Annotated in this window: 53 protein-coding genes and 2 pseudogenes (1 of these 55 running past the window's edge); 12 read left to right on the top strand and 43 right to left on the bottom strand. The window is 36.8% G+C overall.

The window, feature by feature from the left end; genetic code table 11:
• Positions 1-224: the 5' portion of a hypothetical protein gene (locus C406_RS0101450; protein WP_192812562.1), read on the bottom strand. It extends 58 nt beyond the left edge of the window; 224 of the gene's 282 nt are visible here — the first part of the coding sequence; the start codon lies at positions 222-224; its stop codon lies off the left edge, out of view.
• Positions 225-463: 239 nt separating this feature from the next.
• On the opposite strand from C406_RS0101450, the gene C406_RS0101445 reads away from it, so the two are divergent.
• Positions 464-1,012: an ECF transporter S component gene (locus C406_RS0101445; protein WP_017378806.1), complete on the top strand. Its 549-nt coding sequence runs from the start codon at positions 464-466 to the stop codon at positions 1,010-1,012.
• A 115-nt stretch (positions 1,013-1,127) separates the two neighbouring features.
• Here C406_RS0101445 and C406_RS0101440 read toward each other — a convergent pair whose 3' ends face one another.
• The 8 genes and pseudogenes from C406_RS0101440 to C406_RS19160 all read right to left on the bottom strand — a co-directional run bounded on the left by C406_RS0101440 (position 1,128) and on the right by C406_RS19160 (position 12,626).
• Positions 1,128-2,666 carry a malate:quinone oxidoreductase gene (locus tag C406_RS0101440; RefSeq protein ID WP_017378805.1) on the bottom strand — a complete coding sequence of 513 codons (1,539 nt, stop codon included), beginning with the start codon at positions 2,664-2,666 and terminating at the stop codon, positions 1,128-1,130.
• 563 nt (positions 2,667-3,229) lie between these two features.
• A pseudogene (locus C406_RS19170) lies at positions 3,230-3,725 on the bottom strand (LURP-one-related/scramblase family protein).
• 289 nt (positions 3,726-4,014) lie between these two features.
• The gene (gene katG / locus C406_RS0101430) at positions 4,015-6,246 is read right to left on the bottom strand and encodes a catalase/peroxidase HPI (RefSeq protein ID WP_017378803.1); all 2,232 of its coding nucleotides are present in this window, start codon (positions 6,244-6,246) and stop codon (positions 4,015-4,017) included.
• 817 nt (positions 6,247-7,063) lie between these two features.
• Positions 7,064-8,257: a DUF4317 domain-containing protein gene (locus C406_RS0101425; protein WP_017378802.1), complete on the bottom strand. Its 1,194-nt coding sequence runs from the start codon at positions 8,255-8,257 to the stop codon at positions 7,064-7,066.
• 589 nt (positions 8,258-8,846) lie between these two features.
• Positions 8,847-9,182: a DUF378 domain-containing protein gene (locus C406_RS0101420; RefSeq protein WP_017378801.1), complete on the bottom strand. Its 336-nt coding sequence runs from the start codon at positions 9,180-9,182 to the stop codon at positions 8,847-8,849.
• 335 nt (positions 9,183-9,517) lie between these two features.
• Positions 9,518-10,546, bottom strand: coding sequence for a spore photoproduct lyase (splB, locus tag C406_RS0101410; RefSeq protein ID WP_017378799.1), 1,029 nt, complete (start codon positions 10,544-10,546; stop codon positions 9,518-9,520).
• 932 nt (positions 10,547-11,478) lie between these two features.
• A pseudogene (locus tag C406_RS20025) lies at positions 11,479-11,785 on the bottom strand (23S rRNA (pseudouridine(1915)-N(3))-methyltransferase RlmH); the annotation flags it as partial.
• A gap of 46 nt (positions 11,786-11,831) precedes the next feature.
• Positions 11,832-12,626: a hypothetical protein gene (locus tag C406_RS19160; protein WP_017378795.1), complete on the bottom strand. Its 795-nt coding sequence runs from the start codon at positions 12,624-12,626 to the stop codon at positions 11,832-11,834.
• 165 nt (positions 12,627-12,791) lie between these two features.
• Between C406_RS19160 and C406_RS0101385 the strand changes: the two genes are divergently transcribed.
• A complete protein-coding gene (locus C406_RS0101385) occupies positions 12,792-13,559 on the top strand; it encodes a DUF4230 domain-containing protein (RefSeq protein ID WP_017378794.1) in 768 nt (255 codons plus the stop codon).
• Between the two features lie 178 nt (positions 13,560-13,737).
• On the opposite strand, the gene C406_RS21360 is transcribed toward C406_RS0101385, so the two are convergent.
• The 12 genes from C406_RS21360 to C406_RS0101330 form a co-directional block, all read right to left on the bottom strand.
• A complete protein-coding gene (locus C406_RS21360) occupies positions 13,738-13,899 on the bottom strand; it encodes a WapI family immunity protein (RefSeq protein WP_443146796.1) in 162 nt (53 codons plus the stop codon).
• A gap of 41 nt (positions 13,900-13,940) precedes the next feature.
• The gene (locus C406_RS0101380; RefSeq protein ID WP_017378793.1) at positions 13,941-14,207 is read right to left on the bottom strand and encodes a hypothetical protein; all 267 of its coding nucleotides are present in this window, start codon (positions 14,205-14,207) and stop codon (positions 13,941-13,943) included.
• 73 nt (positions 14,208-14,280) lie between these two features.
• A complete protein-coding gene (locus tag C406_RS0101375; protein WP_017378792.1) occupies positions 14,281-14,673 on the bottom strand; it encodes a hypothetical protein in 393 nt (130 codons plus the stop codon).
• 33 nt (positions 14,674-14,706) lie between these two features.
• Positions 14,707-15,186 (bottom strand): 23S rRNA (pseudouridine(1915)-N(3))-methyltransferase RlmH, encoded by a 480-nt coding sequence (rlmH, locus tag C406_RS0101370; RefSeq protein ID WP_017378791.1) that lies wholly within the window; start codon positions 15,184-15,186, stop codon positions 14,707-14,709.
• Between the two features lie 90 nt (positions 15,187-15,276).
• A complete protein-coding gene (locus C406_RS20020) occupies positions 15,277-15,441 on the bottom strand; it encodes a CxxH/CxxC protein (RefSeq protein ID WP_017378790.1) in 165 nt (54 codons plus the stop codon).
• 198 nt (positions 15,442-15,639) lie between these two features.
• Positions 15,640-16,863, bottom strand: a complete 1,224-nt coding sequence (locus C406_RS0101360; protein ID WP_017378789.1) for a S1C family serine protease — start codon at positions 16,861-16,863, stop codon at positions 15,640-15,642.
• 197 nt (positions 16,864-17,060) lie between these two features.
• A complete protein-coding gene (locus C406_RS0101355; protein ID WP_017378788.1) occupies positions 17,061-17,849 on the bottom strand; it encodes an MBL fold metallo-hydrolase in 789 nt (262 codons plus the stop codon).
• Positions 17,850-17,861: 12 nt separating this feature from the next.
• Positions 17,862-18,683, bottom strand: coding sequence for a two-component system regulatory protein YycI (locus C406_RS0101350; protein ID WP_237740488.1), 822 nt, complete (start codon positions 18,681-18,683; stop codon positions 17,862-17,864).
• A complete protein-coding gene (locus C406_RS0101345) occupies positions 18,661-19,992 on the bottom strand; it encodes a YycH family regulatory protein (RefSeq protein WP_017378786.1) in 1,332 nt (443 codons plus the stop codon). The genes C406_RS0101350 and C406_RS0101345 overlap by 23 nt, the downstream gene beginning before the upstream one ends.
• A complete protein-coding gene (walK, locus tag C406_RS0101340; RefSeq protein WP_017378785.1) occupies positions 19,983-21,806 on the bottom strand; it encodes a cell wall metabolism sensor histidine kinase WalK in 1,824 nt (607 codons plus the stop codon). The genes C406_RS0101345 and walK overlap by 10 nt, the downstream gene beginning before the upstream one ends.
• Positions 21,807-21,811: 5 nt before the next feature.
• Entirely contained in the window at positions 21,812-22,519 is a 708-nt protein-coding gene (gene yycF, locus C406_RS0101335; RefSeq protein ID WP_017378784.1) for a response regulator YycF, read from the bottom strand.
• 211 nt (positions 22,520-22,730) lie between these two features.
• Positions 22,731-24,209 carry a M23 family metallopeptidase gene (locus C406_RS0101330; RefSeq protein ID WP_017378783.1) on the bottom strand — a complete coding sequence of 493 codons (1,479 nt, stop codon included), beginning with the start codon at positions 24,207-24,209 and terminating at the stop codon, positions 22,731-22,733.
• A gap of 450 nt (positions 24,210-24,659) precedes the next feature.
• Between C406_RS0101330 and C406_RS0101325 the strand changes: the two genes are divergently transcribed.
• Positions 24,660-25,472, top strand: coding sequence for a YitT family protein (locus C406_RS0101325; RefSeq protein ID WP_237740489.1), 813 nt, complete (start codon positions 24,660-24,662; stop codon positions 25,470-25,472).
• A 127-nt stretch (positions 25,473-25,599) separates the two neighbouring features.
• Here C406_RS0101325 and C406_RS0101320 read toward each other — a convergent pair whose 3' ends face one another.
• From C406_RS0101320 to rpsF, 8 genes are all read right to left on the bottom strand, one after another.
• On the bottom strand, positions 25,600-26,886 hold the full coding sequence (locus C406_RS0101320) for an adenylosuccinate synthase (RefSeq protein WP_017378781.1): 1,287 nt from the start codon (positions 26,884-26,886) through the stop codon (positions 25,600-25,602).
• A 141-nt stretch (positions 26,887-27,027) separates the two neighbouring features.
• A complete protein-coding gene (gene dnaB / locus C406_RS0101315; protein WP_017378780.1) occupies positions 27,028-28,386 on the bottom strand; it encodes a replicative DNA helicase in 1,359 nt (452 codons plus the stop codon).
• A 12-nt stretch (positions 28,387-28,398) separates the two neighbouring features.
• On the bottom strand, positions 28,399-28,848 hold the full coding sequence (rplI, locus tag C406_RS0101310; protein ID WP_017378779.1) for a 50S ribosomal protein L9: 450 nt from the start codon (positions 28,846-28,848) through the stop codon (positions 28,399-28,401).
• The gene (locus C406_RS0101305; protein WP_017378778.1) at positions 28,845-30,821 is read right to left on the bottom strand and encodes a DHH family phosphoesterase; all 1,977 of its coding nucleotides are present in this window, start codon (positions 30,819-30,821) and stop codon (positions 28,845-28,847) included. Before C406_RS0101305 ends, rplI begins: the two co-directional genes overlap by 4 nt.
• Positions 30,822-30,833: 12 nt before the next feature.
• Entirely contained in the window at positions 30,834-31,775 is a 942-nt protein-coding gene (locus C406_RS0101300) for a YybS family protein (RefSeq protein ID WP_017378777.1), read from the bottom strand.
• A 259-nt stretch (positions 31,776-32,034) separates the two neighbouring features.
• On the bottom strand, positions 32,035-32,271 hold the full coding sequence (rpsR, locus tag C406_RS0101295; protein ID WP_017378776.1) for a 30S ribosomal protein S18: 237 nt from the start codon (positions 32,269-32,271) through the stop codon (positions 32,035-32,037).
• Positions 32,272-32,344: 73 nt separating this feature from the next.
• Positions 32,345-32,857 (bottom strand): single-stranded DNA-binding protein, encoded by a 513-nt coding sequence (gene ssb, locus C406_RS0101290; protein WP_017378775.1) that lies wholly within the window; start codon positions 32,855-32,857, stop codon positions 32,345-32,347.
• Between the two features lie 57 nt (positions 32,858-32,914).
• Positions 32,915-33,205, bottom strand: a complete 291-nt coding sequence (gene rpsF / locus C406_RS0101285; protein WP_017378774.1) for a 30S ribosomal protein S6 — start codon at positions 33,203-33,205, stop codon at positions 32,915-32,917.
• Between the two features lie 171 nt (positions 33,206-33,376).
• Here rpsF and C406_RS0101280 point away from each other — a divergent pair, with 171 nt between their 5' ends.
• Positions 33,377-33,925, top strand: coding sequence for a DUF3267 domain-containing protein (locus C406_RS0101280; RefSeq protein WP_017378773.1), 549 nt, complete (start codon positions 33,377-33,379; stop codon positions 33,923-33,925).
• Positions 33,926-34,108: 183 nt separating this feature from the next.
• Here the strand turns inward: C406_RS0101280 and ychF are convergent, their stop codons facing one another.
• The 3 genes from ychF to C406_RS0101265 all read right to left on the bottom strand — a co-directional run bounded on the left by ychF (position 34,109) and on the right by C406_RS0101265 (position 36,517).
• Positions 34,109-35,209, bottom strand: a complete 1,101-nt coding sequence (ychF, locus tag C406_RS0101275; protein WP_017378772.1) for a redox-regulated ATPase YchF — start codon at positions 35,207-35,209, stop codon at positions 34,109-34,111.
• A 184-nt stretch (positions 35,210-35,393) separates the two neighbouring features.
• Positions 35,394-35,603, bottom strand: a complete 210-nt coding sequence (locus tag C406_RS0101270; RefSeq protein WP_017378771.1) for a DUF951 domain-containing protein — start codon at positions 35,601-35,603, stop codon at positions 35,394-35,396.
• A complete protein-coding gene (locus C406_RS0101265; RefSeq protein WP_017378770.1) occupies positions 35,603-36,517 on the bottom strand; it encodes a mechanosensitive ion channel family protein in 915 nt (304 codons plus the stop codon). Before C406_RS0101265 ends, C406_RS0101270 begins: the two co-directional genes overlap by 1 nt.
• Positions 36,518-36,590: 73 nt before the next feature.
• On the opposite strand from C406_RS0101265, the gene yyaC reads away from it, so the two are divergent.
• A complete protein-coding gene (yyaC, locus tag C406_RS20015) occupies positions 36,591-37,199 on the top strand; it encodes a spore protease YyaC (protein ID WP_081503710.1) in 609 nt (202 codons plus the stop codon).
• Here the strand turns inward: yyaC and C406_RS0101260 are convergent.
• The 11 genes from C406_RS0101260 to rpmH form a co-directional block, all read right to left on the bottom strand.
• A complete protein-coding gene (locus tag C406_RS0101260) occupies positions 37,122-37,853 on the bottom strand; it encodes a DUF554 domain-containing protein (RefSeq protein ID WP_017378769.1) in 732 nt (243 codons plus the stop codon). The genes yyaC and C406_RS0101260 overlap by 78 nt on opposite strands.
• A 71-nt stretch (positions 37,854-37,924) precedes the next feature.
• Positions 37,925-38,764, bottom strand: a complete 840-nt coding sequence (locus C406_RS0101255; protein ID WP_017378768.1) for a ParB/RepB/Spo0J family partition protein — start codon at positions 38,762-38,764, stop codon at positions 37,925-37,927.
• Positions 38,757-39,518: a ParA family protein gene (locus C406_RS0101250; RefSeq protein ID WP_017378767.1), complete on the bottom strand. Its 762-nt coding sequence runs from the start codon at positions 39,516-39,518 to the stop codon at positions 38,757-38,759. Before C406_RS0101250 ends, C406_RS0101255 begins: the two co-directional genes overlap by 8 nt.
• 229 nt (positions 39,519-39,747) lie before the next feature.
• Positions 39,748-40,611 carry a nucleoid occlusion protein gene (gene noc, locus C406_RS0101245; protein ID WP_017378766.1) on the bottom strand — a complete coding sequence of 288 codons (864 nt, stop codon included), beginning with the start codon at positions 40,609-40,611 and terminating at the stop codon, positions 39,748-39,750.
• Positions 40,612-40,704: 93 nt separating this feature from the next.
• Entirely contained in the window at positions 40,705-41,418 is a 714-nt protein-coding gene (gene rsmG / locus C406_RS0101240; protein WP_017378765.1) for a 16S rRNA (guanine(527)-N(7))-methyltransferase RsmG, read from the bottom strand.
• 63 nt (positions 41,419-41,481) lie between these two features.
• Positions 41,482-43,371: a tRNA uridine-5-carboxymethylaminomethyl(34) synthesis enzyme MnmG gene (gene mnmG / locus C406_RS0101235; protein WP_017378764.1), complete on the bottom strand. Its 1,890-nt coding sequence runs from the start codon at positions 43,369-43,371 to the stop codon at positions 41,482-41,484.
• 121 nt (positions 43,372-43,492) lie between these two features.
• Positions 43,493-44,878, bottom strand: coding sequence for a tRNA uridine-5-carboxymethylaminomethyl(34) synthesis GTPase MnmE (gene mnmE / locus C406_RS0101230; protein WP_017378763.1), 1,386 nt, complete (start codon positions 44,876-44,878; stop codon positions 43,493-43,495).
• 168 nt (positions 44,879-45,046) lie between these two features.
• Positions 45,047-45,790, bottom strand: coding sequence for an RNA-binding cell elongation regulator Jag/EloR (gene jag / locus C406_RS0101225; RefSeq protein ID WP_017378762.1), 744 nt, complete (start codon positions 45,788-45,790; stop codon positions 45,047-45,049).
• On the bottom strand, positions 45,787-46,533 hold the full coding sequence (gene yidC, locus C406_RS0101220; RefSeq protein WP_407670299.1) for a membrane protein insertase YidC: 747 nt from the start codon (positions 46,531-46,533) through the stop codon (positions 45,787-45,789). Before yidC ends, jag begins: the two co-directional genes overlap by 4 nt.
• A gap of 93 nt (positions 46,534-46,626) precedes the next feature.
• The gene (rnpA, locus tag C406_RS0101215; protein ID WP_017378760.1) at positions 46,627-46,974 is read right to left on the bottom strand and encodes a ribonuclease P protein component; all 348 of its coding nucleotides are present in this window, start codon (positions 46,972-46,974) and stop codon (positions 46,627-46,629) included.
• Positions 46,975-47,142: 168 nt separating this feature from the next.
• Entirely contained in the window at positions 47,143-47,277 is a 135-nt protein-coding gene (gene rpmH, locus C406_RS0101210; protein ID WP_017378759.1) for a 50S ribosomal protein L34, read from the bottom strand.
• 510 nt (positions 47,278-47,787) lie between these two features.
• On the opposite strand from rpmH, the gene dnaA reads away from it, so the two are divergent.
• From dnaA to gyrA, 7 genes are all read left to right on the top strand, one after another.
• Positions 47,788-49,134, top strand: coding sequence for a chromosomal replication initiator protein DnaA (gene dnaA, locus C406_RS0101205; protein WP_017378758.1), 1,347 nt, complete (start codon positions 47,788-47,790; stop codon positions 49,132-49,134).
• Between the two features lie 167 nt (positions 49,135-49,301).
• Positions 49,302-50,438: a DNA polymerase III subunit beta gene (dnaN, locus tag C406_RS0101200; protein WP_017378757.1), complete on the top strand. Its 1,137-nt coding sequence runs from the start codon at positions 49,302-49,304 to the stop codon at positions 50,436-50,438.
• A gap of 107 nt (positions 50,439-50,545) precedes the next feature.
• Positions 50,546-50,773: a S4 domain-containing protein YaaA gene (gene yaaA / locus C406_RS0101195; RefSeq protein ID WP_017378756.1), complete on the top strand. Its 228-nt coding sequence runs from the start codon at positions 50,546-50,548 to the stop codon at positions 50,771-50,773.
• A 1-nt stretch (position 50,774) separates the two neighbouring features.
• Positions 50,775-51,893 carry a DNA replication/repair protein RecF gene (recF, locus tag C406_RS0101190; RefSeq protein ID WP_017378755.1) on the top strand — a complete coding sequence of 373 codons (1,119 nt, stop codon included), beginning with the start codon at positions 50,775-50,777 and terminating at the stop codon, positions 51,891-51,893.
• An 11-nt stretch (positions 51,894-51,904) separates the two neighbouring features.
• Positions 51,905-52,150: a hypothetical protein gene (locus tag C406_RS0101185; RefSeq protein WP_443146795.1), complete on the top strand. Its 246-nt coding sequence runs from the start codon at positions 51,905-51,907 to the stop codon at positions 52,148-52,150.
• A gap of 36 nt (positions 52,151-52,186) precedes the next feature.
• Complete coding sequence (gene gyrB, locus C406_RS0101180) at positions 52,187-54,109, top strand: DNA topoisomerase (ATP-hydrolyzing) subunit B (protein WP_017378753.1); 1,923 nt, start codon at positions 52,187-52,189, stop codon at positions 54,107-54,109.
• 27 nt (positions 54,110-54,136) lie between these two features.
• The gene (gene gyrA, locus C406_RS0101175; RefSeq protein WP_017378752.1) at positions 54,137-56,686 is read left to right on the top strand and encodes a DNA gyrase subunit A; all 2,550 of its coding nucleotides are present in this window, start codon (positions 54,137-54,139) and stop codon (positions 56,684-56,686) included.
• The last annotated feature ends 985 nt before the right edge of the window (positions 56,687-57,671 follow it).

Here is a 57,671-nt window from a genome sequence, read left to right as displayed (position 1 = left end):
CCGAATATTAATCCAAATGCCAGATTGCTACTAATAATTCCATATAGTAAGCCAATTCCTAAACCTAATGCAGTATAAACCCCCGATATTTCTTTTCTATTTTTTTCAACTATTATGACTCCTTTTTGATTAAATTCAAATACAAACGATATGAACTTTTGTACTGAACTGCTTGCCGAGATCATTGGGCGCAACTCACGCAACAGGCCGATGAGTGAACTCAACAATCGCCAATTTCAACAAATTTCAATTGGGAATTGACCTTACAAGGTAGTGCCTTGTCGCCTTTTTAAGGTTTTAAATTTGACTTCATTCTTAACTGACCCCTAAGAATTATCTAAAATTGATACTTTTAACTAGACCAAGACTTTGCTACTATTAGCAGGAATATAGAACGCTTAAAGAGTTTACAGTAACTTCTGAAGACGCTCAAAAATTGAATAGATAAAGGACGGTACAAGCTATGCAAAAAACTATAACAACCACTTATTCAAACAAACGAACATTCGATTTGATCCTGACCTCAATGGCCATTGCCCTTGTCTTTGTTGCCACGTTGTTATTGAATATTAAATTGCCAATTACGGCGAATGGCGGTTTGGTCCACTTGGGAACAGCAATGCTCTTCATCATCTCCATGTTATTCGGCCCTAAAAAAGGCCTCATCGCCGGAGCTATCGGAATGGGATTATTCGATTTGGTATCTGGCTGGACATTATGGGCTCCGATAACCATATTGGCACGTGGACTTCAAGGATATATCGTAGGAAATATTGCCTGGTCAAACGGCCTCAACGGCGGCAGCAAAACTTTCAATATCATCGCCGCTGTCGTCTCAATTCCCGTTATGCTCGTTGTCTATTACATCGGTGAAGCCATCATCTTTAGTAGCTGGATTATCCCTGCAGCCTCGATTCCGGGCAATATCGTCCAAAACGTGGTCGGACTCCTTGTCGCTATTCCAGCAGTAATTGCGCTGAAAAAAGTTCCATATTTTAAAAAAGGGTTATAAATTTAGATAATATTAGATAATAAAAAGGAGAAAGCTTCAGCAACGAAGCTCTCTCCTTTTTAATTTATTCTAGACGTACTATTGAAATCCCATTGATTAAAAAAGGGTTACTACCTTATTCATTTACCAGTGTTACTTCCTCGTCAGTAGAGGCAGAAGCAGAAATATTCATTTCGTTCAGGCCAAGCACCTTTGCTGTTGAAGTGTGAATTTCTTCAAATAGTTGTGGATTGTCAGCCAGTGAAACTCCGTAAGAAGGAATCATTTCTTTTATCTTCGGTTCCCACTCTTCCTGATGCTGTGGAAAGCATTTTTTGAATATCTCAAGCATGGCGTGAACGGCAGTAGAAGCACCTGGAGAAGCCCCCAGCAAAGCAGCTATCGATCCATCAGCAGCGGTGACAATTTCAGTACCAAATTGAAGCGTCCCTTTACCACCGGCCTCTGTATCTTTGATGACTTGCACACGTTGGCCTGCTACCACTACATCCCAATCCGCGAGTTTAGCGGTTGGAATAAATTCCTGCAATTCTTCAATGCGCTTTTCATTCGATAACAAGACTTGCTGGATCAGGTATTTTGTCAATGGCATCTCTTTTGCTCCTGCAGCCAGCATAGTGAAGACATTATTCGGTTTTACTGAACCGATCAAATCAAGATTGGAGCCTGTTTTTAAGAACTTTGGCGAGAAGCCGGCAAATGGTCCAAACAGCAACGATTTTTTATTACCGATAAATCTTGTATCTAGATGCGGAACCGACATCGGAGGAGCTCCGACCTTAGCTTTGCCGTATACTTTTGCATGATGCTGCTCAACGATTTCCGGATTCTTGCAGACCAGGAACATCCCACTTACCGGGAATCCTCCAATATGTTTTGATTCGGGAATACCGGTTTTTTGTAGCAAAGGCAAACTTCCGCCCCCGCCTCCGATAAAGAGAAATTTTGCAGTATGGTATTCAATTTTATCGTTATCTATATTTTGAACTTTCACTTCCCACAAGCCGTCGCTGGTACGTTTAATATCCTTGACGCTATGCTTGTAGTTGATCTCCACTTTTTTATTCTTTAAGTGGTCAAACATCATTTCCGTTAAAGCGCCGAAATTGACATCCGTTCCAGAGTCAATTTTTGTTGCTGCAATCGGTTCATCAGATGTACGGCCATCCATTATGAGAGGAAACCATTCTTTCAGCTTTTCAGGATCATCGGAATATTCCATTCCTTTAAAAAGAGGATTCATTGACAGCGCTTCAAAGCGTTTTTCCAAAAATCTTACATTGTTTTCGCCCTGTACCATACTCATATGAGGTATTGGCATAATAAAGTCCTGCGGGTTGCTGATTCGCTTATTGTTTACAAGATAAGACCAAAACTGTCTAGAAAGCTGAAACTGTTCATTAATTGCTATCGCTTTGCTGATTTCTACAGATCCGTCAGATCTCTCTGGTGTATAGTTAAGCTCGCACAGCGCAGCATGCCCCGTACCCGCATTATTCCACTCGTTGGAGCTTTCCGCTCCCGCTTTTTCGAGCTTCTCAAACACTTTGATTTCCCATTCCGGTGCCAACTCTTTGAGCATCGCTCCCAAAGTCGCGCTCATGACTCCAGCACCAATTAAGATAACATCTGTTTTTTCATGTCGGTTGCTCATTATAACCTTCCTTATCCCGTATATTTTCAAAAAAAGAGGAAGACGCCCCTGACTAGGTTTCACAAAAAGCCAGGCTCAATCAAGGAACACACCTTTTCTGCCTTATTTATTACCATATCACAATCTATATCTACTTTTAAATTAAATTTCTTCTATCAACTCATAATTATAAACTATTTATAGCCGGTAATAAAGTGGGAAGCTTTACCGCTGATCCTCAGAATTACATAAAAAGAGAGGGTTTAAGTCCTTGTCAGTGCAGCGGTTCACTCTGAAATTAAATTTTATTTATGATACTGTTCACTTCCACACCCATTCTAGCGGGTTTTTCAACTATTACATTTAGGTGCAAATAAAGTATTGGATTGATGTAAAAATCATTTTACCCCAATAAAATAATTCTAATTAGAATAGGAGCCAAATAGTCATAATGCTAGTAGGCTCCTTGAATTAGATATTTTCTTTTATACTTCAGATGCTTCTAAACCATGCATGATTTCCCCGATTTAAATTTCTACTTTCTAAAAAGAGCCCGACAGCATTTTACATTTGATGACTTTATTTTACGTCACAGCTGCTGAGGAAGCAGCTGCTTGATCAGCCTTCACACAATCAATTGCGACAACAAGTGCAATAATGATGAACTCCATCTCTTCATTCAATATTTGAACCTTGTAACTATCACCCCAAGTGAACCATTCCTTGCTCACTTTACCGACAACTTCACCGTACTGTAACACCTGAAAATCCATTTCCCACCAGTTTCCATGTACATCAATACCTGCCGGGTCAATCGTATAGCGTTCTTTAATGAAGGATAACTCCTTCTTAATCGTTAATACCTCTTGACCATTCACTTCTACAAAAAACTTTGGTAAAAAACTGAATATCTTTTTTGTAATGAGTGCAACTTCTTCTCTTGCTGTATTCATAATGGAGTAAGTCTTTGGAATTTGCATAAAACTACCTTCCACATAATAAACATCCTTCTCCTGCTGGTCTTTACCGTAAATTTGCCACTTAGACTTAACACATTTGCTTTATGTAAAGTTGATTCATACTATGCCTCCTTTTTGAGAAGATTAGTTGTGATAAAAGTAGAATTCAATATAAAATTTGAGCATAATAAAGAAACTAATTGCTTTCTTGTCCTTTGTTGGATCGAAATATATTCATTACTTATATTCAACAGATTAGATAGAAAATCCTTCTAACTAAAAAAGGTGCGCAAAACAATGTCACATCCCTTTATACATATCCAATTTAAAAATATGCGGGGATGTCTAGAAAACTATTTCGTAAAAAAAATCCTAGTCAGCGTTATGCTTCTGACCAGGATTTTTTCTAATTATTTTTGTAGATCAAAACGATCGGCATTCATCACTTTGTTCCATGCTTGGATGAAGTCGCGAACGAATTTTTCTTTATTGTCGTCTTGTGCATACACTTCGGAAATTGCACGCAGAATGGAGTTAGAGCCGAATACTAGGTCAAAACGTGATGCAGTGCGGACTACTTCGCCTGTCGCACGGTTTTTGCCTTCGTATTTATTGAATTCTGCTGGCGTCCATTCGATGTTCATATCCAGCAAGTTGGTGAAGAAATCATTTGTCAAAACGCCGACATTGTCGGAGAAGATCCCTTCAGTTTCCCCTTGGTAATTTGCACCTAATGCGCGCATACCGCCAACTAATACTGTCATTTCCGGAGCTGTTAAGCCAAGCAATTGCGCTTTATCAAGCAGCATTTCTTCTGGGCTTGTAGCATATTCTTGCTTTTGGTAGTTTCTAAAACCGTCTGAAACCGGCTCCAACACATCAAAGTTTTCCTTATCCGTTTGTTCTTCGAGTGCATCTCCGCGGCCTTGAGTGAATGGAACGGCAATATCAAAACCAGCTGCTTTTACAGCTTGTTCAAGCGCAACATTTCCTCCAAGCACGATCAAGTCGGCGATGCTTACTTTATTTCCAGTGCTTTCTTTCAAGCTTTCATAGAAGCTGAGCACTTTTTCCAACTCTTCCGGCTCATTAGCTTCCCATCCGCGTTGAGGAGCGAATCGGATGCGAGCTCCGTTTGCACCGCCGCGTTTGTCTGAATCGCGGTATGTACTGGCAGAAGCCCAAGCTGTTTTAACCAGCTGTTGTGGATTTAATCCACTTTCCAGGATTTTCGCTTTCAGCTCATCCAATTCCTTGTCTTTTAATGTACCCGGTGCTTCCGGTACTGGATCTTGCCAGATCAATTCTTCTTCCGGAACTTCTGGTCCCCAATAACGGTCTTTTGGCCCCATGTCGCGGTGAAGAAGCTTGAACCACGCACGAGCAAATGCATCTTGGAACTCATCCATATTTTCGTAATAACGGCGGGAAATCTTTTCATACGCCGGATCCATGCGAAGTGCCATGTCGGCAGTAGTCATCATTGTCTTCACTTTAATTGAAGAATCTTCTGCATCAGGTGCCATCTGGTGTTCTGATAAATCTTTTGCAGTCCATTGATACGCACCGGCAGGAGATTTCGTAAGCTCCCACTCGTATTCAAACAATTGCTCGTAGTAGCCATTATCCCATTGTGTCGGATTGGCTGTCCAAGCTCCTTCAATACCGCTTGAAATGGTATCGTGACCTTTTCCTGAACCGTACGTGCTCTTCCAACCAAGTCCAAGGTTATCCATTACAGCGGCTTCTGGATCGTCACCTACGTTGGATGGATCTCCAGCGCCGTGGGCTTTACCAAACGTATGTCCACCTGCGATCAACGCAACTGTTTCTTCATCGTTCATCCCCATGCGCGCAAACGTTTCACGGATATCGACGGCACTTGCTAGAGGGTCAGGTTTACCATTTGGCCCTTCTGGATTCACATAAATCAAGCCCATCTGAACCGCAGCTAGAGGGTTTTCTAAATCGCGATCACCAGAATAACGATTATCTGCTAACCACTCTTTTTCATTCCCCCAATAAACGTCCTCTTCTGGTGCCCAAATGTCTTCACGACCTGCTCCAAATCCAAAAGTTTTAAAGCCCATCGACTCAAGTGCTACATTTCCTGTTAACAATAGCAAATCGGCCCAGGAAATTTTGTTTCCGTACTTTTTCTTAATTGGCCATAGCAAACGACGTGCCTTATCTAAGTTTACGTTATCTGGCCAACTGTTTAGCGGCGCAAAACGCTGATTTCCAGTAGAACCGCCTCCACGCCCGTCTGTATTTCGATAAGTACCTGCGGCATGCCATGACATACGGATGAATAATCCGCCGTAGTGGCCATAGTCAGCTGGCCACCATTCTTGGCTGTTTGTCATCAAATCACGAAGATCTTGCTTTAATGCATCATAATCCAGCTTTTCAAATTCCGCTTTGTAATCAAACTCTTCCCCTAGAGGATTCGATTTCTTATCATGCTGATGGAGAATATTCAAATTCAGCATATTCGGCCACCAGTCTTTATTTTGCGTTTTGCCTGGTTCGTTCGATGTCGTAATCGCACTATCGCTGTGCCCGCCTGTTACCGGACATTGTGCATCTCCTGCCGCTGTGTGGCGCTTTTCATCATTGTTATCATGTACATTTTTTTCCATTTCCTAAACCCTCCTAAATAATAATGAAAAATAGTGAATTTCTATCTATAACTATTATTACTGGGTGTTTCTAATGACGGATAGTCATTCTTACATTAGAATTATACTAAAGTGGAGATAGATTGAAAAGTAATAAGCATGTAAATGTTACCCAATGAATATCTATATTTTTAAGATTAAAGAAACACCTAGTTCTAGTTTAACTTGGGTACTCCAAGAAATACATTGATAAGCGTGCAATTTTATGAATTTTCGGTAAATTTAGCGCGTATGATGTATCTGTATGTCATACAGATGAAAAATACTGATTCAAACCAACTATAGATTTAGACAATAACTGCGTAAACATAATAAATTCAGATTATTAATATATAACCAGATAGGTTTATGAAGCAGTAAATATTTAAGGTCTTTCTTAGAATTGGAAGTCAAATTATTTTAGTTCCCATTTTGAAGAATAATCTAAGTAAGCTACTTTACTTATCGGTATTTTCACAGAACATATTCTGTTGCAGGGAGTGTCGCAAACGCAAGTCCAATATCAAATTATCAAATAAAGTTACGACTCTCTCAGAAAGAATAAGTACTATTACTAGTATACCAATAAGTAAATAGTAGTTTATCTTTAAACTTTTTAAAAATAAATACTACGCTATTCACTAAGATAGAGATTATTCTTCTATTTTATACTATTAGTAACATTAACGAGAGAACCGTACTTACTTATGATAAGGTTCCCCGTGGCAGGTCTAAATGAGGAGGTTTTTACCCTTTTACATTTTAGATAGCTGGCTGAAGGATCGTCCAAATCTCTCTTCTACTCCAACAGATCTTCAGGAAGCAGCTTAAATCCTTCAATCATCGTGTCTTCTTCCACCTCAATCATTAGACAGCGTTTGCCATTGTAATTGACCTGTTTGACATATCTCAAGTCTTGTGGGCTGATCGTAATATTCGCTACTTTCGTGCTGATTTTGATTGACTTGGACGCGTAACTTGGAACGATATGGCTTGCTTTCATTTCATATGTTTTGTCTTCGATCACCTGCTGAAAGGCTTTTTCCACTTTTTCCGTATTCACATCTGTTACGCCACTCGCTTTCAGCACACGTTCAACCTCTTTAGTATCCAAAGTAGGACTACTCCCATATTCGTCCTCATCCTCTTCTTCCATCACTAACATATTATTGATTTCATCATATACACTTGCGAGGGTTTTCGAATTCACTTCATCACCAATTACTGCTTTTACAATTTCTTCAAACACCGCTTTATCTTCCTCGGCAGTCATGATTTCCTTGCCGTTCAACACATTCTCGATAAATTGTACATCCGGTTTATTCGCTTTGCCCGCAGCATAAAGGATGTGATTGATGTCTGCGGCGTTGTTCGTGAAGCAAGGAAACAGAAATCCACCAATTGGAGAGGCAAGTTTAATGACGGGATCGGCCAGCAGACTCGACTTAAACTCTCTTTCGACAAAATCAAACACCAGTGAACGTTTCGGCAGTTCGGTCTGATTCATGCTACTGAGGATAAATGGAGTGGTATACACTTCATTCCGAATGTCTATTTCCGTTTCATCAGGATTGCGTTTCGTCGGTTTATTATAATTTCCACGAATAAATGTGACGACCATGTCCTTATCATATTGGGTGTCCTCAACCATTTTTAAGGCAATACGCTGCATATTCACTTTCCATTCACTGACCTTTTTTGCATGAAGCCCCTCATATAAAAGTCGCTGCGTATGGTCGGTTTGTCCCTCTTCTTGACGCTGAAACTTCACCTCAAACAGCTTCACATCCAATTTCCCGCCTAATACCTTTTTAAAGTTATCAAGGAACAGTTCTTGCTGCTCCCGGTCCAACAAGGAAAATGACTGGCTCTCCTCATGATAGATATCACTGCTTTCCTGCTTGATGTAAACGTTATAAATGTCATCGATATTCAGTAAATCAGTATCCACCTTAAATTGTTTGCGAATCGCTGCTATGTCATTCTTATTCATCTCTAATTCCAACTCCCTAAATCCGTATCATGTACAAAAAAGCATCCAAAGCTACAGTTTAGCTTTTGACACTTCTTTATTATAACAATATTTAAGATGAAGAAATGAACACAGTCAATATTGGATTGAGTCAATTTTTTGTATATGATATTTTGGTCTAAGGGATAACTTTTCCAATATAGTTAATTGTCTACACTTTGGCATCCACGTCATATTTACCTAGTTTCTTAAGAATAGATCTGAATCTGCTGTGTCCATTATAAATTGTCCTTTCTAAAATGTAGGTTTAGTACTTTCATTTTACAAGATAGGACGATTTTTTGTATTTATTGTTGGTCTAAACGCTTTAGTTAAAGTCTTTACTACACAAAACAATAAAATAAAAATGCCGAAACCTAAACTGTGTTTCGGCATTCTTATGCAGGTGGTACTGAGAAAATACTATTAATGGAGGTCGTTTCGTTTCTAAGTGGCGGTACCCTAATTTACCAAAGCATAACAGTTTGACAAGTTGCACTCGAAAACTTTACAAAAACCGTCCAATACCTGTAACAGCCACATGAGACAAGCACCTGTTTTCTTGTTGCAATTAATCTACAGAATCCTTACCACGGTTCGTCTTTTTCAATTTAACATCCTGCTCTTTTGTAAGATCCGGTTCCTCGCCGAATTCTGTTCTTAAATTTGAATTGGCGAAACGTGCAGGTCGGTCGGTAACCTTGTCGACCTCTTCATTTGGCTTAAATAATAGACCGAGACATATTAGACCACCAATCCCTACAAGAGCATAGACAATCCTAGACAAGATTGCATCTTGACCACCAAATATCGTTGCAACTAAATCAAATTGAAATAATCCAATCAAACCCCAGTTAAGTGCACCGATAATAACTAGAGATAGTGCGATCCGTGAGAACATACTCATACTTAAACTCCTCCTTCGATTAAAATATTATTGAATCCGTAATTACCGTAAGCAGTTTTGAACCGCTACTTTACATCAGTTGTTTCAATTACTGAATAGGTACGACGCATATTGATTCGTACTTATCTTTTGCCAAAACCGCTTTTTAATACATATTTATCATATGAAGACAGGTCACAAACAATCATAGTTAATTTACAAACGTTTTTTTATTATTATTCGCATTTTTTTAGTGCCTGTCTCCCACAATTTAAAGGAGATGATAGAAAGGATTAACAGCAACAAAAAGCGTAAAGTCCCAGTTTCCACTGGATCCTTACGCTTTTTTTGATTACTCAAGTAAAATACTCCAACTTCGCATTCGGAAAGTACTTTTCCATATAGCCGTATAGATATGACTTTATTTCATCCTCTTCATCCTTTTGGTAAATATACTTACCAATTCCATACTTGCCCCATTTGTAGCGTCTTTTTTCTTCATCTAACTCCAATTTTGTCTTCGGATAATTCTTTTCAATCACTTTTTTTGCGGGCTTCGTAAAGCGGTGTTGAATGTATTCAAATGTAATATCGTCTCTTGCATCCTGTGGCAATTCTTCGTCAAGTCGCTCAAACATGCGGCGATATCCTTCCTCCCAGCCTTCATGAAGGTATATGGGAGCAATGATAAAACCTAGTGGATAGCCTGCTCTCGCCACTTTCCCTGCTGCCTCGATTCTTTTATTCAGAGGAGAAGTACCGGGCTCAAAATTCTTAATGACATAATCCGCGTTTATGCTGAATCTGAATCGTGTATTGCCATTATGCTTGGCATCCAGTAAATGGTCGACAAAATGAAATTTGGTCACAAAACGTAGTCTACCTAATTCTGTTTGACCAATATGTTCAATTGCTTTCTTTAATGAATGCGTCAAATGGTCAATTCCCACTATATCGGATGTACAGGCAGCTTCGAAGCGGGTAATCTCAGGTGCACGTTCTTCGATGTAGCGATCAGCCGCTTCGAAAATCTCTTCCACGTTTACGTAGGTTCGAATATACGGTTTGCTGCCCATCGTCGTTTGCAAATAACAATAATGACAATGCGCCATACACCCTGTAGCAAGAGGGATTGCATATTCTGCTGAAGGCTTGGACGTATCAAATTTTAGCGTTTTTCGTATACCAACGACTAAGGTGGATTTTGCGATACGATATTTTTGAGCGTCCGTATCCCCCGGCAAATCCCGAATTTGATTATGCGATGTCGTAAAGCGCGTTTCAATCCCCATTTCCTCAAACTTTTTCTTCAGTTCTTTTCCAAGAGGATAATCAAGTGCCTGGGGTTCAAAATATACAAGTTGTGGAGTAAAGGGTTTATTCATACTGAGAACTACCTAATTCAAAATTAGTATCCATTTGATCACCTTTCTCTTTTTTATATAGCTTGTCTTAAAAATGAGAAGTTATGAAAATGAACGTAATTTTGGGTACTTGTTCACAACATTTTTAGTTAAAATAATACAAGTGAATAATGCAATTTAGAACCTCAGTCACATTCACTTGGGATTAGTAACTATTCACCTTGGTGAGTTGTTATATTATTACCTTGCATAGGCCAGTCAAACAATGAGAAAAAATACCAAACTAGTAAAAACCTCATTTACTTATGGTAAGGTTCTCCGTACTATATCTAAATGAGGGTTTTTTAAATTGGGGTTATTCCCCTTCTAGTTCCTTAAAGTATTCCTCATAAGTTTCTTGGTAGTTACTATTAAAAAAGTTATAAGGTTCTGTTAAGTCAATTCTGTTAAATTTATAATCTTTAATTACATTTAAAGTTTGTTCGTTATTCGAGATGAATATAAAAGATTGAAAGGTGTCCTCTAATATATTAAATATAAACTGTGCAGTTTTCATAATCTCATCATTATTAAAATCGTCTTTTAGAAAAGTATCAATGAACATTGGGATGTCAATAACATCCTTATTTACGATATATCTCTCATAATAGAGTTTCTAGGAGGGATTACAGGAAGTTGTTGTGGAGATTGATAAAAAGGGAAAGTAATAATTGATGCATAGAATCAGGAGGTATCCTTAAATTAGTTTTTGGATACCTCCTTCATTGCTTTAAATTTCCTAGGAACAATAACACTTGCCTATGAGAAAATTGCAAAATTATCTATGAAATTTGCATCTACAACAATTGATCAATGAGTTTTATTATTAAAATAAATTGAACCACTTTAAACATAAATATATAAGCATTTTAGATGTCTCTTCAAACCCACACTTACTTATGATAAGCTCTCCGTCACGCGCTTAAATGTGAAATTTTTCGCACCAATTTATGATACGGCTGGTTATGTATAATACAAAATGCTCGATACACCTGCTCAATCAATACTAACTTCATCCACTGATGACGAAGGTGATTTTGCTTTTGCCGTACGTCATGAGTTGGTTGAAGTCGTCGGCTAGTTGTTCGGAGGATTTCATTTCATTTTTCCGTTAATGGCAAGGGCAATGACGTGAGCATCGGGTGCGATTTTTGCCAAGATGCGTTCGCCTTCTTTTCGTTTCACGAGCAACATGTCGGCTTCACTCAAGTTTTCGGGAGCTTACTAGTGCTCGGATTTCTACTTATAGTTTTTCATTCATTATTTCCTAAAACTCCAAATCAATGATTTTTGGATTGTTTTTCCTCAATTCCTCAAAACTTTGTCTGATTTGCTCTGGGGTAAGATCGATGTTTTCTTCCAGTGCTTTGGCCAGTCGTTTCCCCATCTTGGTCATGGATGCATATGTTAACCCACCAGATATAATCCCGCCTGCCAACGGAATCGCTTTGGAAACGCCTTTGGCAAATGAATTTTTAGTAACCTTTAAGCCAATGAACTCTAATGTCTTTTTAATGATCGGATAGTAGACAGTCTTCATTAAAGCTTTGTTCGGGATCTTCTTTAACGCTTGTTTCGCCAACTGTGATGATAAAGCTTTGATTGTGGCTGTTGCTCCGCCAACGCCAAACATGACACCTAAAAACAAGATTAAATCGCCGCTCACATTTTCCGCATTCATTTCTTCGCCATCCCAAAAATCATCATAGCCATAAATGTAGCCGAGCTCTTGAGAAAGTCGTAAAGCCATGGCAAAAAACTGCGCAGTATCTGCTGGAATCGTCGCAGCCATCGCTAAACCACCTGGGATGCCCGTAGCAAACGAAAGACTTGAACTTTGCATCGTCCGATTAGAAATCATTTTTTTAGCAATTTTGTTTAAAATCTGTTTATCAATATTGGCCTGTCCAGAACCTTTTTCAATCAGCTCGGCAAGTTCATCAGGAGATAAATGTTTCGAAAAACTCTTCGCTAAAAACTCTCTTCGATCCACTTTCACACCTGGTAACTTTACAACATTTGAAAGTACGACTTCGAGTACGGTAGATTCGTTTGCCAACATGAACACCTCATTTAACAATATTTTTCTTATCATACCATTATTATTTCAAATTTTATCCATTAATATCTTTTCAAATGTATTCTTTATGCTATGATTTAATCAATTCCTGAATTGATAGAAGCTTACATATTTCGATTTAAACTATGTAATAGAAAAGGTGAGATAATGGATAAAAATGAAGATCTTTTAAAAACCAAAGATGATCGAATTGCGCACTTGGAGAAACTTATTGTTGAATTAACGGAAGCTAAACAACAAAATGCTGCAACGCTTGCGGGAAGCTATCGTTCAAAGCCTTATGAAACATTTGAAAGTGGTTTTAAATTGTCTTCCTTATTCTTATGGTTTAAAAATATTCTAATCATCATTCTTATACTATTAGTACTCGGTCTTGGTGCTTTTTGGTTGCTGAATGGTAATGTCTTTAAGAAAAGTTCTGTAACATTTGTAGAAACTGTTCAGGAGTTATCCACTTTAGCAACAGCGGAAGCTCAAACGAAAACGGTGCTAACTATAGTAGACAATAAAATTTTCGGCAAAAAAATTCCTTTGCCTATACCTGGCACTAAACGTGAAATATTGCTTATTGTTCCCGCAACGGTTCTCGCAGGTGTTGATTTGAATGAGGTTACGGAAGACGATATGAAGATTAGCGAAGATACGAAAGAGATTGATATTACTCTACCTCACGCAAAACTTATTCAAGAACCTTCACTTCAAATGGACAAAATTACAACATACGTTGATGGTGGGATTTTCAATGATAAAGTTGATTGGAATGAAGGTTATGAACTAGCGGCTTCTGCACAAGAAAAAGTTAAAAAAGAAGTTATTTCTGCCGGTTTATTAACAACTGCTGAAAAAAATGCAGACAAGGCACTAACTCAATTTTTCAAGAATATGGGTTACAAAGTAAATATTACTTATAAATAACCAAATCATTATTATTAAAATCTCTTCATCAAAACAGCACCCACCTAAAGTACTGGTTGGGTGCTGTTTGCATTATAAAATCATTATCTATTTATGATATGGTTGATTTTTAGTATCTTGCAATGGATATCAAATTTATAATTTCTCTCAAATTACGAAGGGTTATTTTTCTCTTTCATTAATCTTTAATAGGAAATTCTTTCAATATTTTTTTCAAACCGCTTAAAAATTTCTCGACATACGTTAGATCCGTTTCGAATTCAAATTTCAACTCACTTCCATGGCCAACAGGATATTGAACATAGCCGCTGACATTTATTTTTTTTCTGAATGTATCTATGGTAAAAGTTAGACCAAAGGTTCAGTTGGTTCGAAAACTACCTATTCTTTTTTTAGATCTAAAAATTTTTCAAATTCACGTATGAAATACTCTATCAATTTTCCCTCGAGCATCACATCGTTAATTTCTGCTTTAAACGCTGGAATAGTTAAATAAAGATAGGTAATATGCCAATCAGCATCGTGTTCATCTTCTGGCTCAGGATACGTATAATAATAGAAGCAAATTTTAAAATGAAATAACCTATCTTGTGAAGTTAATTTGGCATATGGATAGTCTTTAAGGCAATCTAGGTTATTAGAACTCATATGAATGTCATCCTTAGAAAATGTTTTTATTAAAGGTTCTTCTTATATAGTTTTAAGACAGTTCTATTAAAAGTTACTTTTCCGTGGTGATTCTTTTATATTGCTCTTCCGTGAAATGCTTAACAATTTTTAACTTCTCTTCTTTCCTCATTAACTCTAAAGGAATATACACCTCATGGTTTTTCAGTTTGAAATTTCTCATCTCACTAATCTCAAATCCTACTATTTTTTGAATTTCTTTCTGAAGTTCTTTACCTTTTGTAGACTCAGGATTAAAAGGCTCAACATGCAATATTAAACATTGATATCGTTTGTCTCCATAAAGTGTCGCAAATTTGCTAGTATTTCCCCAGAAGGTAAAAGGTTTATAACCTATAGATAAACTCTTTGGTGCAATAGTGCATTTCATCGGTCCAAGAGAATTTAAGAATTTGTGCAACTCACTGAATACTAATAACTCATTCATTTCTTATAACACCTATAATTGATTGCCAATCATTTACTTATGGTACGGTTCATTCTTAATTATTCGAAATGCCCGATACACTTGCTCAACTAACACTAATTTCATAAGCTGATGCGGGAGCGTCATCTTCGAAAATGATAACTTTTCATCAGATCTCTTCATAACGTCTTCGTGCAACCCCAACGATCCACCGATAACGAAAGCTACTTTGCTACGACCGTATGTCATAAGAGACTGCAAATCTTCTGCTAACTGTTCTGACGATTTCATTTTTCCTTCAATAGCTAGAGCAATAACATATGTATCTGCACCAATTTTTGCTAAAATACGTTCGCCTTCTTTTTTCTTAACAATTTCCATATCAGCATCACTTAAGTTTTCAGGAGCTTTTTCGTCTGCTACTTCGATTAAATCTATTTTCGCATAACTTCCTAATCGTTTTGTATATTCCTCAATGCCCAATTTTAAATATTTTTCTTTTAATTTCCCAACCGAAACAATAGAGATATTCACAGGTTATCCACCTTCACATTTTGTTTACAAACACGTTATCCACAGAACTTATCCACATATCCACAAGGCGAAACTACATGTAGTATGCAATCATACGTTCGCCACTAAATATATTGCTGCGACTTCACAGTAATCGCATTTTGTGGATATCTTTTCATTATCTAAGAGTTCTGTTAAAATCGGAAAGGTATTTTGCTCAGCTACAAACATATCAAGTGCATGATCTATATGGGTTTGACAGCATTTAATTTTCATTTTATATCATCCTTTCGATTTTCAAATAATTCAATAAGTTATGCACAATTCGGTAATCTTATCCACAATCTAGTTTAACAAAGTAAAAGCGAGTAGGAAAGGTGCAGTTTGGCACTTCTTACTCGCTTTGTAAATGTTTCGTAAATTGAAATTTGTTATCCACATTTATTATTCATCCACAAGGATTTATTAAAACATTTATAAAGTTGAATTGTCTTTCAATATTAATGTTACTTCCAACAATTGACCTTCTCGATAAACTTTCAATGTCAAGTTGTCTCCAACTTCTTTTTCATTGTATAAGTGTTTGCGCAACTCAATCATATTCTCTATTTTATTGCCATCCATTTCAATGATGACATCATATTGTTTTAATCCCGCTTCAGCAGCTGGTGATTTTGTTACTACTTCATCAATAACAACACCAGTTGTTATTTCTTCCGGTAAACGCAGTGTATCACGTTGATGGACTGCTGAAACATTCGTTACATCTAAAAGTGTAACTCCCATAGTTGGACGTTTCATCGCTCCAAATTGTTCTAAGTCTTCAATGACTGGAATAACAGAATTAATTGGAATGGCTAACCCAATTCCTTCTACAGTAGCTTGAGAAATTTTCATTGAATTAATACCAATTAATTGTCCTACTATATTCACGAGAGCACCACCACTATTTCCAGGATTAATGGCTGCATCTGTTTGCAATACTTCAGCCTGCCAGTCGACTTGGTTATCTCCATCTAAATCAATTGGAATCGTACGGTCTTTACCAGATACAACACCCGTTGTCACTGATCCTGAAAAATCTAAGCCTAAAGGATTACCGATTGCAATAACCGTCTCTCCTTGCTTTAATGCATCTGAATCTCCGAACTCAGCAACTGTCGTTACCTTTGAAGCATCCATTTCAAGAACGGCTAAGTCAGTCCAAATATCCGTACCAAGTAATTTTGCTTCGACTTTTGCACCATCTGCTAATGTTACTTCAATTTGGTTTGCACCTTCAATTACATGGTTGTTAGTAATGACATATGCTTTATTGCCTGATTTTTTGTAAATGACTCCTGACCCGCCGCTAGCAGCTTCTTGTCCATCACCACTGGAAGGACTTAAGAAGTCTGATGATGATTGAATATTTGTGACCCCAACGACTGAGTTCGCTACCTTTTCAACAGCGGATGTAACTTCCGTGGTAATATTAGCAGAAAATTGTTTCGTAGCGTTTGAAGACTCTAGAGATGGATCATTGCCGCTAGATGTATCTGCTCCAGGCATTATACCAACAAGCGAAGGTATCATTAGCCATACAATTAATGCACCAACTAAAACACCGATAAACGCACTAAAGAAGTAGCCTCCTTTACTTCCTTTTTTATCAATCTTCTTTTGAGGTTCTGGTGGTTGTTGATTGTAGTATTCCATAGAAAATCTCCCTTTCTGTTATTCCTTACTCAATATTTTACCAGGTCAACATTAAAATCAGATGAAGACTGCTTTAAAACTTGCTCACAAAGAGCATCCTTAAGAATAACAGGAGACTCCTTTCGTATTATTTCCAACTAATGAGCATATTTTTCAAGCTAAACTCAAAAAGAAAAACCTCACAAATTATGTGAGGTTTAGACAGTTACTAGTTGAGTCGATTTATTTGCATCAGTATCATACAAATTTAAAAATTCGCCGGTGACAATACCACACGATTCAAGAGTTTGGGTAACACTCATTCTTGCCAAGTCTTTCATATTATTATCTTTACTTAAATGTGAAAGATATATGCGTGTCGGTTTCTGCTCTACCACTTCGCTCATTGCAACTGCTGCATCCTCATTTGAAACATGACCAACATCACTTAAAATACGGCGTTTGATTGACCATGGGTAGCGGCACATTTGCAGCATGCCTACGTCGTGGTTGCTTTCGAAGACATATGAGTCTCCTCCTTTGATATAACCTTTCATACGGTCACTGACGTACCCTGTGTCTGTGATTAATACGAGTTTACGGCCGTTCTCATGAAAGACGTAAAACATCGGGTCTGCTGCATCATGGGATACAGCAAATGATTGAATATCGAGGGATCCAAATGTCTTCACAGACTCCATATCGAAGTGATATTTTTGGTCTATCGAAATTTTGCCGATTAGATGTTCCATTGCCATCCAAGTCTTGGCATTAGCGTAGATAGGAACATTATACTTACGAGCCAGAACTCCAAGCCCTTTTATGTGGTCACTATGTTCATGTGTAACTAAAATCCCACTTAACTTTTTCATACTGCGGTCAATCGAAACTAATAATTCTTCCATTTTACGTCCACTCAGACCAGCGTCGACTAAAAAGGCATGTTCATCAGTTTCAACGTAAACGGCATTTCCACTACTTCCACTTGCTAAAACACTAAAACGCATGACGAAAACTCCTTAATCTTCTTCTATTTCCTCGGACTCTTTGTTAAATTCAATAATTTTACCTTCAACCGCGTTAACAAAATAGTCTTCCTTCAAACCATCTTGTAATTCTACACGAACCCGCCAAGTCGGTGCAAACACTTGCGTTTCTGTTAATTGCACGAGAGTTGAGTAACCTAAGCTAGTCATAGTAATTGTAGAATTAGGTTTTAATAAGTTTCTTTGATATAACACTTCAACTGCTCGCTCATCAGATAGTAAGTTTTCAGTTTGCTCAAAAATTTCAAGCTCTTCAAAAGATGTTTGCTCATATTTATAAGCTTCGTTATCGTCATTCCAATATAATGTGAGCATCGCATTTTGGTTAAAGAAGATTTGACGATTATTAACTACTTGGAAAAATACCGCTTTTTTAGCATCTACATCTACATCAAACAATTCATACGAAGTGCCATTATATACATGTCTATTTACAAATTCCTTTAGAACACCGGGAACTTCTAGATTGCCGATAAGAACCGGATCATTAAAAGTTGATAATAATTTTGTAATACCTGATATGTCATATGTTTGATTATCCATTTGTTTCATATCTTTAGACGAATACATTCGAATGTTTCCGGATATATAGGATTCTTTAAGGATGTTTTCAGGAGTACTTTCATAGCTAATATTATCAGCTTGTAATCTCTCCTCAATAGATGTTTCACCTAGTACTTGTAATTCTTGTACTTCATTGTATCGATTAAAATACAAGACATATAAGAAGGAATTTAAAATTAAGAACACGATAATAAAGATCGTTTTGGTTTTATTCCAATCCAAACTTGCCACCTCCTAAATCCTCAGGTGATAGACGAGTCCATTGATCGTTTGATAAGTAAAACCAGGATGGTTCTAAAGTCAGTAATCTTGTTTCATTATCACGCGTTAAGTAATAACCATTTATTATTTCTTCTACATTGTTAAAATCAATTTCTTTCATCACTTTCATTACACCAGACGCCTTCTCTCCGGATGGTAAAGTTGAAATCACAGTATCAAACGGCAAGGAAAGGTCAAGTGTGTAATAAGGTCGCAAATACCTAAAGATACCGGGATCTCCCCAATTTACAGTGATTTTAGTAGAAGTATCACTACTGAATACAGGATTTCCCAATAAGTATAATTGGTAATCAATTTGTTGATTAGTTGGATTTATTCCAGAAAATCGAAATTCGTCAGTCCATCCCCCATGCTCATTTATATAATCCAAGCTATCAAATACTAACTTTGAAGGAATAGAAGGATTACTTGTTTCAGCCGATGGATTAACAAAACTTAAAGTACGTTCAAGTAAATTGACATTCATCAGAGAGGTTGCATCTGAATATGCATCATTTGTTACTCCTACTGGACTTTGCCGCACTACATTTGGATCATTAAATAATGCATCACGAAAACGACTTGGTTCAATTTCTTTTAAGTAATACGTGTATCGAATGCTTTCTACATCTTTTGAAGAAACAAAAAGCGATAGTTTTTCTTGACGTTCAATTTCTGTAAACTTTGCGAAATCATTTGTAGGTGCTATTATTTTTTGCTCTACTAATTCCATATCAACATTTCCTGCCAATGCTGAATATAATGTATTGTTTTTGGAACTAGCAAAATAAATTTTTAGTTGATTATTCTTAAAAGAATTCCAATCAACTATTAAACGATCAAATCCACTTTCAGGGATGTTTAAGCTGGCATTCTTCAAGATATTATTGTAAACAGGAAAAGGTACGTCAGCTGGGAAGAATAGTGTAAAGCGATTGGATGCTCCAATCATTTCATTTAATTTTATATCACTTGAATTGTTACTCTCAAACATTAAATCTCTTATTTCCCAACTTTTCATAGCATTAACAACACTGTCTAAATCAAACGATGCCATCGTACCTTTCATGTCGTCTTCTAAGCTCACAACCATTTTGTAAGGTTTGATTACATCATCTACTCGGTTTGTGTCAGCAATTGATATATTTACAATTGGCGTTGTCTTAATGGTTTGATATTTCGGTGTATAGGTCCATATAGCGAACGTTAACAAGACACTTGAAACAACTAGAATGACTAAGAGAATAGATTTTATTTGCTCTACATATTTCAATCCCATTCACCTGCCTCATCTAATTCAAATGGCAAAGTGAAGAAAATCGTCGTTCCATGTCCCTCTTCACTTTCGGCCCAAATGGCACCACCGTGTGCTTCAATCATTTCCCGGGCAATAGCTAGACCAAGCCCTGACCCACCCATTGACCTTGCACGTGCTCGATCAACACGATAGAATCGATCAAAAATTCGTTCTACATTATCTTTTGGAATTCCCATACCATCATCAGATATCATTGCTTTTATAAATCCATCTTGCACAATGATACCAAATCGAATATTTCCACCATCTGGTGAATATTTTAAAGCATTCGATATAATATTATCGATGACTTGTGTTAATTTATCTGTATCAATTTCCACAAAGAATTGTGATTCTGGCAACAAACGTTGGAACTGAACTTGTTGTGATTTCGACATTTCAAAGCGGTCAATGATTCGATTAAAGAATTTATTAAACTCAACAAACTCTTTATTTAAATCATAATCACTGCTATCCAATTTCGATAACTGCAACAAGTCATTTACTAACCGAATCATTCGTTCTGTTTCTGTTTGCGTTACGTTCAGGAACGCTGGCGCGAGTTCTTGATCTTGCCAAGCACCATCAACAAGTGCCTCTAAATAGCTACGCATTGTGGTTAAAGGTGTTCGTAGTTCATGGGAAACGTTTGCTACGAATTCACGTCGCTCCATATCAATTTTTTCTTGTTCGGTATTGTCATGAAGAACTGTAATTAAGCCATTCACGAAACCTGTTTCTTTTTGAATAACAGAGAAGTTTGCAAGCAAAATATAAGGACGTTCGGGTGAACTAAAATCTAAATTAATTGACTCTTTCATATGAATTAGATCTTCAAACGTATACTGTGTTTCAATTCCAAGAACAGAAGAAATTGGACGATGCAACACCATGTCTCTTGGCACTCTCAAGAGTCTTAGAGCGGGATCATTAATTAAGATAATGCGCCCTTTCCTATCTGTCGCAATAACACCCTCAGTCATATTCGAAAGAACTGAAGCTAATTTACGACGTTCACCTTCTGTTGTTGACTGAGCTTCTTGCAGTCGGTTGGTTAAATGGTTAAAGGCTATCGCCAATTGACCAATTTCATCGTTCCCATATACACGTACTTTACGAGAAAAGTTCCCTTTTGCCATGGCTTGTGCTTGTCTACGCATATCTGAAATAGGACGAGTGATTGTTTGGGAAATTAATATGCCTAAAATCAATGTAATAACAAGTGATGTTGCTGTACCACCTGCAAGAATACGATTGATTTGATTCATCTGCCGATATACCGTTTCTATATTCGATTCTAAATAAATTGTGCCTAGCACTTCACCTTGATAAATGATTGGAGATGCAAGTACCCAAATGCGATCCCTTCTTTGAAGATCTAATTTAATGTTATCGAAAGGTGTTTCAGAAGAAATAGATTGACGAACCAAAGTATCCGTTGAACGTTGCCCAACAATCGATTGATTAGTAGTTTCAGAAGTCGCTAAAATACGGAAATTTTTATCAACTACGCGAATTTGATTAATATCATCTGATCCAATACTATAAAGCACGGTACGTAAACTTTGCTCAATAGTGGGGTCTTCTTCTCCCCTTTTCTTGATAATTTCTTCACGCACACTAAACTCCACCAAATCCACACGTTCTCCAATGGAATTGGTGAAGCTATCTTTAAGTGTATCTTCTAATTCACGTGCAAAATATAATCCAATGATTTGCATGGCAATTAAAATCAGCAAAATATAAATAAGAACAATTTTGACATGAATTGATTTAAAAAAACCTACCTTTTGCATACTATTTACTCCTGTTCAGGATTACGCATGTAATAGCCTACGCCACGACGTGTTACGATCCATGTCGGGTGGCTTGGATTATCCTCAATTTTTTCACGAAGGCGACGAATGGTTACATCTACAGTTCGAACATCACCAAAATAATCATAACCCCATACCGTTTGCAATAAATGCTCACGTGTCATCACCTGACCAATATGTTTAGCTAAGTAATGCACCAATTCAAATTCACGATGTGTTAATTCAATCGACTTGTCTCGTTTTAACACTAAATAGGCATCTGGTTGAATAATTAATGACCCTATAGCAATATCGTTTGATGCTCCTTCTGAATCTTCCGACAATAATGTTTGGTGACGACGCATATTCGCTTTCACACGAGCAATCAATTCGCGTGTGCTAAAAGGTTTGGTTACATAATCATCTGCACCTAACTCTAAACCTAGGACTTTATCAATTTCTGAGTCTTTCGCAGTTAACATAATAATTGGAAAGTCATATTTTTTTCGGATTTCACGACAAACTTCCATTCCATCTCGGTTAGGTAACATAATATCTAGTAACATTAAGTCTGGTTTAATTTCTTCTGCTTTCTTTAAAGCTTCATCTCCGTCATATGCACAAACGACGTTATAGCCTTCTTTTTTTAAGTTGAATTTTAAAATGTCAGCAATCGGTTTCTCGTCATCTACTACTAATATTGTTTTACTCATACTTCGTCATCCTCTCTCTTGCCGACTATCTATATGAATTTTAAATAATATGAATTAATCTCTTTTATACTACTTACTCTATCACGCTTTACCCTGTTTCGCATCTATGGGACAAAAGATTGGAAATAGCGGATATTTCCCGGGCAATATTCCGACAAATTACTACATAAAAAGACGGCCAATTTCGTTAAAATGACCGTATTGAACTTATTTATTTTTGTAAATAGCTAAGTGGGTTAACATTCTTACCATTTTTAATCACTTCAAAGTGCAAATGTGTTCCTGTTGATCTTCCTGTAGAACCCATAACACCTAATTTTGCACCAACAGGTACAGTTTGTCCAACACTTACCTTTATAGATGCTAAGTGAGCATAAAGCGTTTGATACCCATTTTTATGATCGACTAGTACTTTGTTGCCGTATGTACCATCTTTACCTGCCGATACCACAACGCCGTTATCAGCTGCTTTAATCGTAAATCCGCTAGGTCGTGCAATATCAATTCCACGGTGCTTAGAACCCCAACGCTGGCCCATCTCACTAGAAATGTAACCACCCTGTGCCGGCCAAGAAAACTTCCCTGTACCACGAGATGGAATTACTTTTGTACCTTTTAATACAATGTTATTTGTCACTTCTTTTATAATTTTTTCTTTTTGAATGGATTGGCTAACCTGTATTCCATTTTTTTCAACTGTCTTGTACGTCAATTCTTTTGCGCCTTTGTTCCCTTTTTGAACAACTTTTGAATCGCCCTTTAACATAGCACTTGATTGTTTCACTTGGTTTTTAAACTCAATTTTTTTTGTTTCTTTTTTCTCACGAACGACTTCTATGTTCGTCAAAGGCTTGAACGCAGTTACTTTTAATTCTTGTCCAATTTGAATAGCACTGTTGTCGTCAATAGTATCGTTTAATTTTGTTAACTCATCATTAGTTAACTTGTGGTCAGCAGCAATTTTGCTAATTACGTCACCAGCTCGAACCGTGTATGTTTTTTCTTCTAAACCACCTTTTTGAAGATGGTTTACCGCTTGATCAACTGTCATGACAGAATCTGGTTGGGTACTTTGGGTCACTCCAGAAATTGATTCTTTTATTAAAACATCTACAATTCGTGTTTCATTAGTCTTTAATGGTGGTAAAGAGTCTATAGAGTCTTTTCGAGCTTCCAATTCACTAAGTTCCTTTTCAGAAACTAACTGAAGTTTAAGTTTACGAACAACTTCATGATATGCTTCCATATCTTTGACGTAGACGGCAATCTCGTCATTGACAGATAACTCAATTGCATCTGTAGCTACTGTTACTAGGTCGTCCACCTTGTCTAATGTTTCCGTATCATTCGTTTGTACATTGAAGACTTGTTCAGATATGACGGATATATTTGATTCATCATTTAATTTAAGTCCTTCGTACTGAGAGCTAGTCTCTTCTATTTTAGCATCAACAAGTTCTTTTACAGCCTGTTCATCTGAAACAGCTCCTACGTATTCTTCACTAGCATATATATGAAAAACTTTTTGCAATAAACTACTTTCATTGTCTTTTGCAAAACCGATATTAAATGTAATAGTTGAAGCAAACATTGTTATTATGGCTGCCCTTTTAATTGTTTTTAATGTGTAATTCGGTTTGTGGTCGAATGAAATCTTCTTCCTGTCACCAGTGTTCCATTTCAAGTTCATGATAAGCCCCTCTCAAAATTTCATCCGATAAAACGAATGGTTCTTTTTACGCAGAAAATTTCACGCCCCTTTAATCTAACACACCTTTTTTCTTCAATGGTACAGAAGTTTCATATTGTAAAGAAAATGACTCATTCAAGCCATCTATTGGCTTTAATTTCTTTATTTTGGAATAATAGAGTACCAATATTCTCTAATTGATAAGAAATTTAACATATTTAATCTATCTTTTTTCCTATATTTTCTTATTAATCATGTTTTTGGTCATTTTATTATTCTTCAGACTTTCTTCCTATCGAATCTATGAGAAATACGTTAAAATTAGTATATTCACAGTGAAAAGAGGTCTTCCATTTGACAGATGAACAACATCGGCACGAAGTAGTTCAACAAAAACTGCACCCTTCTCACCGTAAGGCATCAAAAGCAGTCATCGCGAAGCGTATTTTCATGATTATTACAGGTGCTATTTTTATGGCAATGGGTATAGAGTTGTTCCTTGTACCAAATCAATTATTAGATGGTGGCATCGTGGGTATATCTATAATATTGGCCCACTTAACAGATGTTCAATTAGGGCTATTTATTTTTCTATTAAATATACCGTTCTTTTTTATCGGATATAAACAAATCGGTAAAACTTTTGCTTTATCTACTGTATTAGGAATTACAGTCCTTTCAATTAGTACATATTTGTTACACCCTGTAGCACGTTTCACAGATGATTTACTACTTGCTACCGTGTTTGGTGGCATAGTACTCGGTCTTGGTGTTGGCCTTGTCATTCGGTATGGTGGCTCCTTAGATGGCACTGAAATCTTAGCCATTCTTTTTAGTACCAAATCGGCTTTTTCTGTAGGAGAAATCATCATGTTCTTCAACATAATGATTTTTACAGTCGCAGGTTTTGTATTTACTTGGGAACAAGCGATGTATTCAGGTCTAACTTATTTTATTGCCTATAAAACGATTGATATTGTTATTCAAGGCTTAGACGAGTCCAAATCAGTTTATATTATAAGTGACTTTGCTGATGAGGTCGGTAATGCAATTATGGATCGTCTCGGACGCGGTGTTACATACTTACATGGTGAAGGTGCTTACACTGGCGATGATAAAAAAATTATTTTCACCGTCATTACTCGCTTAGAAGAAGCTAAATTGAAAACAATTGTTGAAGATATCGACCTTCAAGCATTTGTTGCAATTGGCAATATCGCGGAAGTACGCGGTGGGCGTTTCAAGAAAAGAAATATTCATTAAAAAAAGGTTCTATCCACTATGGAATAGAACCTTTTATTATTAATAATTAAGTAACAGTAACCTTAACTACAAATACCATAAAAAAAAAGCGAAGAAAGTTTCCTTTCTTCGCTTTTCTATATTTATTTTAGCGCCAAACGCTTGTAATAATATTTGTTTGATTACGATCTGGTCCTACTGAGAAAATAGAAATTGGAACACCTGATAATTGTGAAATGCGTTCTAAATAGTGACGCGCATTTTCAGGAAGCTCATCGAGAGATTTGCAAGATGTCACGTCTTCGCTCCAACCTGGTAATTCTTCGTATAACGGAACGCAGTCAGCAAGCATACGTAAGTTCGCTGGGTATTCTGTAATTATTTCACCTTTATAACTGTATGCTGTACAAATCTTCACAGTCTCTAAACCACTTAACACATCAATTGAGTTAACTGTAAGATCTGTTAATCCACTTACACGACGTGCATGACGAATAACAACACTGTCAAACCAACCGATACGTCGTGGACGACCTGTTGTTGTACCGTATTCTTTACCAACTTCACGAATTCGATTACCGACTTCGTCAAATAATTCAGTTGGAAACGGACCATCACCAACACGTGACGTATATGCTTTGCATACACCTACAACATGGTTAATTTTCGTTGGTCCTACACCAGCACCAATTGTTACTCCACCAGCTACTGGGTTAGAAGATGTTACAAATGGATAAGTACCTTGGTCAATATCTAACATAACGCCTTGTGCCCCTTCAAATAAGACACGACGTCCTTCATCTAATGCGTCGTTCAACACTTTAGATGTATCGGTTACATATTTCGCAATTTCTTGACCATAACCATAATATTCTTCTAAAATTTCTTCCATTGTAAAGCCATCTGTTTCATAAAATTTTTCAAATAAACGATTTTTCTCTTCTATATTATATTGAAGTTTTTCTTCAAACACTTCTTTATCAAGTAAATCTGCCATACGAATACCTACACGTGCTGCTTTATCCATGTATGCAGGTCCAATACCTTTACCTGTTGTTCCAATTTTGTTTGCACCACGACGAGCTTCTTCCACTTCATCTTGCTTCAAGTGGTAAGGTAAAATGACGTGTGCACGATTTGAAATACGTAGGTTTTCAGTCGTTACCCCACGGTCATGTAATCCTTTTAACTCTTTTACTAATGCTTTTGGATCAACAACCATGCCGTTACCGATTACTGAAACTTTGTCTTTATAAAAAATACCTGATGGGATTAAATGAAGCTTGTATGTTTCTCCACCAAAAATAATGGTGTGTCCTGCGTTATTACCACCTTGGTAACGCGCAATCACTTCGGAATTCTCAGATAGAAAGTCGGTAATTTTCCCTTTACCTTCGTCTCCCCATTGTGTTCCTACTACTACAACCGATGTCATAATCAGCACCTCCGTCAGACGCTTTCACGCGTCCTGAATCAAACAGTGTAATTGTACCAACGCAAACGCATCTAGTCAACCAAAAACAAGAAAAAACACGAACGCAAAAATGTTTTCACATGTTTATTGTTCGTGTTTGATTTAAGCTGGTGGTGCTTGCTGATGTTGACTCCAATCAATATTTACAAACTTATTAAACTCTTTAACGAAAGCAAGAGTAACCGTTCCCGTAGGACCGTTACGTTGTTTTGCAATAATAATTTCAATCATATTCTGATTTTCAGTTTCTTTGTCATAATAATCTTCACGGTATAGGAAAGATACAATATCGGCATCTTGCTCAATACTTCCTGACTCACGTAGATCGGACATCATCGGACGTTTATCCTGACGTTGCTCAACACCACGAGAAAGCTGTGACAAGGCAACCACGGGCACTTCTAGTTCACGTGCAAGAGCTTTTAATGATCGAGAAATTTCTGATACTTCTTGTTGACGATTTTCTTTCGAGTTGCCACTACCTGCTATTAATTGCATATAATCAATCATAATCATACCTAGACCATACTCTTGTTTCAAACGACGGCATTTTGAACGGATTTCGTTAACTCGAATACCTGGCGTATCATCGATAAAAATTCCAGCGTTCGATAGACTGCCCATCGCCATCGTTAGCTTGCGCCAATCTTCTGAAGATAATGCACCTGTTCGTAGTACTTGAGCATCTATATTGCCTTCAGCACATAACATACGCATTACAAGCTGTTCTGCAGCCATCTCCAGACTAAAGATGGCAACGTTTTCTTCAGTCTTGGTCGCAACGTTTTGTGCAACATTAAGAGCGAACGCTGTTTTACCTACTGAAGGTCGTGCTGCAACAATGATTAAATCATTGCGTTGAAATCCTGCGGTAATGAGATCTAAATCCCGGAAGCCTGTAGGTACCCCTGTAATATCACCTTTACGAGAGTGTAGAAGTTCAATATTGTCATATGTTTGCACAAGAACATCTTTAATATGTCTGAAATCCCCGGCATTTTTACGATTAGACACTTCCATCATTTTCTTTTCAGCTTCAGATAACAAAGCTTCTACTTCATCTTCACGCGTAAACCCATCTTCTACGATATTGGTCGCAACCCGAATTAAACGACGTAATAAAGCCTTTTCTTCCACAATACGCGCGTAATATGCAATATTTGCTGCAGTAGGAACTGAATTTGCAATTTCTGTTAAATATGAAAGTCCACCGACATCCTCAAGTTCCCTCTTTGACGATAATTCTTCTGTCACAGTCACGACATCAATCGGTTTTCCTTGATCGCTTAGACTATTCATCGTTTGGAATATCTTTTGATGTGCTACTCGATAAAAATCTTCGAATTGTAATATTTCTGCAGCCGTAATGAGCCCTTGAGGTTCTAAAAAGATAGCTCCAATAACGGACTGTTCAGCTTCATGGTTGTGAGGGGGAATCCGGTCGAACATAGGCTCACTCATTGACGTCTCTCCTTACGTTTCTTCAGTTACATGTACTTTCAAAGTTGCTGTTACATCTTGATGTAATTTAACTGGAATATTTGTGAATCCTAATCCGCGAATGGCATCATCTAATTCCATTTTACGTTTATCGAGTTTAATACCCGTTGCTTTGTGAAGTTGTTCCGCTACTTGCTTCGTTGAAATGGAACCAAATAAACGTCCTTTTTCACCTGATTTAGCTGATATTTCAACTGTTAATTGTTCTAAATCTTCTTTTAGCTTTTTCGCATCTTCTAAGACTTGTTCTACATGTTGATCTTCTTTGCGTTTTTGACCATCTAATGCGCTGATGGTTGCTTGGTTTGCCTCAATCGCAAAGTTGTTTTTTATTAAAAAGTTATGTGCATAGCCGTCTGCTACATTTTTTATTTCGCCTTTTTTTCCTTTGCCTTTAACATCTTTTAAGAAAATTACTTTCATGTTGGTTGGCCTCCTTCGACAATTTCAATGATTGCTAATTTTAGTTGTTCAATCGCGCTATCAATCATACCTTCTTTAATCTGACAGGCAGCATTAGTTAAATGACCACCACCACCGAGTTTTTCCATAATCAATTGAACATTAATATCACCTAATGAACGTGCACTAATGCCCACATCCCCGTTATCTTTTCTAGCGACAACAAAAGATGCTGAAACACCCTTCATTGTCAGTAAAATATCGGCAGTTTGTGCAATGAGAACTTGTGAATAGGGATTCGTTTCTTCTCCATGTCCAATGGCAATGCCTTCACGGAAAAATTCAACCGTTTGAACAATTTTTGAGCGTTCGATATAAGTATCAATGTCTTCTTTTAATAAGCGTTGAACTAACACAGTGTCTGCTCCATTTGTTCTTAGATATGAAGCCGCTTCAAACGTTCTTGAGCCTGTTCGAAGTGAAAAGCTCTTCGTATCTACAATAATTCCAGCAAGCATTGCGGTTGCTTCAAGCATTGAAATTTTATCATGTTTCGGTTGGTATTCAAGTAATTCAGTTACTAGCTCAGCTGTTGACGACGCATAAGGCTCCATATAAACGAGCATCGTATTTGAAATAAACTCTTCTCCACGACGATGATGATCAATTACCACCACTTTTTCAGCTCGATTTAACAGCTTTTCATCAATAACCATACTTGGTTTATGCGTATCTACAACTACAAGTAATGTTCGATCAGTTAATTTTGATAATGCTTCTTCTGGTGAAATAAAGCGTTCGAATAATTGTGGCTTGCTCTTAACTTCTTCCATCAACCGGGTGACGCTTTGGTCGAGTTCATCAAAATTAACGATGACATAGCCATTTATTTGGTTCATCTCGGCCATCTTTCGAACTCCGACAGATGCACCGATTGCGTCCATATCAGGCAATTTATGCCCCATAACAAACACTTGGTCACTGTCTTGGATCAAATCCCTTAGAGCATGTGAGATAACTCTTGCTCTAACCCGATTACGCTTTTCAGCCGGGTTCGTTTTTCCTCCAAAGAATTTCACTTTACCACTAGGTTGTTTAATGGCCACTTGATCGCCACCACGCCCTAATGCTAAATCCAAACTTGATTGCGCAAGTTGGCCAAGTTCGACTAATGAAGATGAGCCGGCACCGACACCAATACTAAGTGTTAGAGCTAAATTCAGTTTAGAAGTAGCTTCTCTTATATCATCTAAAATCGCAAATTTCGTTTTTTCAAGCTCGAGTAAAATGGATTCATTCAATACTGCAATAAAACGATCTGATGAGATTCGTTTTATATAAATTCCATAGCCCGCTCCCCAATTATTGACGAGAGATGTCACCAAACTATTTAACTGACTACGCGTTTGGTCGTCCATTCCTTGAGCTAGCTCATCATAATTATCAATAAACAAAACTAGGATGACGCTGCGATCCGAATTATACAATGTTTCAATTTCTGTTTGCTCGGTAATATCAAAGAAATAGAGTAGTTTTTCTTGGTGTTTGTAAAATACTTTAAATTTCTTTCCTGACAAACTAATAATCTGATCTTTATTATCTTCTTGCTGCACAAGTAGATGAAATTCATCAGACAACTTAAACAAATCTTCACCAATAAGTGAATCACATTCGAGCTCTCTTGACATGTATGGGTTTGCCCAATCAATTTTCCATTGTTTATTTACTATTAATATTCCGATTGGCAATTCGAGAAACGCTTCTTCCCCTACATGTTTCATCCGGAAAGACAAAGTCTCAATATGTTTCTCAGTCTCTTCATATATCCGCTTCTCCATTTGCCAACCTATGATCAAGACTATGGCAAAAAGAAGAGCTACAATTACCCCTATCCAAATATGCCAGAACAAGAGTAAAAGAGCGCTTATTAGGCCTAGAAATGATAGAAAAAATAATGGAATAAGAATTTGTCTTTTTCTAAAAAATTCTGCCATTTCTTCAGCTCCTTATTTTCTATTCTTGTCTTTGACATACGAACGAATATTAAATCCTAAATCGAAAATCCCAATAATTAAGGTAATCGCTTGTAAGGGAATTGCAAGTATGATTGCGACAATAAGAGTCCATTTCGGCCAACCTTTTTCAAGAATGAAAAATTGAACGAAGGAAATACCTTGTAAGACTAGCAAAACACGTAGTATTAAGGCTGCATTTGCAAATACCATAAAGGCAAACGTTCCTTGTTCTAATTCCACAAATAAAGTAACGACCAACACAACAATGTAATACCACAAAACTGATTTTGGAAATCTTAGTTGTGAAAATGGGGGAAACTTTGGTACATCTAATCCTAGTCTTTTCAAAATTGGTAATAGGATGTTGACGAGTATAAAGACGAATCCGAACAGCGAAATGATAAATAGGGATGGCATGACCGTTTCAAACATATATAAGGTATCTGCTACTGTTTGATCATAGTCTTTTGGCAATGCATTAAAACGTTCTAAAAACACACCCATTTGATCATATTGATCTGTCGCAATGGTCAAAAGTTCCTTCACTGGATTAATTCCAATCGTCAGCACAACAATTACATATTGCATTACAATGTTTACAAGCAATACACCGGCTGTCGAAAGTAACATAAATAACTTGCTTTTCTTCGTCCGAATTGCGTCACCGATTGTAAAGCCCATTAGTGCATGGATCATGGCAAAAGGAATGGCAAGTAATCCTCCAATAAAAAGTGACATGATGATACTAACTACTGTAACGAGAATTGACGCTTTCCTATTAAACTTTGCACTATACCAAGCAATAGGTACGGCGATAAAAAGTGAGGTTATCAAGTTTAGAATAGGCACATAAAAAGAAACAGCTAACAATATAGAAAACAGTGCGATCATCATTGCACCGAACGTTAATTGTTTGGTTTGTTCATTCGGCATTCAAAATCCTTCCTAACTTAAAAAACATTTAATCTGGCATAAGTCGACGGCATTGTAATTATTATAAGCGAAAATTAACATCAACTCTTAGCTCGATTAGGAAAGACTATAATTTTGGGTATACATCTTCCACAGAAATCGTAACTTTATCTTCTATTGTAACATGTAGAACAAGATGGAACAAAAGTTCAAAATAAGTTAGATTTAGACATCAAAAAAAGACCGGTTTCCCGGTCTTTAAATTGTTCATGTTCATTTCTTATCTCTCTTCTGTAGAGAAAGGAAGTAATGCCATGATACGTGATAATTTGATTGCTGAAGTTAATTTACGTTGATATTTTGCGCTTGTTCCAGTAACTCGACGTGGAAGAATTTTTCCTCGTTCTGATACGAATTTTTTAAGCAAATCAACATCTTTATAATCAATATGCGTAATATTGTTAGAGTTAAAATAACAAACCTTTTTACGTCTTTTGCCTCCGCGACGTGGTGCCATATCGTTTCGCCTCCTTAGTGTTTGGTTTTATTTGGGTGTGTATTTAAAGTCATTCTGCTTTACGCTTTTCTACTTAGAATGGTAAATCGTCGTCTGAAACTTCGATTGGGCCACTCCCACTAGCGAATGGGTCTTCATCTACACGTGTATAGTTTTGCTGATTTGGTGATTGATTCTGTTGATTAGATGGATATTGATTGTTTTGGTTTGAACCGCCACTACCATAAGGTTGCCCTTGTGGTTTTTCACGATCTCCACCAGAACTATTACGTGGTTCAAGGAATTGAACACTATCGGCTACAACTTCAGTCGTGTAAACACGCTTTCCATCTTGCCCTTCATAGCTCCCAGTTTGAATGCGCCCTTCAACACCTGTCAAACTACCTTTTTTCAAGAAGTTTGCTGTGTTTTCAGCTGGCTTTCTCCAAACAGTACAGTTAATAAAATCCGCTTCCTTCTCACCTTGCTGGTTAGAAAATGAACGATTTACAGCTAGTGTAAAACGCGCAACCGCTACTCCACTTGGCGTATAGCGAAGCTCCGGATCTTTTGTCAGTCTTCCGACTAATACGACTCGGTTAATCATCAGAATACAACCTCCTTCGTCTGCAAGTTGTTTCGAGTATACTCGACGTTATAATTATTATTTTCTTTCTGCGTTGACAGCTACGAAACGAATAATATCTTCGTTAATTCTAGCAAGACGGATATACTCATCGATTGCTCTTGAATCAGCGTTTGCTTTCACGATTTGGTAGAAACCTTCGCGGAAGTCATTGATTTCATAAGCTAAGCGGCGTTTTCCCCACTCTTTTGATTCAGTGATTTCTGCACCATTCGTAGTCAAGATTTCGTCGAAACGAGCTACTAAAGCTTTTTTCGCATCATCTTCAATTGTTGGACGAATAATGTACATTAATTCATATTTTTTCATCTTTTGCACCTCCTTATGGACTTGGGCCTGACTGATTACAGTAGGCAAGGAGCAAGTAATCTTCATTACTCACATCAGCTAATTGTATCACAAAACCATTATTATTGCAACCATCTATTAAATGTATGTACTAGGGTTTTTAGCTATACTATCTATTAAGAGGTGAATAACATGAAGGAATGGAATCATCCGACTAAAATCATAGAGTTAGACATTCAACAAATTGGTAAGACAAGCTTAATTTTGACCATTATCTTAAGCGTACTGTTGGTGTTTCTAAATAGCGTTGTACATCAAGATTTCTCATATAATGTTTCATGGTTTGGTTTATTGCTATTCTTGGTTGGATACATCTTATTAATTGTCTTACATGAAGTAACTCACTTAATAGGGTTCGGAGTGTTTGGCAAAGTTCCATTTCGTTCTCTTGACTACGGGTTTAATTTAAAACTCGGAGTGGCTTACGCTACAACAAATGAAGCTGTTCGAACCAAAGCAATGAGAAAAGTTCTGATTCTTCCTTTTTGGGCAACTGGCGTTTTTCCCGCCGTCATTGCTATAGCTATTAATAGCCCACTTCTAGCATTACTAGCCGCTTGGTTAATAGCTGGGGCTGCTGGAGATTTCGCCATGATAAAAGAACTTCGCTCAGTTGATGATGATGCTTGGATAAAAGATGATCCAGAACTACCAAAACTATATGTTTTTGAAGAGAAATAAAGCTACTTCCCATCACGTTGGGAGTAGCCTTTATTTATTTCTATATATCAATCGACTTCACCGATTCATAACATACCCTATAGACAGCCACTTCAATTAAACCATTAATCATTTGTTAATCTAGGAATTCTTTCAAATAAAAAAGTGGATTAGCCAATGTATCGACTAATCCACTTGTGTTTTCTATACGTTAAAACGGAACAACATTACGTCTCCGTCTTGAACGATATATTCTTTACCTTCTAATCGTACTTTACCAGCCTCTTTTGCCGCAGCCATTGAACCGGTTGCCACTAAGTCATCATACGATACAGTCTCGGCACGAATAAAGCCACGTTCGAAATCTGTATGGATGACACCTGCACATTGAGGAGCCTTCATGCCTTTACGGAATGTCCAAGCACGTACTTCTTGGACACCTGCTGTAAAGTAAGTTGCAAATCCTAGTAATTTATATGATGCTTTTACTAATTGATCTAAGCCCGCTTCTTTAATGCCTAACTCTTCAATGAACATTGCTTTCTCTTCATCATCAAGTTCAGCCATTTCTTCTTCTATCTTCGCACAGATTACAATCACTTGTGCATTGTCTATCTTAGCAAACTCACGTACTTTTTGAACATATTCATTTTCATCAGCATTTGCAATTTCATCTTCTGCAACGTTTGCTACATATAGCATTGGTTTAGTTGTTAATAAATTTAGACCTTTAACTACTCGCAATTCTTCTTCTGTAAACTCAACAGAACGACCAGGTTTTTCTTGTTCAAATGCTTCAAGAAGTTTTACTAATACCGGTTCTTCGGCCATTGCTTCTTTGTCTTTTTGTTTCACCATTTTACCCACACGGAGTAAACGTTTTTCAACACTCTCTAAGTCAGCCAAAATTAATTCCAAATTAATTACTTCAATATCAGAGATTGGATCTACTTTTCCTGTAACATGCGTTACATTTTCATCAACAAAACAACGTACTACTTGGCAAATTGCGTCTACTTCACGAATATGTGCCAAAAACTTATTTCCAAGTCCTTCGCCTTTACTAGCACCCTTCACAATTCCAGCAATATCCGTAAACTCAAAAGCTGTAGGTACAGTTTTCTTTGGAACAACAAGTTCTGTTAATTTATTAAGACGCTCATCTGGAACTTCTACAATTCCTACGTTTGGATCAATCGTACAGAATGGGTAGTTTGCAGCCTCTGCTCCTGCTTTTGTAATTGCATTAAATAAAGTGGATTTACCCACGTTTGGTAACCCTACAATTCCTGCTGTTAATGCCATATCGTTTCCCAACCTTCCATAAATACTAGTTATTCTATATATAAACACTAGCTTTTCACTTTTCTTACTGTTCAATACCGAAAGTAAGACCGCTCTAAGTAAAAACAACTTCGCTTTCGGTCTTGCTTGTCCAGCTCCGATTTTCGTACAACCTATTTATTATAGATTCTTGTCGCAGTGTTGTCTATTCTTCTGAAGTAAGTTCTGCTTTCTTCAACACTTTTTTCATTTTCTTTTCAAATTCTCTACGTGGGATCATTACACTATGCTGACACCCTTCACACTTAATCCGTACATCAGCACCCATTCGAATGATCTTCCACTCATTCGTCCCACAAGGATGTTGTTTTTTCATTTCAACCACATCACCAAGCTCAAAAGTTTGTCCATTCATTAGATTTCCCCCTTAGCTTCGTGCTTCACAGGATCACCAGTACCCGAATCGACGGATCCTGTTTGCTTCTGATACATCACCATTTTCGGATACGGAATTTCGATACCATTTTGGTCCATGAATAGTTTCAAATCTCTTCTAATGATTCGTGCGACGGCGAAATGTTGCATTGGTTTTGTTTCAGCCATAATCCGCAACACTACTTCAGATGCCGCTAAATTTTGAACGCCTAATAACTCCGGGGTTTTAACTAACTGTTCATATTTATCTGGAAGTTCAGATAAAAATTGATTAATAAGTTCTTCTGCTTTAGGAATATCTACCTCATAAGCAACACTTACATCAACAATCGCAACGGAATTATTGAGGGAGTAGTTAACGACTTCAATTATCGTTCCATTCGGAAAAATGTGGATTTCTCCATTTAATCCTTGGAGCTTAGTCGTGCGTAAACCAATTTCTTGAACGACACCTTCAGATACTCCAATTCTGACATAATCGCCTACAGAAAATTGATCCTCAAAAATAATAAAGAATCCAGTTAGGACATCACGTACTAAGTTTTGAGCCCCAAAACCGATGGCTAAACCAAGAACCCCTGCCCCAGCTAATAATCCAGCCACTTCAATTTTTAATAGAGATAGTACAGCTAAAATCGCTGCGAAATAGACTACATACGCTAGGACGTTTTCGAGCAATTTGAGCAATGTGTTTTGCCTACGTTCTGAGTATCGTAAGGGTGCTTTCATACGTACTTCAAAACCTTTACGAATCAAAAGTTTGCAAACCTTTACAACAATCCCTGAAACAAAAATAATTGCGATTACTTTTAATATCACAATACCTGTATTAATCCATAATTCTTCATCTAACAGGAGAGTTTTAACATATTCCGTCATCGATTCAATAGTCACTTAATCTACCACCTTTTTGAATAAATCCCGTTTCTAAAACGTATACTACGAAAAAAGAAAGTGAGATTATTACATGTTTGTACATTCGACTCGTTTACAATCAGAAGACTTTTCCTATCAGGATTTAGGCGTTACCTGGCGCTTGAGCTCCCTTTTTGTACAACTTATTCCGTTTGAAAAGACGCATCTCACTTTTTGTTGCATTGGAACGGATAGATCCACAGGGGACGCTTTAGGCCCGCTGATCGGCACTTGGCTTAGAGAACACCCTGAATTCCCTTATGAAGTTATCGGTACATTACAACAACCTCTACACGCTTTGAACTTACATCAAACTATAGAGTCACTTCAAGCGAGAACATTAAAACCTTATGTAGTTGCAATAGATGCTTGCTTAGGAAGAGTTGAGAAAATTGGTCATATTGTTATTGAAAAAGGTCCTCTTTTTCCAGGCAAAGCGGTTAAAAAAGAATTGCCACCTGTTGGCGATCTTTCAATTAAAGGCATTGTAAATGTTGGTGGTTTTCAAGAATATAGCGTTTTACAAAACACCCGACTACAATTGCCATATGATATGGGGAAAGTTCTATCTCGCGCACTTTTACTAGCTTGGCAACGACACCAACTGAAATTGATAAACAATCGTCACGACGATAGCTACAACCATAATGCCTGGCAATAAGTTAGCTACTCTTATTTTAGTCAAACCAATCATATTTAAACCAATGGCAACAATCATTATCCCACCAGTTGCTGTCATTTCTTGAATAAATAATGCAAGTGCTTGTTCAGGAATGAATCGACTAATTTGAGTAGCAAAAAGGGCAATTGTCCCTTGATACAAAACGACTGGAACTGCAGACAAAAGAACACCAATACCAAGCGTTGTCGCTAAAATAATTGATGTGAATCCATCGATTAATCCTTTTACAATTAATAAATCATGGTCATTACGTAACCCACTATCGAGTGATCCAATAACAGCCATGGACCCAATGACAAAAATTAATGTAGCAGATACGAACCCCTGTGCAATACTAATGTTTTCACCTTTTTTATTCTTTCCAACTTTTGATTCTAACCAGTGACCAAATCTATTAAGTTTGCCATCTAAATCAATCCACTCACCAATCACTGCGCCAAACACTAAACTGATAATGACGATTAAAAAATAACCACTTTCAAATCCCATTTGAAGCCCAATGACAGTTACAGCAAGTCCAATAGCATACATCACCGTTTGCTTCATATTTTCAGGAATATTTTTTAACAATCTTCCTATGATTGTCCCAACAATTATGAGAAGCGCATTAATCAATGTTCCCAATAACACCATAAGTGATTCCTCATTTCATCCAAAATAGAATTTATCCCCTCAAAGATTAATCCTTTAAGGGGATAAATAATTTAATCTTCTAATAATTCTAAAATTCGTTCTAAATCCTCTTCAGAAAAAAACTCAATCTCTATTTTCCCTTTATTCTTTGATTTCTTAATGGATACAGTCGTTCCAAAATATTCGCGTAGTTGAGATTCTTTTTCTTCTATAAAAATATCTTTGTTCGGCAATTTAGATGTTTCACGTGAAACATCTAAATTCAATCGCTGAACGAGAGACTCAAGTTGACGAACATTTAAGTTCTCTTTCATTACTTTTTCAGAAATAGAAGGAATCAGTTTCTTACGCTTTAATCCAAGCAATGCACGACCGTGTCCCATTGAAATTTTATTTGAAGAAATCTGCTCTCTAACCTCTTCTGGTAAAGATAATAAACGAATATGATTGGAGATGTGAGGACGACTTTTCCCTAAACGAAACGCCAGTTGTTCTTGTGTGAAATTTAGTTTTTCTATAAGATTCTGATATGCATCCGCTTCTTCAATTGGTGTTAAATCTTCCCGTTGCAGATTTTCTAGTATAGCAATTTCCATCATTTGTTGATCGGAAAATCCTCGAATAACAGCAGGTATTTCACTTAATCCTGCCAACTTAGAAGCTCTAAAACGACGTTCACCTACAACGATTTCATATAATTTCCCTTTTTTTCTTACTATGATTGGTTGAAGGACACCATGTTCTTTAATAGATTGAGATAGTTCTGCAAGAGCAGCTTCATCGAAAATTTTCCGAGGTTGAAAAGGGTTTACTTTAATTTCTTTTACAGAAATTTTTTCAACAGTTTCCATTTGATTAATTGATTCCCCAGGAAATAATGCGTTAATCCCTTTCCCCAAACCTTTAGACATTACGTATCACTTCCCTCGCCAAATCTAGATATACTTCTGCACCTCGAGATTTTGGATCGTAAATAATAATTGGTTCTCCATGACTTGGTGCCTCGCTTAATCTTACATTGCGAGGAATAATTGCTTTATACACTTTATCCTGGAAGTATTTTTTTACTTCTTGAATTACTTGAACACCTAAGTTTGTTCGAGCATCAAACATTGTTAATAACACTCCATCAATTTGAAGTTGGTTATTTAAGTGTTTTTGGACTAAACGAATTGTACTTAATAATTGGCTTAACCCTTCTAATGCGTAATACTCACATTGAACAGGAATTATTATGGCATCAGAAGCAGTTAATGCATTGATTGTTAACAAACCAAGTGATGGAGGACAATCAATAATAATATAATCATATTCTTCTTTCACTTCTTGAAGGGCACGTTTTAATCGAACTTCTCGTGAAATGGTTGTAACCAGTTCAATTTCAGCACCCGCTAAAGAAATAGTAGCAGGAACTAAATATAAATTTTCAACTTTAGTTTCTAAAATAACTTTTTTTATATCTATATCATCTATTAATACGTCATAAATACATTGGTGTACATCACCTTTATTTACGCCAGCACCACTTGTTGCATTACCTTGGGGATCTATATCCATAAGCAATACTTTCTTGCCTAAATACGCAAGGCATGCGCTTAAACTTACAGATGTTGTCGTTTTACCTACGCCGCCTTTTTGGTTGGCGATCGCAATGATTCTCCCCAAGCTTGCACCTACTCTCATCTAATCAAATCTAGTTTAGAAGGCCTGTTCGAACCTTCTTTTCACAATATGATATAAAAACGGTTTATCTTCTCAAATGTAACAACAATTAGTCAGTTTCGAGTAGAATTTTTCGCTTATCTTTCATTCTAACAAATTTTCAAATAAAAAAGCATTATATTCTGATTACATAATAAAAAACTCTTGCTATTTTCACAGCAAGAGTTAAATATCATGATTTCTTTTTAGGAATTTTCAGAGTAATTTGATAGTAATCTTCTAATTCCTCTTCTTCAGTTTCCATCTTAATCCCCGTTTTTGCTACCATTGCAAATGACTGTCTAAGTGTATTTAGTGCAATTCTCACATCAAGACTAACCGTTTTTCTCTTTGGTTTTTCTTTTTTGGCTTCAGCTTCAGGTGGATTTAAAAATTCATCGACTTTCTTTTCAAGCTGCTTAACATTGTAATGTTGCGCTATAGTTTCATTAAATAGGGCGATTTGTTTTTCTTCATCTTTAATAGGCATCAACGCTCGGGCATGTCGTTCAGAGATTTCACGTTTTAAAATACCATTTTGAATTGTTTGTGGTAGTTTTAGAAGCCTTATTTTATTGGCAACGGTTGATTGTCCCTTTCCTAAACGTTGCGCTAATGCTTCTTGCGTAAGTTCATGTAGTTCTAATAATTTTTGATAAGCTAATGCCTCTTCAATTGCCGTTAACTCTTCACGTTGTAAATTTTCAATTAAAGCAACTGATGCTGTTTCTTTATCACTTAAATTACGAACAATAGCCGGAACTAGTTCCCATTCAAGTTTTGTCATTGCACGGAAACGACGTTCTCCCGCAATAATTTCATAAAGATCATCTTCAATTTTACGTACGACAATTGGTTGAATGACACCATGAGTATGAATTGTACGGGCTAATTCATCAAGTTTAGACTCATCAAAAACAGTCCGAGGTTGAAAACGATTCGGAACAATTGACTTTAAAGGAATTTGTAACACTTCTTCATATTGATCGGCTGTTTGCTTTGTAGCAGCTGTCTCTTTTTCGCTGCTTCCAAAAAAACGAGAAAAAGGACTTTTCATCCCCTAGGCACCACCTTTAATAACTCACTACTTGTACTTATTCGATACAAATGTTTTCAAACCTTTATTCATGTTTCACGTGAAACACAATATTTACAATGGAGTTTTATTTGGAACTCCAGGTTTTCTTGGATATTTTTTAGGGGTGCTTTTCACTTTATTAAAAACAAATAATGATCTTTCACTATTTTCAATAGGAAGTGTGAAAGAATATTCTTGAGTTTTTTCTGCACCCAAGATAGTTATCGCTTTTTGTGCATCGCTAAGTTCATCTTGTGCCGCTGCAGCTTTCATTGCTACAAAAAGACCACCTTTTTTTACTAATGGAATACATAGCTCCGATAGTACAGTTAGCCTTGCCACTGCGCGCGCCGTCACAATATCATATTGTTCCCGATAAATCGGATTTTGACCAAATTCTTCTGCTCTAGCATGAACAAACTGAACATTTGAAAGTCCCAATTGTTCACTTAAATGTGTCAGAAATTGAATTCTTTTATTTAATGAATCTACAATTGTAACATGCAGTTCTGGGAAACAAATTTTCAATGGAATACTTGGGAATCCTGCTCCTGCCCCTACATCACAAATTGATTGACCTTTTGAAAAATCAACATAAAAAGCAATGCTTATCGAATCATAAAAATGTTTTAAGTAAACAGATGGCTGATCCGTTATTGCTGTTAAGTTCATTTTTTCATTCCACTCAACAAGTAGTTCAAAATATTTATTAAATTGTTGAAGTTGTTGACTATTTAAATTAATTCCTTTTTCTTTAAGTGCTTCAACAAATTGTTCTTGGTTCATATTGGACCCCTTCCCTATGAAGAGTGCCTATATGCTCAAATTAGCTTATAACCACTTTTATAGTCATCCGGATATTTTCGCTATTCTACCTTGTTCAATATACACCAGTAAGATGGAAATGTCTGCAGGGTTTACACCAGAAATTCTGGATGCTTGTGCAATTGACAAAGGTCTAACTTCTTTCAATCTTTGCTTGGCTTCAGTCGCAATACCAGAAATAGCAGCGTAGTTAATTTGATCAGGAATTTTTTTATCTTCCATTTTCTTTAATTTTTCTACTTGTTGTAGTGCTTTTACAATGTAGCCTTCATATTTAATTTGTATCTCTATTTGCTCTTTCATCTCATCTGTTAATTCGATTGGTGAAGGTGACAACTTCGCAATATCATCATACGTCATTTCAGGACGTTTTAGTAAATCTTGTCCTTTAATGCCATCTTTTAGTTCAGTTCCACCTTTTAAAAGAATAGTATTTTGCGTTTCTTCGTTTGGTTTTATGATAGTTTTACGTAATCGAGCGATTTCTTCCTCGATTAAATTCTTTTTCGCAATAAAACGCTCGTAACGCTCTTGTGAAATTAGTCCTGCTTTAAAGCCGATTTCAGTAAGTCTCAAGTCGGCATTATCATGTCTTAGCAACAGACGATATTCTGCTCGTGATGTAAGCAAACGATATGGTTCATTCGTACCTTTAGTAACTAAGTCATCAATTAACACACCTATATATGCATCTGAACGGCTTAAAATAATTTCTTTTTTATTTAAAGCACGAGCAGCGGCATTCATACCCGCCATTAACCCTTGCCCAGCTGCTTCTTCATAACCAGATGTACCGTTAATTTGACCAGCTGTATATAAATTATGAATTTTTTTCGTTTCTAGTGTTGGCCATAATTGAGTTGGAACCATGGCATCATACTCAATCGCATATCCAGCTCGCATCATTTCTGCTTTTTCTAAGCCTGGAATACTTTCAAGCAACTTGCGTTGAACATGTTCAGGTAAGCTTGTTGAAAGTCCTTGAACATAGACTTCGCGTGTATTGCGGCCTTCTGGCTCTAAGAAAATTTGATGACGAGGTTTGTCATTAAAACGTACTACTTTGTCTTCAATAGATGGACAGTAACGTGGACCAGTTCCTTTAATCATTCCTGAATACATTGGTGATAAATGTAAGTTTTCATCAATCACTTGATGTGTACGTTCATTGGTATATGTTAACCAACATGGTAATTGATCCGTAATAAATTCAGATGTTTCATAACTAAAAGCTCGAGGAACGTCGTCTCCTGGCTGAATTTCTGTTTTGCTGTAATCAATTGTTTTACTATTTACGCGTGGAGGCGTTCCAGTTTTAAATCGAACTAAATCAAAACCTAAATCCCGAAGATTGTCTGCTAATTTTAACGAAGGTTGTTGGTTATTAGGACCACTTGAATATTTCAAGTTTCCAATAATAATTTCACCTCTTAAAAATGTTCCTGTCGTTACAATAACCGTAGTTGCTCGGTAAATAGCACCAACTTGCGTAATAACGCCTTTAATTTCGTTGTCTTCAACAATTAAATGTTCAACCATAGCTTGATGAATAGACAAATTATCTTGTTCTTCCATTAATCGTTTCATTTCTGCTTGGTATAACACTTTATCAGCCTGTGCGCGTAAGGCACGCACTGCGGGGCCTTTACCTGTATTTAACATTCTCATTTGAATGTGAGTTTTGTCGATTACTCTTCCCATAACGCCACCCAAAGCATCAATTTCACGGACAACAATTCCTTTGGCTGGACCTCCGATAGACGGATTACACGGCATAAAGGCAATCATGTCTAAATTGATTGTTAGAACAAGTGTTTTTGCACCCATACCAGCCGCGGCTAAAGCTGCTTCAGCTCCGGCATGTCCTGCTCCGATAACAATCACATCGAACGAGCCTGCTTCAAAATTTTCCATGTTCGATCATTCCTTTCTTCTTAAATTGTCTACCTATAAGCGCACCAGAGTCGATATATTTCATAGTGGTCGCTTTCTGCTTGTGCCCACAAGAACGGCAACTTAGTCTACGTCGCTGTGCTTACTTTCCTAAACAAAATTGTGAGAACAGCTGATCAAGTAAACTTTCTTCGACTGTATCCCCTGTTATTTCACCTAGTATTTCCCATGTTCTTGTGACATCAATTTGAATCATATCGATTGGTACAGCTCCATGTGCTGCATCTATAGCATCTTCAATAGTTTGTTTTGCTTGGTGTAACAACGCAATGTGTCGAGCATTAGAAACATATGTCAAATCAGCACTTTCAAGTGAACCTTCAAAAAATAATGAAGCAATTGCTTCTTCTAATTGGTCCACACCTTCTTCTTTTAATAAGGAGATGGTAATAATTTTTCGGGTACCAGCTAATTCTTCAACGCGTTGACTATCAATTTTCTTGGGTAAATCGGTTTTATTAATAACGACAATAAAATCCATACCATCAATTGCTTCAAATAAACGTTCATCCTCAGATGTTAGCTCGTCCGAATGGTTTAGTACTAACAAGATCAAATCGGCTTGTTTAAGCACTTGTCTTGAGCGTTCTACACCAATTCGTTCAACGATGTCCTCTGTTTCACGAATACCTGCTGTGTCTACCAATTTTAGTGGAACACCTCGGACATTCACATATTCTTCAATAATATCTCGTGTCGTCCCAGCTACTTCGGTTACGATTGCTTTATTTTCTTGTACCAAACTATTTAATAATGATGACTTTCCTACATTTGGTCGACCTATAATAACCGTAGCTAAGCCTTCTCTTAAAATTTTCCCCTGAGATGATGTTTGCAATAATCCTTCAATCTCGTGTTTAACCCAAGTTGATTTCTCAATAATCATTGGTAGCGTCATTTCTTCTACATCATCGTATTCTGGATAATCTATGTTGACTTCAACTTGCGCTAATATTTCTAACAATGCTTGTCGCAAGCTGGCAATTAATCGTGATAATTTTCCGTCCATTTGTCCTAGCGCCACATTCATCGCTCGATCTGTTTTTGCACGAATTAGATCCATAACAGCTTCTGCTTGAGATAAGTCAATTCGGCCATTTAAAAAAGCACGTTTAGTAAACTCCCCAGGCTCTGCTAGCCTAGCTCCGTGTCTCAGTACAAGTTGTAGTACATGATTGACACTCACGATACCGCCATGACAATTTATCTCAACGACGTCTTCTCTAGTAAAAGTTTTCGGACCTTTCATTAGAGACAACATGACCTCTTCTACAACATCACCTGTTTTAGGTTCTATTAGATGTCCATAATGTATGGTGTGAGACAATTGTTCATTTATTTTTTTTTCTCCTGGCGAACGAAAAATTTGATCAGCTATTGAGACTGCTTGGGATCCACTTAAACGTACAATTGCAATTGCTCCTTCACCCATAGGTGTGGATATCGCAGCAATAGTATCGAATTCCATGATCGTCCACCTCCTATCTATTTTATCCACATGTGGATAACTAATTACAGTTATGATTCTCTAACGTATAACAATAGCATAAAATCACTAAAATCAAAAGTACTAGACGTCATTTATAACCATAAAAAAACAGACCTTTCGTCATATGACGTGAAGGTCCGCTTATCATTACTTTAAAGGTTCAATAACTAGATAACGATTTGGGTCTGTCCCAACTGATACCGTTTCAATATTTAAACGGTGTGATAGGGCATTGTGTATAACTTTTCGTTCATATGAAGGCATTGGTTCAAACTCAACTTTATTACCTGTTCGAATGGCTTTATCCGCCATACGATCTGCTAATTGTTCCAATGATTCTTGACGACGCTCGCGGTAGTTTTCTACATCGAGTTTAATCATTAAAAATTGGTTAGCATATTTATTCGCAACTAGTTGAGACAATTGTTGTAATGCATTTAATGTTTGACCGCGTTTTCCAATTAATAAAGCAGCTTTTTTACTTTCCAAACGAAGTGTTACGTATTTACCATGTTGCTCCGTAAGAATTAATAAATCGTCTATTTTCATTTCTTTCGCGATAAGTTGTATATACGTTTTTGTTTCATCTACAGCCATACCTTGGTTAGACTGGATGCTTTTTAAAACGATTTTTTCTTGAATTGGGGCTATTTCTTCTACAAATGGTTCTTTCACAGGTTCAGCCAAGACGACTTCATCCACTTGGACAGTGGATTGTACTTCATTTACCAAAACTTGCACTTCTGCAGGTTTCGAACCAAATCCTAAAAACCCTTTTTTACCTTCTGATAATACATTTATGGTGACTTGATCTCTAGTTGTCCCGAGCTTAGTTAATGCTGCAGATATCGCTTTTTCAGTTGTCGTACCCGTTTGCGTAATCTGATTCACTTTTTAGCCCCTCCAACTTTAGCAGGTTCAAGCACAGATTTTTTTTCCCATGGTTTATAAATGACCATATTTTGCATGAAAGAAATGATATTTCCGATTACCCAATAAAGTGTTAGCGCTGATGGTAGGAAAATACCGAATCCAACAATCATAAATGGCATGAAATACATCATCAATTTCATTTGAGGGTTATCCATTGCTGGACCAGTACGTAGTACTAAGAACTGCATGATTCCTGCTAAAACCGCAAGAATAATACTTGGTTCTGCAAGTGGGAACCATAACATACTACCTAAGTTAATTTCTGGCGTTGAATTCATCCGACTAATCGCATGATAAAAACCAATTAAGATTGGCATTTGAATCACTACCGGTAAACAACCAGCAGCTGGATTCACACCTTTATCTTTAAACATTGCCATCATTTCTTGTTGATACTTCTGCTGTGTAGCGCCATCTTTAGAACTATATTTCAACTTGAGTTTAGCAAGTTCGGGTTGAACTTCTTGCATTTTTTTTGCACTCTTAGTTTGCTTAATCATTAAAGGAAGAATTGCTAAACGGATAATTATCGTCACTAGAACAATTCCTAAACCGTAAGTGCCGAGTAAATCCTTAAACATTGTAATAAAGGCAACAAGAGGCCAAACAATAAATTCATTCCAAAATCCTTCACTGTCCTCATATATTGGCTGATTAAATTCTGTACATCCACTAAGTAATAGAGTGACAGAAATAAGCATGAGGATAATAAATAAGCGTTTGTTCACCCTTCTTCCCCCTAAATAAACATTCCATTACTTCTATATAAAGTCCTAAAACTTCATGGTTCTACCTTAATTAATCTTTTTAATTACTTTAGCGACTTTTAACACATGCTGCAAACTTTTCTTAGATTCGTGAAAATCTAAGCTGGCCGCCTGATTTCTGGCGATAATGACATAATCCATATTTTGATTAATTTCATCCTTCAGTTCCAAGAAAGATTGTCTTATATAACGTTTAATTCGGTTTCGGACGACTGCATTTCCGACTTTTTTACTCACCGATAAGCCGATACGAAACTCCTGTTGTCCCTCTTTTGGTAAAAGGTATACGACAAACTGGCGATTCGCAAAGGATTTACCGCGTTTAAATATTTTTTGAAACTCTCCATTTTTCTTTACACGTTGACGTTTATTCACGGTTCACCTACTCTACCTTCACGCATTCTTTAAAGACAGATTATACATCTTACTAAGCTTTTGCCTTCGTCGATGTTAAATGTTGTTTTCGTACAACGATTTTTTCTTATTGAAATGACTCACTTCATATAAGTAAAGAAAAAAAGACCACTGATGCGATCAGTGGACTTAAGCTGATAATACTTTTCTTCCTTTAGCACGACGTGCTGCTAATACGCGACGGCCGTTCTTAGAACTCATACGAGCACGGAATCCGTGAACTTTACTGTGTTTACGTTTATTTGGTTGGTATGTGCGTTTCATCTATGTGACACCTCCTGAAAAATTGAAAGTCGTTTTATGTTAGACAGTCATGGATATTATATATAGTTTGACCCCTAAATGTCAAGAGCATTTCAAAATATGATGTTGTTCAAGTGGTTTCTCTTTGGTTTATAGTTGTCCACATATATGATATTTTTACACATAGCCTTGTGGATAACCATTTCCGAGTATTTTTTCTATCCACAACCCTTATCTACAGGTTTTTCACAAATTAACTGGTTGTGGACAACTTGGTTGTGCATGAATATTCATTTTGTGGATAACCATCATGACCGCTTGTAATTTCTCGTTATTTTTGATACGATGTTTGTGTTTTACTCTTCAAAACCGAAAATGAGGATCTATTGTTATCCACAACTGTTGATAATATGTGGATAGCTTATCCCAAGGGTCTTATTAACCTTTATCCACAACTTGTGGTTTTGTGCATGACTATACATATGATATGTAAGATAGTCGATAAATTATTTTTGAAACGGAGGTACTTTTTTGGAACATTTAGAAGAACTATGGTCAAGAGTTCTTGCTCAAGTGGAGCGAAAAATCTCTAAACCTAGCTTTGAAACGTGGCTCAAATCCACAAAAATGCTGACGTATAAAGGAGATGCTGTGACGATTGCTGCTCCAAACTCATTTGCACGAGATTGGCTTGATACGCACTATGTCCATTTAATCGCTGGTATATTAACCGAATTAACTGGGGAAGGCTTGTCCATTAAATTTGTTGTACCAAAAGAACAAAATATGGAGGATTTCACACTTCCTAAACCAGCTCTTCGAATAAAAGACGATGAACAACCAGAGATTTCTCCTGGCATGTTAAATTCAAAATATACATTTGACACATTTGTTATTGGATCGGGCAACCGTTTTGCTCACGCAGCTTCACTTGCTGTAGCTGAAGCACCGGCAAAAGCCTATAATCCTCTGTTTATCTATGGGGGAGTAGGTTTAGGTAAAACCCATTTAATGCATGCAATTGGTCATTACGTTAAAGAACACAACCCAAATGCTAAAGTAGTTTATTTATCTTCTGAAAAATTTACGAATGAATTCATTAATTCAATTCGAGATAATAAAACGGTTAATTTCCGTAATAAATACCGTAGTGTAGATGTTCTACTAATAGATGATATTCAGTTTTTAGCTGGTAAAGAACAGACACAAGAAGAATTTTTCCATACATTTAATACATTGCATGAGGAATCTAAACAAATTGTTATCTCCAGTGACAGACCGCCAAAAGAAATTCCTACTTTAGAAGATCGTTTACGTTCTCGTTTTGAATGGGGCTTAATAACAGACATTACTCCTCCAGACTTAGAGACTCGTATTGCCATATTACAAAAAAAAGCTAAAGCAGATGGCTTGGACATTCCAAATGAAGTCATGATGTACATCGCCAATCAAATAGATTCAAATATACGTGAGCTAGAAGGAGCTTTAATCCGCGTCGTTGCTTATTCTTCTCTAGTTAATAAAGATATGAATTCTGATCTGGCTGCTGAAGCTTTGAAAGATATTATGCCGAATGCAAAGCCTCGTAAGATTACGATTTTGGATATTCAAAAAACAGTAGGCGAGCATTACCAAATGCGATTAGAAGATTTTAAAGCGAAAAAACGCACTAAATCAATTGCATTTCCAAGACAAATCGCTATGTATTTATCTCGTGAGTTAACTAATTTCTCATTACCTAAGATTGGTGAGGAATTTGGAGGCCGGGATCACACGACAGTTATTCATGCACACGAAAAAATTTCAACTCTATTAAAAGAGGATCAAGCACTTCAACAAGACCTAAAACAAATTAAGAGTCTATTAGGTAAGTCTTAGGGCTGTGGATAACTACAAATTTAGCAACCTAGTTTTTACACAGGTTATCAACATGTGGATAGATTGATATAATTAAATAAAATGGACTTATCAACAAATCCACAGGCCCTAGTACTACTTCTATTAATCTTTTAAACATTAATAAATATATAAGCGAGGTATAAGAGATGAAGTTTGAAATCATGCGTGATCGGTTATTAGATGGATTAAATGATGTAATGAAAGCAGTTAGTTCAAAAACGACAATTCCTATATTGACAGGAATTAAATTAGAAATTACAGAAGAAGGATTACATTTAACAGGTAGTGATTCTGATATAACGATTCAATCATTTATTAAAGCAGAAGAAAATGGAGAACAAATTATTCGAGTGATCGAAGAAGGTTCGATTGTCGTGCAAGCTCGCATGTTTAATGAAATTGTACGTAAGTTACCAACGAATGATGTCGAAATTGAAGTAAATGACAATTATCAAACACATATTCGTTCTGGTAAGTCTGGTTTTCATTTAATTGGATTAGATGCATCTGAATATCCATTACTTCCTGAGATTCAAGATGATCGTCAGTTTGTTATTCCTGCTGATTTATTAAAATCCATTGTTCGCGAAACAGTATTTGCTGTATCAACTTCTGAAAGTCGTCCAGTATTAACAGGTGTTCACTGGAAAGTAAGTGATGGGGAGTTAATTTGTGTAGCAACAGATAGTCATCGTTTAGCTCGTCGTAAAACGGTATTAGAACAACTGCCTGAAGGAGAATACAGTGTTGTCATTCCTGGAAAAAGCTTAAATGAATTGAGTAAAATTATTGGTGATTCGTCAGAGCCTGTTCATATTGTTATGACGCAGCAACAAGTTTTATTCAAAACAGGGAATGTATTATTTTATTCACGTTTGTTAGAAGGCAACTATCCAGATACATCCCGCCTCATTCCAAATGAATACAAGACAACGGTAACTTTAAACGGTAAAGCACTTTTACAAGCGATTGATCGTGCATCATTGCTTGCTCGTGAAGAACGTAATAATATCGTTCGCTTTACTTCACTTGAAGGAAATGTGGTAGAAATTTCATCTAGCTCACCTGAAGTTGGGAAAGTAGAAGAAGAAATTCAAGCGACATCGATTGAAGGAGAAGAGCTGAAGATCTCGTTTAGTGCGAAATATATGATGGATGCATTAAAAGCTGTGGATGAACAAGATGTTATGGTTCAATTTACAGGTGCAATGCGCCCATTCATAATAAAATCTGCTCATGACGATTCAATTTTGCAATTAATTTTGCCAGTTCGCACGTATTAATAATTAAATATTTCAAGGGTAGCCCTCTATTGGGCTACCCTTTTTACTTCTTAGGGAAAATGAAGTAAAATATAGGGATAGACTAAAAAAAGAAGGATGTAATTAACTTGAAAAATATTCAAATTAATACCGAATATGTGACACTTGGTCAATTGCTTAAAATGACAGATGCTATCAGCTCAGGTGGAATGGCGAAATGGTTTTTATCTGAAAATGAAATAATTATTAATGGAGAAGTCGATCAACGACGTGGACGCAAACTTCGAGACGGAGATGTTATAAACATACCTGGATGTGGTCAATTCCGTATTGTGGAACAAACGAGCGGACAATAAGATGTACATTGAACGGCTTGAATTAACGCACTACCGTAACTATGAATCGTTAGCGTTAACATTTTCAAAAACGATTAATGTACTAATTGGTGAAAATGCACAAGGAAAAACGAACATCATGGAATCGATTTATGTGCTTTCTATGGCAAAATCTCACCGTACGTCTAATGATAAAGAATTAATACGTTGGACTGAAGATTATGGTAAAATAAAAGGTGATGTTCATAAAAAGTATGGTCGCTTACCGCTTGAATTAATTTTGTCGAAAAAAGGCAAAAAAGCGAAAGTTAATCATTTAGAACAAAACCGCTTAAGCGATTATATAGGCCAATTAAATGTCGTGATGTTTGCACCAGAAGATTTAAACATAGTAAAAGGCAGTCCTCAAATAAGAAGACGTTTTTTAGATATGGAAATAGGCCAAATATCCCCTGTTTATTTACATGATTTACTTACTTTTCAAAAGTTATTAAAACAACGCAACCATTTATTAAAAATGCATCAAGGAAAATCACATCTAAATGATGTGATGTTTGATGTGTATACAGATCAATATATACAGGCAGCTGTAAGTGTTATTCGTAAAAGATTTCAATTCATGGAACTTCTTCAAAAATGGGCAGAACCTATTCATTTCGGTATTTCCCGTGGTCTTGAGAAATTAGAAATTCGTTATAATCCTGTTAGTGGTCTTGATCAAGATAAAACGTTTGACCAAATGGCTGATTATTTACGACAAAAACTGCAATCAGGTAAAACTCAGGAGTTAGCTAGAGGCTTGACTTTAACTGGTCCTCATCGAGATGATGTGCAGTTTTTTGTAAATGGCTATGATGTACAAACTTATGGTTCCCAGGGACAACAACGAACAACCGCACTGTCACTTAAACTTGCAGAGATAGAATTAATCAAGCAAGAAGTAGGGGAATCTCCAGTGTTGTTGTTAGATGATGTTTTATCAGAACTTGATGATTATAGGCAATCTCATTTATTAAATACCATCCAAGGCGAAGTTCAAACATTTGTTACAACAACAAGTGTCGATGGCATTAATCATAAAACGATTACACAAGCAGAAATATTTAATGTTAAGGAAGGACATGTTGATGAGGGAGTGTGAGTGTTTTGTATGTGGTTATCGGCAAGTTAATTGTCGTCAAGTACAGCGAAATCCTCACGATATTAGATTTTCGTGAGATAAAGGATGAAATAGAACGTGACGCTTGGCTCCAAAAATCACAAACACAATCTTTGGTAGATAAGCCACGTGTAAAGTCTCTAGTTGTCACTCCTTTACTAACGTATGCATCCCCACTTAGTCCGCAGAACATCGTGAAGAAAATTAATCTGATCTCAGGGTCAATCCCTTTTAAATAATAGCGAGAATACAGTAGGAAAGAACAGGTGAGCTTAATGGCGATGAATGAAAAAGAACTGAAATCTTATGATGCTGACCAAATACAAGTATTAGAAGGTCTAGAAGCTGTGCGGAAACGTCCTGGTATGTATATCGGCGCTACAAGTTCTAAAGGACTTCACCATCTTGTTTGGGAAATTGTAGATAATGCTATTGATGAAGCTTTAGCAGGATATTGTGATGAAATCTCAGTCACAATAGAAAAAGATAATTGGATTAAAGTGGATGATAATGGTCGAGGGATTCCTGTTGATATAGAAAAGAAAATGGGACGTCCAGCAGTTGAAGTTATTATGACTGTCCTTCATGCAGGTGGAAAATTTGGTGGTGGAGGATACAAAGTATCAGGTGGTCTTCATGGTGTTGGTTCTTCCGTTGTTAACGCTCTTTCCGAAGTAACAGAAGTATATGTTCATCGTGATCAAAAACTTCATTACATCAAATTTGGACGTGGAGCCGTAACAAAAGAATTAACTGTTGTTGGTGAAACGGACAAAACCGGTTCAACTGTTCGTTTTAAAGCTGATCCACAAATTTTTACTGAAACCACTGTTTATGAATATGATATTTTAGCCAACCGTTTACGTGAGTTAGCTTATTTAAACCGAGGATTACGTATTATTATTACTGATGAACGAGAAGAAGAATTACGTACAAACACATACTACTTTGAAGGTGGTATTAAGTCGTATGTTGAGCACTTGAACAAATCAAAAGACCCTATTCATGAGCCGATTTTTGTCGAAGGAGAAAAAGACGGAGTGTCGATTGAGATCGCTATGCAGTATAACAGTGGATATTCGACAAGTATTTTCTCATTTGCTAATAACATAAATACCTATGAAGGCGGAACGCACGAATCTGGCTTTAAAACGGCATTAACACGTGAAATTAATGATTATGGACGTAAAAATAATATGTTAAAAGATGCAGATACCAATTTATCAGGTGATGATGTGCGAGAAGGATTGACAGCAATTGTGTCAATTAAACATCCAGATCCACAATTTGAAGGTCAAACGAAAACCAAATTAGGAAACTCAGAAGTTAGCACCATTACAAATTCTTTGTTTTCTGATGGCTTCGAGCGTTTTATGCTCGAGAATCCAACCATTGCTCGTAAAGTAATTGAAAAAGGCTTGATGGCTGCGAGAGCACGTGTTGCTGCAAAAAAAGCGCGTGAGTTCACACGTCGTAAATCAGCTTTAGAAATATCAAGTTTACCTGGTAAATTAGCGGACTGTTCATCACGAGTTCCAGCAGATAGTGAATTGTATATTGTTGAGGGTGACTCAGCTGGTGGTTCTGCAAAATCTGGTCGTGACCGTCACTTCCAAGCAATTCTTCCACTACGTGGGAAAATTTTAAATGTTGAAAAAGCGCGACTTGATCGTATTTTAGGAAATACAGAAATTCGTGCCATGATTACTGCCTTAGGTACAGGGATCGGGGAAGAGTTTACACTTGAAAAAGCCCGTTACCATAAAGTGGTTATTATGACCGATGCCGATGTTGATGGCGCACATATTCGTACGTTACTTTTAACCTTCTTTTTCCGTTTTATGCGTCCATTAATTGAGGCAGGTTACGTATATATTGCACAACCTCCTTTATTCCAAATCAAACAAGGTAAAATGGTAGAATATTGTTATTCAGATAAGCAACTTCAAGAAATTTTAGAAAGACTTCCTAAACAACCGAAACCAGGAATTCAGCGTTACAAAGGTCTAGGAGAAATGGATGCAGTTCAATTGTGGGATACGACAATGGACCCTTCAGTTCGAACATTGCTACAAGTAAATTTAGAAGATGCAATTGATGCAGATCAAACGTTTGATCAGTTAATGGGAGATGAAGTAGAACCCCGTCGTAAATTTATTGAAGAGAATGCAATTTACGTGAAAAACCTAGATATATAATGTGCCAATTGAAGGGAGGTTGCTTGCATGTCGGAAATAGAGCATAAGGGCGTCAAAGGTATTAATATTAGCACTGAAATTAAAACATCATTTCTTGACTATGCAATGAGTGTCATTGTTTCACGAGCACTTCCAGACGTACGTGATGGGTTGAAACCTGTTCACCGTCGTATTTTATATGCGATGCAAGGTATGGGAAATACATCTGACAAACCACATAAGAAATCAGCACGTATTGTTGGAGATGCAATGGGTAAGTACCATCCACATGGTGATAGTTCCATTTACGACACGATGGTACGTATGGCTCAACACTGGAGTTATCGTTACATGTTAGTTGATGGACACGGAAACTTTGGTTCGGTAGATGGTGATGCAGCAGCAGCCATGCGTTATACGGAATCGCGCATGTCAAAAATCGCTATGGAACTACTACGAGACATTAATAAAGATACAATTGATTTCAAAGAAAATTATGATGGACAAGAACAAGAACCTGTTGTTCTACCAAGCCGTTACCCTAACTTATTAGTGAACGGTACTTCAGGGATTGCTGTTGGAATGGCTACAAATATTCCTCCACATCATTTAGGTGAAACAATAGAAGCAGTATTAGCACTTGCGGATAATGAAGCTATTACTACCGAAGAACTAATGGAAATCATACCAGGTCCTGATTTCCCAACTGGTGGTATTATTTTAGGTCGCAGTGGTATTCGTCGTGCTTACGAAACTGGTAGAGGTTCAGTCATCATTCGAGGGAAAGTTGAAATTGAACAAAAGTCGAATGGTAAAGAAGTCATTTTAATTCATGAACTACCTTACCAAGTGAATAAAGCTCGTCTTATCGAAAAAATCGCTGAATTAGTGCGTGATAAGAAGATTGATGGTATTACTGATCTTCGGGACGAGTCTGACCGTAATGGGATGCGCGTTGTTATTGAAGTTCGTAAAGATACTAACTCAAACGTTTTATTAAATAACTTATATAAACAGACTGCACTTCAATCAAGCTTTGGCGTTAATATGTTGGCTCTTGTTGATGGTCAACCAAAAATTCTTGGCTTGAAAGAGATTTTATATCACTATTTAGAACATCAAAAAGTGGTAATAAAACGTCGTACTCAGTTTGAATTAACTAAAGCAGAACACCGTGCTCACATTTTGGAAGGTCTTCGTATTGCACTCGATCATATTGATCAAATCATTGCGTTGATTCGTAGTTCACAAACAGGTGAAGAAGCCAAAAATGGTTTGATTGATCAATTCAATTTATCGGAGCGACAAGCTCAAGCAATTCTCGACATGAGACTTCAACGTTTAACTGGTTTAGAACGTGACAAGATTGAATCTGAGTATCAAGAATTACAAAAATTAATTGCACACTTGAAAGAGATTCTTGCAGATAATTATAAAGTCATTCAAATTATCCGTGAAGAGTTAAACGAGATTAAAGAACGCTTTAATGACACTCGCCGAACTGAAATCACCGCTGGTGGTGCAGAAATGCTGGAAGACGAAGACTTAATTCCACGCGAAAATTCAGTACTGACATTAACGCATAATGGATATATTAAACGTTTGCCAGTTAATACATACCGAAGCCAAAAGCGTGGTGGACGTGGTGTGCAAGGAATGGGTACAAATGAAAACGACTTCGTAGAGCATCTACTCTATACGTCAACGCATGATACAATATTGTTCTTTACGAATACAGGAAAAGTATATCGTGCAAAAGGCTATGAAATTCCAGAGTATGGTCGCGCTGCTAAAGGATTACCAATTGTTAACTTGCTTGGAGTCAATAAAGAAGAAAAAGTAACGGCGATGATTCAAATGGCATCATTTGAAGCAGATGCATACTTTATTTTCACTACGCTTAGAGGAGTTACGAAACGTACCCCAGTTAGTGGATTCGCTAATATTCGAGCAAATGGTCTTATCTCGATCTCCTTAAGAGACGATGATGAGTTAATTTCCGTAAGATTAACAGACGGAAAAAAACACATTATCATTGGTACTAGAAAAGGTATGCTCGTGCGTTTTGAAGAAACTGATATTCGTTCAATGGGACGTACAGCTTCAGGAGTTCGAGGAATTCGTCTAAGAAAAGACGATCATGTCGTCAGTATGGAAATTCTAGAACCAGGTCAAGAAGTATTAGTTGTAACTGAAAATGGTTACGGCAAACGAACAAATGAGGAAGAATATCGCTTGCAGTCTCGTGGTGGCGTTGGTATTAAGACAAGCCAAATCACAGAAAAAACAGGTCCATTATCGGCTGTAAAAGCTGTTGATGGTTCAGAAGATTTAATGCTCATTACGATTAATGGAATGTTAATTCGTATGGATGTAAACAGCATTTCAATAACGGGTCGTAGTACACAAGGAGTTCGCTTAATTCGTCTAGGTGATGATGAACTCGTGGCAACCGTGGCAAAAGTTGAAAAGGCTGAAGATGAAGAAGAATTTGATGAAGATGGTGAGGTAGTCACTATTTTAGAAGTTGATGGAGAAGAATCAACGATAGAAGTGAGTGAAAACGTACCAACTGAACCTGAATCATCTGAAGAATAAAATAAGAGAAGGACTAAGGTGCCTATACACCTTAGTCCTTTTTTTGTATGTTAAGAAAACATACTACATAAATTAATGGTGCTAAATAATCGAGTGCCTCCGAAATCTAGTAGTAACTATCCTACAAGAACAGGACCGGTGATATGTCCTGCCACACAGTTTCCATATCGATTGTAAGGTGCAATTTGAAATCAATAAACACATTTGTGGAAGAGAAAATGAAGATCCCCCCAATTGTGACCTCACCATTGATAGTTGGTGAACAGGCATATTACATGTCATATTTAATTGCTTAACGATATAACATAAGAATAATGGTTCTACATATAGAAGAAAGAATTAATAAGAAAGGTAGTGAACTGCGTTACATGAACTGCAATAAGCTAAAAAGAGAAGCCCTGATATTGATTGCTGTATTACGTAACGAAAAATTATGCTTTCGTTTACTATCGGTGTTAAATCAGACATCATAGCCCTGCGAAGATGATTCAAATAACGAACTACAAAGATCATTTAGTCTATTAAGAGTCATAAACAACCAAATATGAAAATCTAAAGGTAGCCTGCCACCGCAGAATATGGTTCAAGTATTACTTTTTTCTAACCCTAACGATTTATAAAATAACCACTAATGAATCAAACTATTGCTCTATTCATGGGAGATAGCTAATTGTAATACAAGTTAGTGAAAAAAACTTTTAGAAATATGATAGCATTCAAATTCAATATATAGATGACGAATAGTTGTATTTTCTTTTTTTCTACTATATATAGTGATGACTCTTTTATATATTGTTTACAATAAAGCTTTCAATAGTTTTTCTTACTAAAACCATTGACACTAGTATAGGGAAAATGCTATTATAAGTGAGTCGCCAAAACAAACGGCGCAATAATGAACCTTGAAAACTGAACAGCAAAACGTCAACTAAAATAGCGGAAAGCACTTCGGTGCTGGAAGCAAAAACGTTTTCTTACGCCGACA

It is taken from the genome of Paenisporosarcina sp. TG-14, from assembly GCF_000297555.1.
Lineage (GTDB): Bacteria > Bacillota > Bacilli > Bacillales_A > Planococcaceae > Paenisporosarcina > Paenisporosarcina antarctica.
This window is presented reverse-complemented; position numbering and strand designations above follow the sequence as displayed.

Bases quoted from the DNA above. Each gene is read 5' to 3' on its own strand.
- C406_RS0101445 (WP_017378806.1), top strand. From the start codon at position 464: ATGCAAAAAACTATAACAACCACTTATTCAAACAAACGAACATTCGAT.
- C406_RS0101440 (WP_017378805.1), bottom strand. From the start codon at position 2,666: ATGAGCAACCGACATGAAAAAACAGATGTTATCTTAATTGGTGCTGGA.
- katG (WP_017378803.1), bottom strand. From the start codon at position 6,246: ATGGAAAAAAATGTACATGATAACAATGATGAAAAGCGCCACACAGCG.
- C406_RS0101425 (WP_017378802.1), bottom strand. From the start codon at position 8,257: ATGAATAAGAATGACATAGCAGCGATTCGCAAACAATTTAAGGTGGAT.
- C406_RS0101420 (WP_017378801.1), bottom strand. From the start codon at position 9,182: ATGAGTATGTTCTCACGGATCGCACTATCTCTAGTTATTATCGGTGCA.
- splB (WP_017378799.1), bottom strand. From the start codon at position 10,546: ATGAATAAACCCTTTACTCCACAACTTGTATATTTTGAACCCCAGGCA.
- C406_RS19160 (WP_017378795.1), bottom strand. From the start codon at position 12,626: ATGTTGGCAAACGAATCTACCGTACTCGAAGTCGTACTTTCAAATGTT.
- C406_RS0101385 (WP_017378794.1), top strand. From the start codon at position 12,792: ATGGATAAAAATGAAGATCTTTTAAAAACCAAAGATGATCGAATTGCG.
- C406_RS0101380 (WP_017378793.1), bottom strand. From the start codon at position 14,207: ATGAGTTCTAATAACCTAGATTGCCTTAAAGACTATCCATATGCCAAA.
- C406_RS0101375 (WP_017378792.1), bottom strand. From the start codon at position 14,673: ATGAATGAGTTATTAGTATTCAGTGAGTTGCACAAATTCTTAAATTCT.
- C406_RS20020 (WP_017378790.1), bottom strand. From the start codon at position 15,441: ATGAAAATTAAATGCTGTCAAACCCATATAGATCATGCACTTGATATG.
- C406_RS0101360 (WP_017378789.1), bottom strand. From the start codon at position 16,863: ATGGAATACTACAATCAACAACCACCAGAACCTCAAAAGAAGATTGAT.
- C406_RS0101355 (WP_017378788.1), bottom strand. From the start codon at position 17,849: ATGCGTTTTAGTGTTTTAGCAAGTGGAAGTAGTGGAAATGCCGTTTAC.
- C406_RS0101345 (WP_017378786.1), bottom strand. From the start codon at position 19,992: ATGGGATTGAAATATGTAGAGCAAATAAAATCTATTCTCTTAGTCATT.
- walK (WP_017378785.1), bottom strand. From the start codon at position 21,806: ATGCAAAAGGTAGGTTTTTTTAAATCAATTCATGTCAAAATTGTTCTT.
- yycF (WP_017378784.1), bottom strand. From the start codon at position 22,519: ATGAGTAAAACAATATTAGTAGTAGATGACGAGAAACCGATTGCTGAC.
- C406_RS0101330 (WP_017378783.1), bottom strand. From the start codon at position 24,209: ATGAACTTGAAATGGAACACTGGTGACAGGAAGAAGATTTCATTCGAC.
- C406_RS0101325 (WP_237740489.1), top strand. From the start codon at position 24,660: ATGATTATTACAGGTGCTATTTTTATGGCAATGGGTATAGAGTTGTTC.
- C406_RS0101320 (WP_017378781.1), bottom strand. From the start codon at position 26,886: ATGACATCGGTTGTAGTAGTAGGAACACAATGGGGAGACGAAGGTAAA.
- dnaB (WP_017378780.1), bottom strand. From the start codon at position 28,386: ATGAGTGAGCCTATGTTCGACCGGATTCCCCCTCACAACCATGAAGCT.
- rplI (WP_017378779.1), bottom strand. From the start codon at position 28,848: ATGAAAGTAATTTTCTTAAAAGATGTTAAAGGCAAAGGAAAAAAAGGC.
- C406_RS0101305 (WP_017378778.1), bottom strand. From the start codon at position 30,821: ATGGCAGAATTTTTTAGAAAAAGACAAATTCTTATTCCATTATTTTTT.
- C406_RS0101300 (WP_017378777.1), bottom strand. From the start codon at position 31,775: ATGCCGAATGAACAAACCAAACAATTAACGTTCGGTGCAATGATGATC.
- rpsR (WP_017378776.1), bottom strand. From the start codon at position 32,271: ATGGCACCACGTCGCGGAGGCAAAAGACGTAAAAAGGTTTGTTATTTT.
- ssb (WP_017378775.1), bottom strand. From the start codon at position 32,857: ATGATTAACCGAGTCGTATTAGTCGGAAGACTGACAAAAGATCCGGAG.
- rpsF (WP_017378774.1), bottom strand. From the start codon at position 33,205: ATGAAAAAATATGAATTAATGTACATTATTCGTCCAACAATTGAAGAT.
- C406_RS0101280 (WP_017378773.1), top strand. From the start codon at position 33,377: ATGAAGGAATGGAATCATCCGACTAAAATCATAGAGTTAGACATTCAA.
- ychF (WP_017378772.1), bottom strand. From the start codon at position 35,209: ATGGCATTAACAGCAGGAATTGTAGGGTTACCAAACGTGGGTAAATCC.
- C406_RS0101270 (WP_017378771.1), bottom strand. From the start codon at position 35,603: ATGAATGGACAAACTTTTGAGCTTGGTGATGTGGTTGAAATGAAAAAA.
- yyaC (WP_081503710.1), top strand. From the start codon at position 36,591: ATGTTTGTACATTCGACTCGTTTACAATCAGAAGACTTTTCCTATCAG.
- C406_RS0101260 (WP_017378769.1), bottom strand. From the start codon at position 37,853: ATGGTGTTATTGGGAACATTGATTAATGCGCTTCTCATAATTGTTGGG.
- C406_RS0101255 (WP_017378768.1), bottom strand. From the start codon at position 38,764: ATGTCTAAAGGTTTGGGGAAAGGGATTAACGCATTATTTCCTGGGGAA.
- noc (WP_017378766.1), bottom strand. From the start codon at position 40,611: ATGAAAAGTCCTTTTTCTCGTTTTTTTGGAAGCAGCGAAAAAGAGACA.
- rsmG (WP_017378765.1), bottom strand. From the start codon at position 41,418: ATGAACCAAGAACAATTTGTTGAAGCACTTAAAGAAAAAGGAATTAAT.
- mnmG (WP_017378764.1), bottom strand. From the start codon at position 43,371: ATGGAAAATTTTGAAGCAGGCTCGTTCGATGTGATTGTTATCGGAGCA.
- mnmE (WP_017378763.1), bottom strand. From the start codon at position 44,878: ATGGAATTCGATACTATTGCTGCGATATCCACACCTATGGGTGAAGGA.
- yidC (WP_407670299.1), bottom strand. From the start codon at position 46,533: ATGCTTATTTCTGTCACTCTATTACTTAGTGGATGTACAGAATTTAAT.
- rpmH (WP_017378759.1), bottom strand. From the start codon at position 47,277: ATGAAACGCACATACCAACCAAATAAACGTAAACACAGTAAAGTTCAC.
- dnaN (WP_017378757.1), top strand. From the start codon at position 49,302: ATGAAGTTTGAAATCATGCGTGATCGGTTATTAGATGGATTAAATGAT.
- recF (WP_017378755.1), top strand. From the start codon at position 50,775: ATGTACATTGAACGGCTTGAATTAACGCACTACCGTAACTATGAATCG.
- gyrB (WP_017378753.1), top strand. From the start codon at position 52,187: ATGGCGATGAATGAAAAAGAACTGAAATCTTATGATGCTGACCAAATA.
- gyrA (WP_017378752.1), top strand. From the start codon at position 54,137: ATGTCGGAAATAGAGCATAAGGGCGTCAAAGGTATTAATATTAGCACT.